General features: G+C 50.3%; 47 protein-coding genes, 2 pseudogenes, 2 CRISPR repeat arrays and 1 riboswitch (1 of these 52 running past the window's edge). Of the genes and pseudogenes, 14 read left to right on the top strand and 35 right to left on the bottom strand.

Going from position 1 to position 57671, the window contains the following annotated elements; translation table 11 throughout:
- The 4 genes in view from RSC70_RS16285 to RSC70_RS16270 are tightly spaced (each overlapping or abutting the next) and all read left to right on the top strand, a layout consistent with a single transcriptional unit that may run on beyond the window.
- Window positions 1-405 carry the final stretch of an ABC transporter permease gene (locus tag RSC70_RS16285; protein WP_063586810.1) on the top strand. 639 nt of this gene lie to the left of the window's left edge, so the window shows 405 of its 1044 coding nt (coding positions 640-1044); the start codon falls outside the window, past its left edge; it ends in the stop codon at window positions 403-405.
- Window positions 405-1229 carry an ABC transporter permease gene (locus RSC70_RS16280; protein ID WP_130998979.1) on the top strand — a complete coding sequence of 275 codons (825 nt, stop codon included), beginning with the start codon at window positions 405-407 and terminating at the stop codon, window positions 1227-1229. The genes RSC70_RS16285 and RSC70_RS16280 overlap by 1 nt, the downstream gene beginning before the upstream one ends.
- Window positions 1222-2073, top strand: a complete 852-nt coding sequence (locus RSC70_RS16275) for an ABC transporter ATP-binding protein (protein WP_332543001.1) — start codon at window positions 1222-1224, stop codon at window positions 2071-2073. The genes RSC70_RS16280 and RSC70_RS16275 overlap by 8 nt, the downstream gene beginning before the upstream one ends.
- Window positions 2060-2776, top strand: a complete 717-nt coding sequence (locus RSC70_RS16270; RefSeq protein WP_332543000.1) for an ABC transporter ATP-binding protein — start codon at window positions 2060-2062, stop codon at window positions 2774-2776. The genes RSC70_RS16275 and RSC70_RS16270 overlap by 14 nt, the downstream gene beginning before the upstream one ends.
- 86 nt (window positions 2777-2862) lie before the next feature.
- Here RSC70_RS16270 and RSC70_RS16265 read toward each other — a convergent pair whose 3' ends face one another.
- Window positions 2863-3573 carry a Bax inhibitor-1/YccA family protein gene (locus RSC70_RS16265; protein ID WP_025798019.1) on the bottom strand — a complete coding sequence of 237 codons (711 nt, stop codon included), beginning with the start codon at window positions 3571-3573 and terminating at the stop codon, window positions 2863-2865.
- A 262-nt stretch (window positions 3574-3835) separates the two neighbouring features.
- Entirely contained in the window at window positions 3836-4414 is a 579-nt protein-coding gene (locus RSC70_RS16260) for a flavodoxin family protein (protein ID WP_282814041.1), read from the bottom strand.
- Between the two features lie 277 nt (window positions 4415-4691).
- Between RSC70_RS16260 and RSC70_RS16255 the strand changes: the two genes are divergently transcribed.
- Window positions 4692-5123 carry a DUF3828 domain-containing protein gene (locus tag RSC70_RS16255; protein ID WP_282807294.1) on the top strand — a complete coding sequence of 144 codons (432 nt, stop codon included), beginning with the start codon at window positions 4692-4694 and terminating at the stop codon, window positions 5121-5123.
- Between the two features lie 60 nt (window positions 5124-5183).
- On the opposite strand, the gene RSC70_RS16250 is transcribed toward RSC70_RS16255, so the two are convergent.
- From RSC70_RS16250 to moaA, 11 genes and pseudogenes are all read right to left on the bottom strand, one after another.
- Entirely contained in the window at window positions 5184-5441 is a 258-nt protein-coding gene (locus tag RSC70_RS16250; RefSeq protein WP_071892208.1) for a hypothetical protein, read from the bottom strand.
- Window positions 5442-5590: 149 nt separating this feature from the next.
- A CRISPR array of direct repeats spans window positions 5591-6098; the repeat unit is 28 nt; unit sequence TTTCTAAGCTGCCTGTACGGCAGTGAAC.
- Window positions 6099-6306: 208 nt separating this feature from the next.
- The gene (cas6f, locus tag RSC70_RS16245; RefSeq protein ID WP_332542999.1) at window positions 6307-6861 is read right to left on the bottom strand and encodes a type I-F CRISPR-associated endoribonuclease Cas6/Csy4; all 555 of its coding nucleotides are present in this window, start codon (window positions 6859-6861) and stop codon (window positions 6307-6309) included.
- A 9-nt stretch (window positions 6862-6870) separates the two neighbouring features.
- Entirely contained in the window at window positions 6871-7872 is a 1002-nt protein-coding gene (csy3, locus tag RSC70_RS16240) for a type I-F CRISPR-associated protein Csy3 (RefSeq protein WP_332542998.1), read from the bottom strand.
- A gap of 24 nt (window positions 7873-7896) precedes the next feature.
- Entirely contained in the window at window positions 7897-8847 is a 951-nt protein-coding gene (gene csy2 / locus RSC70_RS16235; RefSeq protein ID WP_332542997.1) for a type I-F CRISPR-associated protein Csy2, read from the bottom strand.
- Window positions 8847-9967, bottom strand: a pseudogene (gene csy1 / locus RSC70_RS16230) (type I-F CRISPR-associated protein Csy1). The gene csy2 and the pseudogene csy1 overlap by 1 nt, the downstream one beginning before the upstream one ends.
- Window positions 9968-10156: 189 nt before the next feature.
- The gene (gene cas3f / locus RSC70_RS16225; RefSeq protein WP_332542996.1) at window positions 10157-13468 is read right to left on the bottom strand and encodes a type I-F CRISPR-associated helicase Cas3f; all 3312 of its coding nucleotides are present in this window, start codon (window positions 13466-13468) and stop codon (window positions 10157-10159) included.
- A complete protein-coding gene (cas1f, locus tag RSC70_RS16220) occupies window positions 13465-14448 on the bottom strand; it encodes a type I-F CRISPR-associated endonuclease Cas1f (RefSeq protein WP_332542995.1) in 984 nt (327 codons plus the stop codon). Before cas1f ends, cas3f begins: the two co-directional genes overlap by 4 nt.
- A 168-nt stretch (window positions 14449-14616) precedes the next feature.
- Window positions 14617-16025: a CRISPR direct-repeat array (repeat unit 28 nt; unit sequence TTTCTAAGCTGCCTGCACGGCAGTGAAC).
- Window positions 16026-16164: 139 nt separating this feature from the next.
- Entirely contained in the window at window positions 16165-16617 is a 453-nt protein-coding gene (moaE, locus tag RSC70_RS16215; RefSeq protein WP_046459305.1) for a molybdopterin synthase catalytic subunit MoaE, read from the bottom strand.
- Between the two features lie 2 nt (window positions 16618-16619).
- Window positions 16620-16862: a molybdopterin synthase sulfur carrier subunit gene (moaD, locus tag RSC70_RS16210; RefSeq protein ID WP_025798000.1), complete on the bottom strand. Its 243-nt coding sequence runs from the start codon at window positions 16860-16862 to the stop codon at window positions 16620-16622.
- Window positions 16859-17341, bottom strand: coding sequence for a cyclic pyranopterin monophosphate synthase MoaC (gene moaC / locus RSC70_RS16205; RefSeq protein ID WP_040044672.1), 483 nt, complete (start codon window positions 17339-17341; stop codon window positions 16859-16861). Before moaC ends, moaD begins: the two co-directional genes overlap by 4 nt.
- 36 nt (window positions 17342-17377) lie before the next feature.
- Window positions 17378-18364, bottom strand: coding sequence for a GTP 3',8-cyclase MoaA (moaA, locus tag RSC70_RS16200; protein WP_040044673.1), 987 nt, complete (start codon window positions 18362-18364; stop codon window positions 17378-17380).
- A riboswitch (molybdenum cofactor riboswitch) is annotated at window positions 18355-18509 on the bottom strand. (Overlaps the previous gene by 10 nt.)
- A gap of 250 nt (window positions 18510-18759) precedes the next feature.
- Between moaA and yvcK the strand changes: the two genes are divergently transcribed.
- Complete coding sequence (gene yvcK / locus RSC70_RS16195) at window positions 18760-19668, top strand: uridine diphosphate-N-acetylglucosamine-binding protein YvcK (protein ID WP_025797993.1); 909 nt, start codon at window positions 18760-18762, stop codon at window positions 19666-19668.
- A gap of 86 nt (window positions 19669-19754) precedes the next feature.
- Here yvcK and RSC70_RS16190 read toward each other — a convergent pair whose 3' ends face one another.
- The gene (locus tag RSC70_RS16190) at window positions 19755-20948 is read right to left on the bottom strand and encodes a nicotinamide mononucleotide deamidase-related protein YfaY (protein WP_332542994.1); all 1194 of its coding nucleotides are present in this window, start codon (window positions 20946-20948) and stop codon (window positions 19755-19757) included.
- Between the two features lie 210 nt (window positions 20949-21158).
- Here RSC70_RS16190 and tyrP point away from each other — a divergent pair, with 210 nt between their 5' ends.
- The gene (gene tyrP, locus RSC70_RS16185) at window positions 21159-22370 is read left to right on the top strand and encodes a tyrosine transporter TyrP (RefSeq protein ID WP_103010457.1); all 1212 of its coding nucleotides are present in this window, start codon (window positions 21159-21161) and stop codon (window positions 22368-22370) included.
- Between the two features lie 179 nt (window positions 22371-22549).
- Window positions 22550-23575 (top strand): tryptophan--tRNA ligase, encoded by a 1026-nt coding sequence (trpS, locus tag RSC70_RS16180; protein WP_332542993.1) that lies wholly within the window; start codon window positions 22550-22552, stop codon window positions 23573-23575.
- An 83-nt stretch (window positions 23576-23658) separates the two neighbouring features.
- Here the strand turns inward: trpS and RSC70_RS16175 are convergent, their stop codons facing one another.
- Window positions 23659-24204 carry a YfaZ family outer membrane protein gene (locus tag RSC70_RS16175; RefSeq protein ID WP_332542992.1) on the bottom strand — a complete coding sequence of 182 codons (546 nt, stop codon included), beginning with the start codon at window positions 24202-24204 and terminating at the stop codon, window positions 23659-23661.
- Window positions 24205-24592: 388 nt separating this feature from the next.
- On the opposite strand from RSC70_RS16175, the gene RSC70_RS16170 reads away from it, so the two are divergent.
- Entirely contained in the window at window positions 24593-26026 is a 1434-nt protein-coding gene (locus tag RSC70_RS16170; protein WP_040044678.1) for a catalase, read from the top strand.
- A 67-nt stretch (window positions 26027-26093) separates the two neighbouring features.
- On the opposite strand, the gene menE is transcribed toward RSC70_RS16170, so the two are convergent.
- The 8 genes from menE to RSC70_RS16130 form a co-directional block, all read right to left on the bottom strand.
- Entirely contained in the window at window positions 26094-27479 is a 1386-nt protein-coding gene (menE, locus tag RSC70_RS16165; RefSeq protein ID WP_332542991.1) for an o-succinylbenzoate--CoA ligase, read from the bottom strand.
- A gap of 1 nt (window position 27480) precedes the next feature.
- Window positions 27481-28452: an o-succinylbenzoate synthase gene (gene menC, locus RSC70_RS16160; protein ID WP_234619440.1), complete on the bottom strand. Its 972-nt coding sequence runs from the start codon at window positions 28450-28452 to the stop codon at window positions 27481-27483.
- Window positions 28452-29309, bottom strand: coding sequence for a 1,4-dihydroxy-2-naphthoyl-CoA synthase (menB, locus tag RSC70_RS16155; RefSeq protein ID WP_025797973.1), 858 nt, complete (start codon window positions 29307-29309; stop codon window positions 28452-28454). Before menB ends, menC begins: the two co-directional genes overlap by 1 nt.
- A gap of 13 nt (window positions 29310-29322) precedes the next feature.
- The gene (menH, locus tag RSC70_RS16150) at window positions 29323-30093 is read right to left on the bottom strand and encodes a 2-succinyl-6-hydroxy-2,4-cyclohexadiene-1-carboxylate synthase (RefSeq protein ID WP_442904318.1); all 771 of its coding nucleotides are present in this window, start codon (window positions 30091-30093) and stop codon (window positions 29323-29325) included.
- Between the two features lie 17 nt (window positions 30094-30110).
- Complete coding sequence (gene menD / locus RSC70_RS16145) at window positions 30111-31790, bottom strand: 2-succinyl-5-enolpyruvyl-6-hydroxy-3-cyclohexene-1-carboxylic-acid synthase (protein ID WP_332542990.1); 1680 nt, start codon at window positions 31788-31790, stop codon at window positions 30111-30113.
- 367 nt (window positions 31791-32157) lie between these two features.
- Window positions 32158-33483 (bottom strand): isochorismate synthase MenF, encoded by a 1326-nt coding sequence (gene menF, locus RSC70_RS16140; RefSeq protein ID WP_103010009.1) that lies wholly within the window; start codon window positions 33481-33483, stop codon window positions 32158-32160.
- Between the two features lie 202 nt (window positions 33484-33685).
- Entirely contained in the window at window positions 33686-34051 is a 366-nt protein-coding gene (locus tag RSC70_RS16135) for a hypothetical protein (protein WP_332542989.1), read from the bottom strand.
- A gap of 139 nt (window positions 34052-34190) precedes the next feature.
- Window positions 34191-34706: a DUF1097 domain-containing protein gene (locus tag RSC70_RS16130; protein ID WP_332542988.1), complete on the bottom strand. Its 516-nt coding sequence runs from the start codon at window positions 34704-34706 to the stop codon at window positions 34191-34193.
- Window positions 34707-35023: 317 nt separating this feature from the next.
- Here RSC70_RS16130 and RSC70_RS16125 point away from each other — a divergent pair, with 317 nt between their 5' ends.
- Window positions 35024-36490: a C69 family dipeptidase gene (locus tag RSC70_RS16125; protein ID WP_234619436.1), complete on the top strand. Its 1467-nt coding sequence runs from the start codon at window positions 35024-35026 to the stop codon at window positions 36488-36490.
- Between the two features lie 90 nt (window positions 36491-36580).
- Here RSC70_RS16125 and RSC70_RS16120 read toward each other — a convergent pair whose 3' ends face one another.
- Window positions 36581-37471 (bottom strand): LysR family transcriptional regulator, encoded by an 891-nt coding sequence (locus RSC70_RS16120; protein ID WP_234619435.1) that lies wholly within the window; start codon window positions 37469-37471, stop codon window positions 36581-36583.
- A 208-nt stretch (window positions 37472-37679) separates the two neighbouring features.
- Here RSC70_RS16120 and RSC70_RS16115 point away from each other — a divergent pair, with 208 nt between their 5' ends.
- The gene (locus RSC70_RS16115; RefSeq protein ID WP_332542987.1) at window positions 37680-39179 is read left to right on the top strand and encodes a UbiD family decarboxylase; all 1500 of its coding nucleotides are present in this window, start codon (window positions 37680-37682) and stop codon (window positions 39177-39179) included.
- Window positions 39180-39302: 123 nt separating this feature from the next.
- Here RSC70_RS16115 and hybE read toward each other — a convergent pair whose 3' ends face one another.
- The 8 genes and pseudogenes from hybE to RSC70_RS16075 form a co-directional block, all read right to left on the bottom strand.
- Window positions 39303-39803, bottom strand: a complete 501-nt coding sequence (gene hybE / locus RSC70_RS16110; RefSeq protein ID WP_282807302.1) for a hydrogenase-2 assembly chaperone — start codon at window positions 39801-39803, stop codon at window positions 39303-39305.
- Window positions 39793-40287 carry a HyaD/HybD family hydrogenase maturation endopeptidase gene (locus RSC70_RS16105; RefSeq protein WP_332542986.1) on the bottom strand — a complete coding sequence of 165 codons (495 nt, stop codon included), beginning with the start codon at window positions 40285-40287 and terminating at the stop codon, window positions 39793-39795. The genes hybE and RSC70_RS16105 overlap by 11 nt, the downstream gene beginning before the upstream one ends.
- Window positions 40287-41990, bottom strand: coding sequence for a hydrogenase 2 large subunit (hybC, locus tag RSC70_RS16100; RefSeq protein ID WP_040044696.1), 1704 nt, complete (start codon window positions 41988-41990; stop codon window positions 40287-40289). Before hybC ends, RSC70_RS16105 begins: the two co-directional genes overlap by 1 nt.
- Window positions 41932-43174: pseudogene (gene hybB / locus RSC70_RS16095) on the bottom strand (Ni/Fe-hydrogenase cytochrome b subunit). Before hybB ends, hybC begins: the two are co-directional and overlap by 59 nt.
- On the bottom strand, window positions 43167-44150 hold the full coding sequence (hybA, locus tag RSC70_RS16090; protein WP_130998962.1) for a hydrogenase 2 operon protein HybA: 984 nt from the start codon (window positions 44148-44150) through the stop codon (window positions 43167-43169). Before hybA ends, hybB begins: the two are co-directional and overlap by 8 nt.
- Before the next feature lie 2 nt (window positions 44151-44152).
- The gene (gene hybO / locus RSC70_RS16085) at window positions 44153-45307 is read right to left on the bottom strand and encodes a hydrogenase 2 small subunit (protein WP_046459282.1); all 1155 of its coding nucleotides are present in this window, start codon (window positions 45305-45307) and stop codon (window positions 44153-44155) included.
- Between the two features lie 714 nt (window positions 45308-46021).
- Complete coding sequence (locus tag RSC70_RS16080; RefSeq protein ID WP_332542985.1) at window positions 46022-48385, bottom strand: glycoside hydrolase family 31 protein; 2364 nt, start codon at window positions 48383-48385, stop codon at window positions 46022-46024.
- 29 nt (window positions 48386-48414) lie between these two features.
- Complete coding sequence (locus RSC70_RS16075) at window positions 48415-49722, bottom strand: MFS transporter (RefSeq protein WP_103010027.1); 1308 nt, start codon at window positions 49720-49722, stop codon at window positions 48415-48417.
- A 332-nt stretch (window positions 49723-50054) separates the two neighbouring features.
- Here RSC70_RS16075 and RSC70_RS16070 point away from each other — a divergent pair, with 332 nt between their 5' ends.
- From RSC70_RS16070 to RSC70_RS16060, 3 genes are all read left to right on the top strand, one after another.
- Window positions 50055-51125: a LacI family DNA-binding transcriptional regulator gene (locus RSC70_RS16070; protein ID WP_061554749.1), complete on the top strand. Its 1071-nt coding sequence runs from the start codon at window positions 50055-50057 to the stop codon at window positions 51123-51125.
- A gap of 141 nt (window positions 51126-51266) precedes the next feature.
- The gene (gene bglX / locus RSC70_RS16065) at window positions 51267-53585 is read left to right on the top strand and encodes a beta-glucosidase BglX (RefSeq protein ID WP_332542984.1); all 2319 of its coding nucleotides are present in this window, start codon (window positions 51267-51269) and stop codon (window positions 53583-53585) included.
- Window positions 53586-53833: 248 nt separating this feature from the next.
- Window positions 53834-53992 (top strand): hypothetical protein, encoded by a 159-nt coding sequence (locus tag RSC70_RS16060; protein WP_155395092.1) that lies wholly within the window; start codon window positions 53834-53836, stop codon window positions 53990-53992.
- Window positions 53993-54062: 70 nt separating this feature from the next.
- Here the strand turns inward: RSC70_RS16060 and RSC70_RS16055 are convergent, their stop codons facing one another.
- The 3 genes from RSC70_RS16055 to RSC70_RS16045 form a co-directional block, all read right to left on the bottom strand.
- Window positions 54063-55670, bottom strand: coding sequence for an ABC transporter substrate-binding protein (locus tag RSC70_RS16055; RefSeq protein WP_332542983.1), 1608 nt, complete (start codon window positions 55668-55670; stop codon window positions 54063-54065).
- Between the two features lie 160 nt (window positions 55671-55830).
- Window positions 55831-57180 carry an MATE family efflux transporter gene (locus RSC70_RS16050; protein WP_130933810.1) on the bottom strand — a complete coding sequence of 450 codons (1350 nt, stop codon included), beginning with the start codon at window positions 57178-57180 and terminating at the stop codon, window positions 55831-55833.
- A gap of 42 nt (window positions 57181-57222) precedes the next feature.
- A complete protein-coding gene (locus RSC70_RS16045) occupies window positions 57223-57642 on the bottom strand; it encodes a MarR family winged helix-turn-helix transcriptional regulator (RefSeq protein ID WP_130998957.1) in 420 nt (139 codons plus the stop codon).
- Window positions 57643-57671 lie beyond the last annotated feature (29 nt).

Below are 57671 nucleotides of genomic sequence, written 5' to 3'. Positions count from 1 at the left end.
AATCATCTGACACTACCGGTTTTGCTATTGGCCTACTTTTCCATGGCCAGTATCACTCGCCTTACTCGCTCGGCGTGTCTGGGCGAAATGAAAAAAGAGTACGTCACGCTGGCTCGTGCCAAAGGAGCAAGCGAAACCACCATTCTGATACGCCACGTGTTGCCCAATATTCGCGGGACGTTATTCACCGTGATTGCGCTGGCCTATACCGGCATGCTGGAAGGCGCGGTTCTGACTGAAACCGTATTTTCATGGCCGGGCATTGGGCGCTACCTCACTACCGCGCTCTTTGCCGGTGACACCACGGCGGTGATGGGCGGCACGTTGGTCATTGGCGTGTGCTTTGTGTTGATTAATAACCTGACGGATCTGTTGGTACGTCTTACCGATCCGAGGGTGCACTGATGAATCTATTACGCAAAATTCTCCGCTCACCGGCGGCCAGCTGTGGATTAATTATTATCCTCCTGCTGATGCTCTGCGCCATTTTTGCTCCGTGGTTAGCTGGGCAAGATCCCAATTGGCAAAACGCAGCGGCGCGGTTGCTGCCGCCTGAACCGGGACATTGGCTCGGCACCGATGCCTATGGGCGAGATATGTTGGCACGGCTGCTGTATGGCACCCGCCCGATGTTAGGAATGGTGCTGTTAGTAACCGCAATCACCCTCCCGCTCGGCTTGCTGATCGGCATTTTATCGGGCTATTACGGCGGTTGGACTGAGCGCGTGCTGATGCGATTTACCGATGTTGTGATGTCGATGCCGCGCTTAATTTTAGCCTTTGCCTTTGTCGCCATGCTTGGCCCTGGGCTCATCAATGGCGCACTGGCGCTGGCGCTCACCACGTGGCCCGCCTATGCCCGTCAGGCTCGAACTGAAATTCAAAAACTCAGGAACAGCGATTATCTCAGCGCCGCAGAAATGCTGGGCATTCGCGGTTTTAGGCTGATGTGGGGACATATTTTGCCCCTCTGTTTGCCTTCCGCCATCGTGCGTTTGGCGCTGGATTTGGCGGGTATTATTCTTGCGGCCGCCGGCTTGGGCTTCTTAGGATTAGGCGCTCGCCCGCCAATGGCTGAATGGGGCGCGATGATCGCCGACGGCATGCAGGTAATCTTCGATCAGTGGTGGATTGCCGCCATTCCCGGCGCTGCTATTCTGCTCAGCAGCTTAGCGTTCAATCTGCTGGGCGATGGCCTGCGTGATATTTTGGAGTCCGATCATGACTGATATTTCACAGAACCATTCGCTAATTGAAGCCGTGGATTTATCGGTTCATTTTGGTCAGGCGTGCGTCGTCAACCAGCTAAATTTTTCCTTAGGCCATGAACGTTTAGCCTTAGTCGGAGAATCCGGCTCTGGCAAATCAATGACCGCTCGCGCGCTGATGGGGCTAATTCGTCAGCCGGGCAAAGTCAGTGCCACCACGCTACGATTTGAACAGCAAAATTTACTGGCGCTGAAACCCAAACAATGGTCTGCGCTACGCGGCAACAGCATCGCCATGGTGCTGCAAGACCCTCGTTACGCGCTCAATCCCGTACATACGATTTACCACCAAATTGAAGAGGCGCTTACGCTGCACCAGCATCTATCGCGCCGTCAACGTCATGAGCGGGTGTTGCACACCGCCGAATCGGTCGGGCTTCCTGCTCATAGCCTAAAACGCTATCCGGGTGAGCTATCTGGCGGGCTGGGGCAGCGCGCCATGATCGCCATTGCGCTGATCAATAATCCAAAGGTGCTGATCGCTGATGAACCCACCTCTGCGCTGGATGCTCGGCTGCGCCATCAAATTCTTTCTCTTTTGGTGGAACAGTGTGAACAACGCCAGATGGGGCTATTGCTGATTAGCCACGATCTGCCGTTGGTGGCCGAGCACTGCGACCGCGTGATGGTGATGTATCAAGGGCAGAGCGTTGATGAACTGAGGGCAACTGAGCTACCACAGGCCACACATCCATACACCCGAACGCTCTGGACCTGCCGGCCGAATGCCCAAACCTACGGTTCCCTGCTACCGGTTCTGGATCGCTCACGCGCTTTTGGGGGAGAACCTCGTGTCGCTGATTAATATTCAAAATTTACACGTCAGTTTTTCTGACGGACGACAGCGCAAACACGTGGTGCAGTCGGCGCATTTTCAGGTCAATGAAGGGGAAACCTTTAGTCTGATCGGCGCATCAGGCTGTGGGAAATCGACTATTTTGCGCGTCATCGCCGGTTTGCAGCGTGAATGGCAGGGGCAGATTGATTTATTAGGCTCTCCCCTACGCCCACAAAAACGACTCAACGGTGAGATTCGCCGCAATGTGCAGATGGTATTTCAAGATCCCTATGCCTCGCTGCATCCTCAGCACCGTCTGTATCGCTCTTTGGCAGAACCGCTGCAAATTCATCGCGAACCTAACGTAGAACAGCGAGTGGCTGAAGCACTGCAACAGGTGGGGCTTCCCGCCGATGCAGCACAGCGTTTTCCTCACCAAATTTCAGGTGGGCAACGCCAACGCGTCGCCATTGCTCGCGCCCTGTTGCTGCGGCCTAAAATCTTACTGCTGGATGAGCCCACTTCTGCGCTCGATATGTCGGTTCAGGCAGAAATCCTTAACCTGCTTAACGAGCTAAAGCAACGGCACGCCATGACCTATCTACTCGTCAGCCACGACGCTGACGTGATTGCCCATATGTCTCAACGTGCGGCACTGATGGAGGATGGGAAAATTATGCGGGAGTTTGATCGTGCGGCATTAGCACGCGGCGAACATCGTTTCGACTGAGGTCAATTGATATGAAAAAGCCCCCTGAGCGGATAAAGGCTCAGGGGGCTTTTTATAACTGAATAATCAGTCGGGCAAATCAGCGATTAGCGGCGGTTGCCGAAAATACGCAACAGCATCAAGAACAGGTTAATGAAGTCCAGATACAGGGTTAACGCGCCCAGAATCGAGTATTTGCGGAAGTTATCTTTATCTTCAGGATTCAGCTGCTCACCCATAGCTTTCAGCTTCTGAGTATCATACGCTGTCAAACCAACAAAGATAATCACGCCCGCATAGGTAATCACCCACGTTAGCGCTGGGCTTTTCAGCCAGATATTCACCAACGACGCCAGAATGATACCGATCAGCCCCATGAACATCATCGAGCCAATGCCGCTCAAATCACGCTTGGTGGTGTAACCGTAAAGGCTCATTGCCCCGAACATACCGGCCGTTACCACGAAAGTGCTCGCGATAGACGAATAGGTATAAACGATAAAAATACTCGCCAGCGTTAATCCGGTAAGTGCCGAATAGAGCATAAACAGCGATGTTGCGGCGGCGGCGCTCAGTTTCTGCACCATACCCGACAGCACAAATACCAGACCCAACTGCACAATGATTAAACCGAAAAAGGTAATTTTGCTGGAGAAAATAAAATTCAGCACGGCTGGCGTATGCGCTGCGTACCACGCCACGATGGACGTAAGCAATAACCCGCAGGTCATCCAGCCATACACTTGCGCCATATATGCCTGTAGGCCCGAATTTGCGCGCTCTACGATCGAGCCATTATCACGAGGATATCGATCCATGAAGATCACCTTAAGCTAGGAATGACAATATTATCTGTATTGATAAAACAACCAGACAGTTCTCCTATTAAGCCTACCACAGAACCGTCTTTTTGCTGCGGGCTGAGTGTGCAGATATATTTCAGATTTAAGTAATATTTACTTATGTGGCGGGTTTAGCCCGCCATGCATTGAATCACGGCGGCAATTTATACCCAAAATAATCCGAGTTACTTGAACGCAGCCAACGCATAAACAGCTTGAAGTATGACGGGTAAATACGTTAAACGCCTGACCAGCGCTTAGTGATATTTGCCACCCGCTCACCAAACTTGCGTGCAGTTTCCAAATCGCCCGGCAGCGGCGCTTCATCCGGCGAAGCATCAGAAGGCGATACCGTCATTAGCCCCGAAAAGCCGGCAATATAGTTCACATCATTGCGGTTTGCCGCTTTGGTATTGGACGGCAACATTCCCATCCCTACCCACACGCCACCATGCTGCTGCGACAGATGGAACATATAATCGAGCGTACCGAGTTTGTCGCCGTTCATGCTGGCCGAGTTAGTGAACCCAGCAAAAACTTTATCTTTCCACTCTTGGCTAAACCAAGGCTTGGAAGAGGCATCAGCAAACTTCTTAAACTGCCAAGACGGCCCGCCCATGTAGGTCGGGCTACCAAAAATAATTCCGTCGGCCTGCGCTAACAGATGCCATCCCCCTTCCGGCAAATTGCCTTCGCTGTCGATAGCCAAAACCTCAACACTCACACCGTCGATCTGCTGCGCGCCCGCGGCTACCGCCTCAGCGGCTTTGGCGGTGTGTCCGTATCCACTATGAAAAACCACGGCTAATGCTGTCATCAAATAACTCCTCACACGTTGGTTAATTCGTTATACGCCTGAGAATATTTATACGTCGGGAATAGGATGGCGTCTAGGGAGATGACGCAATGTCACATCGCAAAAGAATAAATCTGAACCATCACTGCATTTTATTATTTCTAAAAACACTATTAGTTTTAGATAGTTGTTATTTTTCATGTGGATATTAGAATTAATGCCGTAAATCGAGAGATGATCTATGGGTTTCAGACGTCAAACAGCTTGAAGGATGATGGATATAGAGGAATAACCGCTGATGATAAAAATTCTATTGCTACTGACAATAACAATAATAGCGGGATGTACATCCTCGCACAAAAGCCCTGCGGAACAAGTCGCTAATTTTTATCACTTTTACCTTAATACCCCGAACACGTTTGATAGTTCAGTATCGTTACAGCCTTATCTGGAAAAACAAACTTTTGACCAATTACAAAAAATAGCCAAAGAGCCGGAGCCAGATACACTGGATGCGGACTATTTTACCCAGTCACAAGATATTGGCAGCTCATGGCCAACTTATATCGCTGTTTCAGCCCCAACGCCAGCAATCGGAGGGACGACCGTCGAGGTAACATTAGGCGCGGCTAACGATATCCAGCAACATCTCATTCTCTGGCTAGTCTGGCAGGACGGTTGGAAAATAACTCGGGTACAAGGTGCCAATGAGCAGTTTTTGTATCGTTAAAATCCTTAACAAAAAGTTATATCCAAATTAAAACAGATAAAATGACAACCACGTCCATAATCAATCGGTAATCGGACGCCTAAAGTCGGTGGTATCAGGTAAAAGCGCAACCGTTCGTAAGTGTCGATTGCAGATAAACCATATTTCATCCCGATCGTTAGATAATATGTAGTAAGCATCCGATGATTCAGAGGGATTAAACACGCCTAACGCTCGATAGGCTATTTCACGACTAAACCCGCTACGCAGCGGCAAAGGCCGTGGCCCATTCTCCAACTCTTCAATCCGCAAATAAAGACCTTGCTCAAACCAAATCAAATTAGCCCCTTACCTCTACGAAAGTTACCTCAAATACTGCAACAATGGTGCAGTGCTGAAATAAGTATAGTGAAAATGGGACAGAAGATAATTTTGGCTACCTGCACGGCAGTGAACATCGCGAACTGGCACAGCGTGTGCCGCAACACTTTCTAAGCTGCCTGTACGGCAGTGAACTCAGCCATTAAAATTAATGAAGTCATTGAAGTTTTCTAAGCTGCCTGTACGGCAGTGAACTTGAGTTGCGTTCGTATCTTTCAGATATTCAATTTCTAAGCTGCCTGTACGGCAGTGAACACTGTTTGCAGCACGCTCATTGCGCTATCCACTTTCTAAGCTGCCTGTACGGCGGTGAACGGCGTGCGCCGGCGAACCTTCGATCGCTTGATTTTCTAAGCTGCCTGTACGGCAGTGAACCGCAATCCCATTAATTCGGCAACTTCATTAATTTTCTAAGCTGCCTGTACGGCAGTGAACCAACACAGCGCTCGGCCAGCGCGGATGGAGTATTTCTAAGCTGCCTGTACGGCAGTGAACGGCGTGCGCCGGCGAACCTTCGATCGCTTGATTTTCTAAGCTGCCTGTACGGCAGTGAACAAATTGACTTATTAAAAATTCGCGTTCATTTGTTTCTAAGCTGCCTGTACGGCAGTGAACTGTTGAGAATTAGCTAAAAACCTTTTCCAATCAAGCTACTCATTCATTTTTGGGAATTTAACCCTTTTTTCTGTGCATTAGTTACGGATATTAAAAATCAATAACTTATACGTACCTACAGAAAAAGGGTTCGCTGGATTTGAACGACTGTTAGATGAAACATATCCCCGCCGTTGATGAGCGCGGGGATATCAACACAGATGACAAACTAAAACCACGGCACTGTTGCCGTTGCGCTTAATCCATAGCTGCTAAATTTACCCGCTGTTGGCTGTATTTGCAGTTCGCCCTGACGAATAAACAGATGAAACATTTGCCCTGTGGACAAACTTTTTAGCACGATAAAAGGTAACGAGGTTTTTTGTTCATTGGCATCGAGAATTTGCAGGCGAGCCTGTTCTTCGGTGAGCCAGCCTTTTTTCACCGATCTGCGCCGTAGCCTCTCCGCGCTGCTTTTTACCTGCACACGGCTAACCGTTCGATAGGCCACTTTTTCTGGCACCGCTAAAATTTCGCTACACTGGGTATAATCTCGCAGCCCTTTCAGCCATGGCGTAGCTGCTATCGCCGATAGTGCCTGCTGTGAACCGTGCAACCGGATGGTATCTCCAAGGATTTTCTCCGCTCGCGGAAAGCTGACGCCGATATCACCTTCACCGTAAGCGCCGAGGACTCGATGCAGTTTGGCAAACAGCGCAGCCATCAGCATGGATTCTTTAAACTCAGGGTCTTCCAACACGCGGATATCCTGATAAAAATTCATATCAGCCCCTTATTCACCTTTTTCGCCAAATACACCGCCGCGGATCAGAACCGCCATCACGTAATGTTGTTGCTCCGTCGCAGGCTTTTCACCTTTTGTTACCCACTTATCAAGCAGCGTGTAAAAATCCATTTTCTCTTTTGGCTGGCGACAAGCGACGCCGCGACTAGTTACTGAGCCATAAGGTTCCACGGCAATTGCGCCTAGAGATTCAACCTTCGGATGCCAAGTATCGATAGTACGAAGCGCATTACCCACTTTTTGCGAATGCATCGCTGCAACGTCACTGACTTGATATAACACCTTACTTTTTTTGCTATTGCTATCGAGAACCAACTCTTGTGATGGGAAAATTTCCTGCCCTGCCCCTAAATGCACAAAAGCATTCACGGTGAGCAGTGCAAAACTTTCTCCGCGCAGCCCGGCTTCAATCACCTGTGCCAGCGCCTTCAAGTCGCCTTTCGGCTGGCTAAACTCGCGCAGGCTATAATTCTGCGCATCGAATTTCCAACGCTGTTCGCCAGATGAAACATGCACTTCAATCGCTTCCGCACCAATACGATTGCGCCATAGGAAGCGACCATTCGCCAGATTCTCGGCATAGCGTGCGGCCAGCTCAGCAAACCCGTGCTCGGCAATGTAGCCCTCAATCACCTCCTGCAAAGCGGCCTGATATTCCTGATCGTTGCACACCGACGGTGTAGACAGGTTGCCCAGCACGCGCAGAGTAAACGTCACTTTCAGCGTGTCCGCATCCATTGGCAAAGCGGCAACGTCAACGCGCTGTAGGTTAGCCTTTTGGATTTCGGCATCGAGCTTTGCTGGATCGCTGGCAATTGCATTCTTTAGTCGGTTTGAGATAGTGCCGCGTACCGCTTTTTCTTGGATTTGGAGTGGTTGCCATGTTGTGGCTACGTTACTAACGTCACTCCATTTGCCGGCAAACATTAATGCGTCGGAGTTTGCTAATTTACGTTCAAAAGCCAGTACGGATGCTGTTTTAATCGCCATTACAAATTTCCTTATCGTCCATAATTAGTAAATGATTTCTTCGATTTCATCTGCGGATTCATCTGGCTGAATCAACGTCGCCGTTTGTGAACCGCAGCAATAATAACCTTGCTCAGTAACGCGGTAGCGCCACAGTAAAGCGGATAGATCATGAAAATGATGTAACCCTCGCCACTCCCCAACGCCATACACCGCCTCGGCAAAACAGAAGGGAGTTTCAGCGTCGCGGGTGTTATTCACCTCACCCGGCTCATACAGCGGAGAAATACGCTGATAACCCGTTAAAAACGGCACCAAATAACCCTTGGCGGGTTTCATCAAATAACGCCAGTCGACTTTGCCGCTCTCAGGCTCTTTCACTGCGGCTCTTTTTAACGCAGCAAAATCTAACCACGCATCAAGCATCTGAGCCTCAGGCTGAGAAGTACGTAAATCAGCCAAATGCTCGCTCAGCAGCGTAGAACGATCCTGTAAAGCGAAACTTGGCAAGTGCTGACAAATTAAACGCCGCAGCACATTGGCACTCAACGGATAGGCCATCACGTCCACTTTGTCGATTTTGGTAATGAGCCCTCCCGCTAAGCGCAACGTTTGACACTGCGTTTGCAAATGCTGCGACAATGCCTGCAAACCTTCGTCGCCGTTGGGAATAGAACCGTGGCATTCAATCAACAAAGAAACCGTCATATGCATACGGCCCTCTTCGTTGAAAGCAGCGGTTTTGGCTTCTTTAGTCAACGGATTGCGCGTCAACGCAAACTGATTATCCCAACCAAATGAATGCATATGATGCTGAAAGTGGTGAGAAATCACCGCGCAGCCATCAAGGCTGAGGCCATGAGTTATCTGCAAGCGGCGTGAAAGCGCGTGGGTATAGCCAAGAAAATGGGTAATGGCAGGAAAACCATAGGTAAGCCCCGCCACACAGTTAGCATTCTCCACTCGCACCCGGCTCAAAACGATTAAATAGCTCATTACAGTTTCTCCGCCAGCGACCATTCAAACTCACGAATGTACTTTTTGAATAATGGTTCAGTGCGCCATTCAATACGCTCGGTTATGCCCATATTTAAGGCCTCGGTGCGCAGCTGCAGGTTTAGCCATAGAGCAAAATCATCGGCGACCTCTTTTTTCCAGTCACCGCCTTCGCGCTCAAATTTAAATTCTTCATCGTCACGGCACCGATACGGATCAAGCCATAACTGTTGAGCACGTTTTAACTCGCACTCTTCGTGCGCTGTCCAGCCCTGCCACTCTTCACGCTGAATACCTTCTACCACCGCAAAAAGCTGCACGATAATGTCATCCACTAGCTCTTTACGACGATTGCGAATATCAACAGTGTTGGCGACATCCTGCACGCCAAGCAGATATTGCTTTAGCTGATACGAGTTGTTCTGCATTAAAAAATGAAATGAGCCATGGCGCTGAAAGATGTTTTTGAGATGTATAGGCCGCTTTTCAATATGCTTGAACTGCGGTGGAGAACAGGGAAGCAGCCAAACACGGCCACCGCGCACGCTGTTGAGATAGGAAATATTTTGCGGTTTAGTGCCACCGATATTCATTACCGCCGTATTTGGGTAATACACGAGCGGCACCTCATGCCATAGGCCTTCTTTACGCGCCTGATTTGCTGCTTTGGTTTCATCGCTAAACCGTGCAGCAACAATCCGCTCGTGTAGCACATGTGCAAGAGATGAGGGAAATAGCGGGCTGATAAGATGGTATTGATCGTTGCCTATCGGGAAATAGATTTGTTTGGCTAATTGGTGGCTAGATGGTTGCCTTAAATCAAATATACGCTTAAAACCACTAACCCATTCAGTCAGTTGCTGTCATTTTCAGCAAAATATTGCAAAGATGAATAATCGCCCCGTTCAATGGCCGATGACAGCGAAACTCCACCAACTTCAAGTTTAAGTAGCCCAGCTATCCCCATAAAATTAGCTCCACCGTCAAAATCAGCCTCAGGGCAAGATATAGAGGAAGTGCTAAGATAATATTCGTGTTTCACAAATTTTGTGGGCGCTAAAAAAACACTACTACTTTTACTGTCACCGTGCGTATATTTTGCCGCATGAGTTATTTTCATGAATTGTTTAGCATTAAACGATTCATTCGATTTCTTTGTAAGCCAAGTCCGATAAAAACACATTTTCTCTAACTCTGTAAGAGAGTTTTGCTTATCAAGATTGCCTTTTTTATCTATATACTCTGCTATCAATTTATTGAGTCCGTCCAACTTAATGCCTCCCATTGAGTCAAGATTTTTAAAATTTGCTCACTCAAACTTCCGAAACACCCCGAGCACCGGATTAAATCGCCACGCTTCGGGCTCTTCGCTGTAAATGCTTAGACCTATCTCACCAAACTTTTGGCCAACTTCCTCAATTTCCATCCCAAATTCACCTGCCAGATGGTTATAGACTTCAGAATAAGAGGCTTGGATCCATGCGCTGACGCCGTCGGCTATCTCCAAAGCGAGATAGTCAAATTCGCCGCTCTCTTTCCAGCCAGCGCTGCCGGTATCACGGTTGTAAAAACGCAGCAAATCATCGTCATCGAGCAGCAGTACACATTCCAGCTGCTTACCCGTTTTGCGAAACGGCATTTGTCGCTGGGATTCACCACACCAGTCCACATGGCTTCGCCACCATTGTGCTGCGCAACTGTGCGCGCCCATTAATTCAACGGTTAAACGCCGATGCTCAAGATCCACTAGATTGCTAAACGGTGAACGAACTTGAGCCTCAGCGCGTTCCAGAATCCGCGCGCTGGCATCGATATGCAGATACTGTTCTTCCGTAAGTAATTCACGCAAATCATGACTCGCCAAAAGGTAGTCTTTCGTTTTATCGCCAAAAGCTGTCACTGTTGCTTTCACTTCAAAACCGGGGCGGCAGTAAGCCGCTAAATCGCTGCCGTTCTGCCGCAGTGCTTTGATATTTTTTCTCAGAATATGCAGGTTTGGTGTTTTGGGTGGAATTTGGCGGTGACGTTGAATTCGCCCAGCAAGCTGAATAAGTGAACGCATTGAGCTGGGTTCCGCAATGGCCCAATCAAGATCCCAATCTCGTCCTACTTCTGTCACTGATGTACCTAACACCACAAACAGGTGATGGGATTCGGGATATTTTTCGATAGCGGCGCGTACTTCTGCAACCTCCCATAAAGATTCGGGCTGATGACGGGTCAACATCGCGTCTAAGCGTTGTTCAATATGGGAGCGCATCGCCAGCGGATGCTGGCTGTGATAGACGCAATAATGAATACGATAATCGTGTTGCGATTTCAATGAAAACAGCCGCTGCGCGGTAGCCACCAAAGGATCGATATTCGCCATTCGGATCAATCCAACCGAAACCGTTTTTCCGCTTTCATGCACTTGATGATGATCGCAATGCAGCTGCATCATGGAAGATTGCAACGCACCAACAAGACTCAACAGCACATCGTTTATTTTACGCGTTGGTGATTCGAGGGGAATTAATGCAGCATGGCGCAGCGGTGTAGCTTGTTTAAGTTTGCTTATCCGCTGGGCAGCAAAAGCCTCATGAACGTTTTTGAAACGCAGTCCATCACTGATATCTTCACTAACGGTTGTATTTTCATCAAACCACGCACAGCAGATATTCACCGGAGCATTCGGAATACCACAGGACTTTTGGTACTCTCCCCGCCCTGCTTCATAGGCACGAAATAGCGCCTGAATCAGCGCCGGTGGCAACGTTGCCGAAGAGAGCAGTACTCGACTTCCCAACATACCTGCCCAGTTAACTAACCGACATAGCGCAGGTAAATCAGCAATATCGAAATCATCTGGCTCGTCGAGAACCAAATCTGATGTTAGCAAGCGCAGCATTGGAGCAATCTGTTTCCCGCCACGCACACCTTCACAGGCAGGTATGAGATGGTCGATAGTGCTAACAAGTACTGGAGCACTGATTAACTTATGCAGTTTACTATCTTGCTTTAGCCAGTGACTCAAACGCCCATCGTCTAGACTGCCGTCATAGCGCACATACTGATGCTCAGCAAATAACCTTTCAGCAGACTGACTGCTCACATCATCAATGGGGACAGCACGATGCATCTGATGAAGCTGCTGCACTGAAGACGAACCGATCAGCACGGCTAAATCATCGCTTTGTAGCTGAAGTTTATCGCGTAGAGCGTCGCCGGTTTGCAGCGTCAGCGTTCGCAGCCCTAATGCAACTGAAAACCGACAACCAATTTTTTCATCCGCTAAAGCATACATAATGCGAGCATTGGCAAACGTCTTACCGCAGCCGGTCGATGCCATATTGACGCCAAAAAAGCCTTGTTGAGCAGAGCGTTCCCGCAACGCGGAGGCAGTATCAAACGCTGCATCCTGCCAACGAAATCGTGCATTCGCCGTGCGTTGCTTAAATCCTTTATGGCGAGTCATCGCCGGTAAAGTTTGGCGCAGTTTAGGAAGGCTTCGTCCTAATAACAGCGCATTTTGCCCAACGCCAATATTGTGCTCATCCAGTTTTTGTTTGAGTGCCTTGGTGCTTGAATCGGTGTTTGCCCAAGCCTGATAGTCAGCGGATTGCCAGCCAGCTGTCGCCAAACGTGAAGAGTAATCGTGGTCAGCCAGCATCAAAACCAGCCGTGATAAATGTAAAGCAAAGCGGTTAGTTAGCTGCCCATGTGGAATGAGTGTTGTAGACTGCAACGCACGTTGAGCAAATTTACGTGCTTTGCCACACCAGATTTCACTTTGCAACGGAGTACCGTATGGAAATGACCATACCTGCTGCCAGTCTTGAGTTCGCCAATCAACCGCATCCTGATTAGTTGAATTCCATAAAGAATCAAACTGTGCTTCTAACCACTCTTCACATTTTGGAAACTGTGGTTTTGCCTGATACGTTTTCTCTGAATTCGGTGAATGATTGGGGTAAGCAGGTAACCGATGATGGGAAACTATTAACCAAGCAATAGTCTGCGCCAGCGGGGGCAAAGAGCTAAATATATTACGTGAATTTGGCATAGGATCGCGAACTAAGCGGTCCAATACATCCTTTTCATACTTAGATGAAACCTGAGCCAGCGAACGCAGCCACTCGCTATCACTTTGCTCTCCGACAAAAGCCTGAAACAGGCGGAGCGAAATCCATTCATGACGAAGGGGCTGAAAACTTCGCTCAGACTTTCCCTTTAGCCCAAGCTGGAACAGTGCATTAGCTTTCCCAAAATCATGAAACAGCCCAGCAATTCCCGCCAATAAGCTAATCGCTTCGGCGCTGTGCCACTGGTTTTCATCTTGGCTTTTGAGAACATCGCGCATAGTGCGATTAGTCGGCACGGCTCCTTGCGCGTTAAAACGGCGAAGATTGCCCACTATCCATAGCAACTCCGTTTGCCCGCCACTTTTAATCCAGTGGCAGGCGACAGCCGTGTTTCTTCTTGCCGTTTTACGCAATAAGCGGCGTAGCGTATTCAGCCCGTCCAGCGTGATGGCCGTTTGCCATGTACAGTCACCTTTGCGCTCGGCAAACTGATCGAGGACTCGCCGCGAAGTAACCAGCGCATTTTTGCTGCATTGGGAAATCAGCAAAATATTCATGGTTTGCTCTGGGCGAGTTGTTGGGCGGTATCCTGTAGCGTTTCAATCATCGTGTCCAAGACGTCTGCACGTTGAAAACCGGTTAAACAGCGCTGGCGAAACTCTTGTTCTTCATCTCCCGCCATCGCCGCAATAAAGGCCTGAGGCAAAACCAGTGCGTCTTTAATTAAATCAGCAATATCGAAAACTAAGCCGCCGCGCCGCGTTTTACCATGCAGCACCGCTAGACCATGCGGTAAGCCCGTCACCCAAGCCGCCACCGCAGCCAGACCATAGGCCAAATAGTTGCCATGATCGAGAAAGCGGTTTGCCATATCGGTGCCACCGCCGCGTTTGGCACGGGTAAACTCACCGTATTGGGTTGAATCCGAGGCGAGCTTATACAAAGCCTTCGTCATAACCGCCTCTTGCACCATCAAATCAGTATGATTAGCGCACTTCTCTAAATTCTGCTCATAGCGTTGTAGCAAAGCCTGCAAGCGCGACTCATCTAACCTGAACCGCTCCTCACGCTGCATCGCTGAGCCTAACCAATGGCGGCGAATTTGCTCGGCTCGCACACGCTGAAAACGCACCGCAGCGGCTAAACGTTTGTCGTCATCAAACCAAAAGCTCACCCAGTTTTGCAGATACTCGGTGGGACGATATTCGCTTTGTGGGGCTAACCACGAGACATCTACCTCAACCTCGTTCGCCGCAAACAATGGCGTTCCGCCTCCACCACAAAAGCCGACCAACACACCTGCTCGGGCAAATTCTCGCATTGCGGCCTGCGTCACCGAGGTTCCGGTTCCCAGCATCACCACGGTGGTATTCGCGATGGGAATATTCCAATACAGAGATTCACTCCCTTCATCCGTCACATATTCAACCCGACCGCCGTTAACTAATACACGGCAGTATTGGAGGTAATAAATATTTGAGCGTTTGGAATGCAGAATGGTTTTGAGATCGGATGGCGAGAAATCATTGTTGTTCACATCGTTATTTCCGTTTTGGCGACATGTCAAAATATCACTCAATACATAAGAGAAATTTAACTTAAATCACAATTAACGATGCAGTAATTCTTAATTTTGGAATATAACGTGTTTAAAAGCTTAAAGTTTATGCGATTTTAATAATGCTGAACGCAAAGTCTTTGAAATTTTCTAAGCTGCCTGCACGGCAGTGGACTCTGGTCAGGTTCGGCGTGGTTGCCTCTTATCTTTCTAAGCTGCCTGCACGGCAGTGAACCTTTGGCGCTGATGTTAACGCGCAAAATATTATTTCTAAGCTGCCTGTACGGCAGTGAACGGGGTGACGTGGGGCAGCTCACTCACTTATAATTTCTAAGCTGCCTGTACGGCAGTGAACATAGAGCTGGCTGGTGAATTCTACTGCCTTATTTTCTAAGCTGCCTGCACGGCAGTGAACCCCAACCATTAGGCTTTACTTTGAAGTATGGCTTTCTAAGCTGCCTGTACGGCAGTGAACTCATCAACAACACGAAATATGATTAAGTCACATTTCTAAGCTGCCTGCACGGCAGTGAACGGACTTGCGAGAAGTAACTCTTCTCTTTCGCCTTTCTAAGCTGCCTGTACGGCAGTGAACTTGAGCAATTAGTCAAAAATGAAATTGCACGCTTTCTAAGCTGCCTGCACGGCAGTGAACAAAACGTGACTTACTTCAAGAAAAATTCACGTTTTCTAAGCTGCCTGCACGGCAGTGAACGTACTGCTGATAAGTTCGGCCCTTACCATCTTTTTCTAAGCTGCCTGCACGGCAGTGAACTCATTGACATCATCAATGCGTCAGCCATATTATTTCTAAGCTGCCTGCACGGCAGTGAACCCTTTACGAGCGTTAGCTATTGCAGCTGCACCTTTCTAAGCTGCCTGCACGGCAGTGAACAAACGGTTCTCGTCATCCATAACCAATGCACTTTTCTAAGCTGCCTGCACGGCAGTGAACCCGTGGAATACCGGAGTCGTCGGCTTTTTGACTTTCTAAGCTGCCTGCACGGCAGTGAACATAGAGCTTTCACCAGTTAGCGGGTTGCGGTATTTCTAAGCTGCCTGCACGGCAGTGAACACCTAGATTTAAAAGGCATGAATGACATACTATTTCTAAGCTGCCTGCACGGCAGTGAACCTCCTGCTAACTCTTTGTACTGTGGTGATTCTTTTCTAAGCTGCCTGCACGGCAGTGAACTCTGTCCCGTCCACTAACTTGACCGCGTCGCCTTTCTAAGCTGCCTGCACGGCAGTGAACTACCCGTACCCCAACCCGAACGCATACATTTTTTTCTAAGCTGCCTGCACGGCAGTGAACATTCCTCAACACCACCGGCCCCCTTTTCGATCATTTCTAAGCTGCCTGCACGGCAGTGAACCAGCCAGCGGAAAGTCAATCGGAAGAGCCAACTTTCTAAGCTGCCTGCACGGCAGTGAACTGCAACCACTATTACCGGCACCGGCACAAAGTTTTCTAAGCTGCCTGCACGGCAGTGAACACGACTACGGCGAAACCCCGCTCGTAATTAAATTTCTAAGCTGCCTGCACGGCAGTGAACTGTAGAATATTCGCAGAAAGATGCGATTAATCAGATCGGTAGCTCATTTTGGGGAATTTAACCCTTTTTTCTAGCGGCTCATTGGCGGAATTAAAAATCAATGAGTTAGCGTGAAGGCAGAAAAAAGGGTTAGAAGGGGTTACCAGCGTTTTGCCGCTTGATGATCGCTGTCGCGGGCATCGACCCAGCGGTCGCCCTGCTCTGTGGCTTCTCGTTTCCAGAACGGTGCGCGGGTTTTGAGGTAGTCCATAATGAACTCGGCGGCATCGAAGGCCATGCTGCGATGCGCGCTGGTCACTCCAACGAAAACAATTTCATCGCCGGGATACATGGCGCCAATGCGGTGGATCAGCGAAATACGCTGTAGGGGCCAGCGCGAACGGGCTTCTGCCACAATTTCATTTAACGCTTTTTCCGTCATCCCAGGGTAGTGCTCTAAGGTCAATGCGCTGACGTTATCGCCAAGATTATGGTTGCGTACCTTGCCGGTGAAAGTCACCACCGCGCCATCGTCTTCGCACTGCGATAGCCATTGGTATTCGTCACCGACGCTAAAATTGTCGAGACCTACGCGAATACGGGTATTTTCCATCATTAACCCCCAGTAACGGGTGGGAAGAAGGCCACTTCATCACCCACTTGCAGAGGATGCGTGAACTCCACCAGCGTTTGGTTTACAGCAGCAAGCAATTTGCCCGTCTCCAACGCCAGAGCCCATTTGTCGCCACGCTCGGCCAGCGCAGCGCGCAGCGCTTCAACCGTCGGATAGAGTTCACATTGAAGCTCATCGGTTTCAATCAGCTCACGCACCTGAGCGAAAAACAGAACTTTAATCATGATGCATCCGCCTTAAAATCACCTGATTTCCCGCCGCTTTTCGCGAGTAGGCGAACTGGGCCGATAACCATATCTTTTTGTACCGCTTTGCACATGTCGTAGATGGTTAACGCAGCAACTGAAGCCGCGGTCAATGCTTCCATCTCCACGCCGGTTTTGCCGGTTAAACGACAGCAAGACTCAATACGCACACGGCTGGAATCGACTTCAGCGGAAAGCTGGACTTCAACTTTGGTCAGCAACAGCGGATGACAAAGCGGGATCAGCTCCCACGTGCGTTTTGCCGCCTGAATACCTGCAATACGCGCGGTAGCGAAGACATCACCCTTATGGTGTTTGCCTTCAACAATCATTGCCAGCGTTTCGGGTTTCATTTCAACATAAGCTTCAGCGCGTGCTTCACGCACGGTTTCTGCTTTGGCAGAAACATCGACCATGTGGGCTTCACCGGCCGCATTAATATGGGTAAGTTGGCTCATAATTTTCTTTTAGATTAATAACGAGTTAAGGCAACGTTAGCCGCCGATGAAGGAAAGGTTCTGCGTATGCCCGATGTTGCCATCATGCAAGAAATGCGTTTGCTTTTTATGCCGCAAACCACCTTGGATACGCATTTTCAGCTCATCAAGATGCTCATCGCCCGCCAGTAAATCGCGCAATGGAATGCCGGACTCACCGAACAAACACAGGTGCAAATTGCCGATGGCAGAGACTCGCAGGCGGTTACAGCTGGCGCAGAAATCTTTTTCATAAGGCATGATCAGCCCGACTTCGCCCAGATAATCAGGATGACTGAAAACCTGTGCAGGGCCATCGCTACGAGAGCGTTCTTGGCGCTGCCAGCCGAGGGCCAGCAACTGATCGCGGATGACTTCGCCTGAGACGTGATGTTTGCGGAATAAATTGCCGCCGTCACCGGTTTCCATCAGCTCAATAAAGCGCATTTGAATCGGACGGGTTTTAATCCAGTTAAGAAAACCGTTCAGGCTGCGATCGTTCACGTCGCGCATCAGCACGGTGTTCACTTTCACCTTTTCAAAACCGGCATCAAACGCCGCGTCAATTCCCTGCATCACCTGCTTGAGCTTATCTTCACCGGTGATGGCGTGAAACTGACGGGCATCGAGGCTATCCACGCTCACATTAACCGCCGTTAGACCGGCATCGCGCCAATCAGCAATATCACGCGCCATGCGATAGCCGTTAGTGGTGACCGCCAGCGTTCGAATCGATGGGTTTTCACGTACCGCAGAGATGATGTCGACAAAATCACGACGCAAAGAGGGTTCACCGCCGGTTAAACGCACCTTCTCGGTGCCCAATTCGGCAAATGCACGACTGACGCGGCGGATCTCATCGAGAGATAAGAAGCTTTTGTTGGCATGTCCATTCGGTTTGTAACCGTCTGGCAGGCAGTACGTACAGCGAAAATTGCATACGTCTGTGATCGAAAGGCGCAAGTAATAAAACTTACGCTCAAATGCGTCAGTCAGTTGGAGCATTGTTAACACCTTTCCAATTCGGGAGGCACAGGCATTTCTACCTTGTACCCTGGTGGCTTATAGCCACGGCCCAGACACCGTATCGAGTGGAAAACAGCTGTTTTCGACTAAACTTAGGTAAAAGGGCTAGGAGTTCAGACGCCATGAGAGCGCTAACGCTCACACCACATCTCTGAATAATTCATTAAATTCTAGCGTTTATTTCCTAGCTTACCAAACATATCTCGCTGTATAATTTTATATATAACGCTTTTATGTCAGTAACTTAGCTGAAGAATACACTAGTTACCGCCCCACTATACTTGATATAAATCACGCAAATAAGTCTGGGTTTCGCCTTTTTCGGCGTGATCCGGTACTTTACTCACAGTTTATTTTTATTTTGTAGGATTTTTATGCGAAACCGCGCTTTAGCCGATCTCGATAAAGTCGTCGCCTTAGGAGGCGGACACGGTCTTGGCCGCGTCATGTCAGCCTTGTCTCCTCTGGGTTCACGTTTAACCGGCATTGTAACCACCACCGATAACGGCGGCTCCACTGGGCGTATTCGCCGCTCGGAAGGCGGTATTGCGTGGGGCGATATGCGTAACTGTTTGAATCAGCTGATCACCGAGCCCAGCGTGGCTTCTGCCATGTTTGAATATCGTTTTAACGGTAACGGTGAATTAGCGGGGCATAACCTTGGAAATCTGATGTTAAAAGCATTAGATCACCTGAGCGTCCGTCCGTTGGAAGCAATTAACCTGATCCGCAGTTTGCTCAAGGTTGACGCTTCGCTTATTCCAATGTCAGAACAGCCGGTCGATCTCAACGCCATCGATCAAGATGGCCACGTAATTTATGGCGAAGTGAACATCGACCAGCTTAAAGAAATGCCTGCGCAGCTGATGCTTGAACCACAGGTACAGGCAACGCGTGAAGCGGTTGACGCCATCGAAAAAGCCGATCTGATCCTGATTGGCCCTGGCAGCTTCTTAACTAGCCTGATGCCTTTATTGCTATTGGAAGATCTGACGCGTGCCCTGCGCCGTACCCGCGCGCATATGATTTACATCGGTAATCTAGGAAAAGAGCTGAGCGTCGCGGCTGCGGCATTAACCCTGCCCGATAAACTGCGCATCATGGAAGAAGCCATCGGTGGGCATGCTATCGACGGCGTTGTCGTGGGACCAAAGGTCAACATTCAAGGAATGGAAAACCGCGTGGTGGTGCAGGAAACGCTGGAAGCCAGCGATATTCCCTACCGCCACGACCGCGATCTGCTGCGCATGGCCATTGAGAAGGCATTGCAGCAGTTGAGTTGATTTGCAGATATCCTACGAGACGTTAGCCCTGAGCAAATACCCGCTCGGGGCTTTTTTTAACCACAATCAATTGCCTTAATCACACATCACAGCGTTTCTGTAGGCTTTAACCATTCATAATTGCCATAAGGCGATTGCCCTGTGAGCCATCGGCGCAGCATATCCAGCGCTAGCATTGCCGTCATTTCCTGACGAATACGTTGACTGTGACGCTGTGAGCTATACACCATCGTTTGGCCGAAAGTTTCTTGTGCCGAATGCAGTACCACGCTGATGCAATCGTCTTGCAGTTCGCCTATCGCAATCGTTAAATCAACGCCGCTGTGAGTCGCTAAAACGCGCGATCGTGACGCAACCGCTTTCAAGCTGCTGTTACCGCTGTGCTCTGGCAGTTCGCCATTGCCCAAAGGCGCATCGGCAGAACGTAACTGCCAGCTTAACAATCCGGCGGTAAACTGTTCGCTCACGGCCAAACGTAGTCCGCGCTCACGCAGAAGAACGGCAACGTCGTGCGGCAAGCCCGCCGTACCTTCAAACACACAGTTTTCACCCGCAACTGCACGCACATGCTGCCAAGTTTCAACCATCGCTTCGCGCTGGGAAGACGGACCCGTTAGTTTTAATTCGATGATTGGCATCGAGGAACGATAGCCCAACGTGGTGTTTGGCGGCAGAGGTAATGAGTCCAGCTGCTGCGCTAAACCGCTTTCGGAGCGGCCAAACGTCGTCAGTCGTAAACAAAGCGGTGGCTCCGATAGCGTAAAACGCTGGCGCAAACGCGGCAAAATTTGCTGTTCGACCATCACTTTGAATTCAGAAGGCACGCCCGGCGTAAAGAAAATCCAGCAACCGTTGAGCTGGATGGCAAAACCACACGCGGTGCCGACCGGATTATCAATCATCTCGGCGCTGGCGGGGATCATCGCCTGCTTGCGATTGCTATCAGACATCGGACGCCCGCGTGAAGCAAAATAAGCTTCCATCTGCGCGATCCACTCAGGATGCTCAACCAGTCGCTCGCCCAGAGCATCTGCCGCAGCCTGCGCGCTGAGATCGTCGCTGGTTGGCCCTAAGCCGCCATTCACGATCAGAACGTCAGCATATTGGCTACGCAACTGTAGAGTGGACACTAAATCTTCCAGTGCATCTCCGACGGTGCTGCGCGCACGCATCGGGATCCCCTGCTGAAAAAGATAATCTGCCAACCATGCGGAATTAGTATCAATGATTTGGCCGTGCAGAACCTCGTCACCCGTACAGAGCATTTCTAGACGTAGCATACGTCTCTCCTGAAAAAGATTGCGACTAAACTCAGACTCCACTTTAGAAACAGCGCTATCACAACACAATGCTTTATTAAGATAATTTAGCGCGAAATTATATGTAATTATTTATTTACACTAAATGTAACGCCAGTTTGACGAACAGAATATTTTCCCTTAATCTGCGGGTCATAAATAGTAATGGATCGTCTTAATGCAGAGGAAAGCGTGAAGAATCGCACTCTTGGCAGTATTTTCATCGTTGCTGGCACCACTATCGGAGCGGGAATGTTGGCCATGCCGCTTGCGGCTGCCGGCGTAGGATTTGGCACGACCTTTATCATGCTGGTCAGCCTGTGGGCATTAATGTGCTACACCGCCCTGCTGCTGGTTGAAGTTTATCAACACGAATCTGCGGATACGGGTTTAGGCACGCTGGCCAAACATTATCTGGGGCGATCTGGGCAATGGTTAGCCGGAGCCAGCATGCTGTTTTTAATGTATGCGTTAACAGCGGCCTATATCAGCGGCGCGGGAGAACTCCTTGCTTCCAGCCTGAGCCAATGGCTATCCCTTGAGATTAAGCCTAGCGTGGGCGTTCTGCTGTTTACTCTTATCGCTGGCGGCGTTGTCTGCATCGGCACCCACTCGGTTGATATGTTTAACCGCGTGCTGTTTACGGCCAAAATCGTATTGCTGGTGATTATGCTCACGCTCATGATGCCGCATATTCATCAGGCTAACCTTCTCACGATGCCATTGGAAAAGGGACTTGCACTCTCTGCGATCCCCGTCATTTTTACCTCTTTCGGCTTCCACGGTAGCGTGCCAAGTATTGTCAGCTACATGAACGGTAATTTGCGCAAACTGCGTTGGGTGTTTATCACCGGCAGCGCAATTCCTCTCATCGCCTATATTTTCTGGCAGCTTGCGACGCTGGGCGCGATTAGCTCTTCGACTTTCGTTGGTATCCTTGCCGCGCAGTCAGGCTTAAATGGTTTGTTACAGGCCGTTCGCGAAGTCGTTGCAACCCCACATGTTGAACTGGCCGTTCATCTGTTTGCTGATTTAGCGCTGGCGACTTCTTTCCTCGGCGTAGCGCTGGGCCTGTTTGATTATTTAGCCGATCTGTTCCAGCGCAGCAATAAGGCCACTGGACGTGCGCAAACGGGCTTAATGACGTTTCTGCCTCCGTTAGCTTTTGCCCTTTTTTACCCACAAGGCTTTGTTATGGCGCTGGGCTATGCGGCGGTTGCATTGGCGGTGTTGGCGTTGCTGATCCCATCGATGCTGGTGTGGCAAACACGCAAGCATCATCCCCAGGCGGGATACCGCGTTATGGGTGGCAAGCCTGCGCTGGTGTTGGTTTTCCTGTGCGGTCTTTGCGTGATCGCTATTCAGCTATCAATTGCATCAGGCCTATTGCCAGCCGTCGGTTAAATTTGATAGGGTAAAAAGATGAATAGCATAATCCGAACTTCTCAAGTTGCCCGTTGGTGGCGCTGCATCTAGCGGCGGCACAGGATTCTGTTGATTCAAACATATCTTATACAAGCCGCCGGAGGGCGGCTTGTGACATTTTAGGACGCGCTCCGGCTACTATTTTCAGGAGCGTTACCATGTCCGACCTTCATTCTCATTCAACATCACACACTATTCTTACCGGCGATCGTCCAACCGGCCAATTGCACCTTGGGCATTACGTCGGTTCACTGCGCCAACGCGTTGCATTGCAGAATCTGTATCCGCAGTTTGTTCTGATTGCCGACCTGCAAGGATTAACCGACAACGGCAGCAACCCACAGAAAATCTCCCACAATATTTTCGAAGTGATGGCTGACTATCTGGCGGTGGGTATCGATCCGGCGAAAACGACGATCTGTTTGCAGTCGGCTTTACCCGCACTGGCAGAGCTCACCATGCTGTATATGAATATCGTCAGCGTGGCGCGCGTAGAGCGTAACCCGACGGTAAAAGCCGAAATTGCCCAGAAAGGATTTTCACGCACCCTACCTACCGGCTTTTTGGTTTATCCCATCAGCCAAGCTGCCGATATTACCGCATTCAAAGCTGACCGAGTTCCGGTGGGTGACGATCAGTTGCCGATGCTGGAACAGACCAACGAAATCGTACATAAGATGAATAGCCTATTACCGGAACCCACTTTGGCGCCTTGTCAGGCGATGCTCAGCGCGGTGAGCCGTTTACCGGGCATTGATGGCAACGCCAAAATGTCAAAATCACTAGGCAATACCCTTACCTTAGGTGCCAGCGCCGATGACATCAGCAAGGCCGTTCATGCCATGTATACCGACCCCAATCACCTACGCGTAAGCGATCCGGGGCAAATCGAAGGTAACGTAGTGTTCACCTATCTGGATGCATTCCATCCCGATGCCACACAGGTTGCAGCCATGAAAGAACACTATCAGCGTGGGGGGTTGGGCGATCGCCAGTGTAAGCAAGAACTTGAGGCGTGCTTACAGGCGCTGCTGGAGCCTATCCGTGCACGGCGTCTTCAGTTCAGCGCAGATAAAGCGGGGTTGATGGAAATCTTGCAGGCAGGCACCGAAAAAGCGCGAGAGGTCACTCAACAAACGCTAAACGAAGTGAAACGCGGTCTCGGATTACCCGTGATGTTTTGAAAATTATTATTTTTTGAAACCATTACGTTTAGAAACAAAAAAGCGCCGAAAAATCGGCGCTTTTCAGAAATTATCGTGGTTGCTTAGAAACCGATACCGGCACCGACATAAGCACCATCAGCCACGACGTTATTACGATCGCCGTCTTTCCCTGACATTTCAATATAGCGATAGCCAACGTCAATCGTCACCGGGCGAATGACGCTCCAGCGCAGACCTGCGCTCGCTTCTTTGTAATCGTTAATGCCGCTGGACAACGAATCTGGTGAATAGTATCCCTCACCGTACAGAGAGAAACTTTTGGTTAATGGCCACTGTAGGCCACCACCAACTGCAATAGCATAACCGTCGCTGCCATCTTTCTGCGGGTTGAGGTACAGCGCTTTGCCCCCTACGTTAGCAAGGAATGGTCCTAACGGCAGATTAATGCCCAAACCAAGGCCAGCAACATCACCGTCGTCGTCGTTATGCGCCCAATTCAGCGTGGAATACAAACCGGATGAATCCGTGCCAAATCCCGCTTCAACGTTCGTGTAGTGCTCACCCGCTTGCCCATGAATACTAATAGCTTTTGCTGCCGTTGCAGAAAAAAGAGCGGCACATGCGCAGCCCAAAACGATCTTCTTCATCTAGTGATTATCCTTAAAAAAATAGCCCGGTTCTCAGGTTCCGGTGCGCGAGAGTTTAAACCAATCATCAACGAGAACCAGAGAAAACTTCTCTAAATTTTGTAAAAAAATTAACCAATTATGTGTCTGATAACTTTTAGCAATCTGGTTAATAACCCTTAACTATTTGCGTGAGATCATTAAGAGGTCTACAAATATTGATTAGATTGGTTCACGGAACACTTATGGAAAGCCGGTTTTCCCAGATCAATCTTTTATGTCAGCTACATATTTTGGATTTAGCTGAAGAGCAATACCTAAGTGATAGGCACCTAAGCACGTCTGCCCTGAAACGAAAGGTATCACCCGGTTGAAGCAATTCACTGACTCTTGATGAAGGAGAGAAGTAATGAGCAAAAAAGGACTGACCACCGCCGCAGGCGCCCCCGTTGTTGACAACAACAACGTCATTACAGCAGGACCACGCGGCCCAATGCTGTTACAGGACGTCTGGTTCCTCGAGAAACTGGCCCACTTTGATCGTGAAGTCATTCCTGAGCGTCGTATGCACGCTAAAGGTTCTGGCGCACACGGTACATTCACCGTAACTCACGATATTTCCAAATACACACGCGCAAAAATTTTCTCTGAAATCGGCAAACAAACCCCGATGATGGTGCGTTTCTCAACCGTCGCCGGTGAACGTGGCGCTGCCGATGCAGAACGCGACATTCGTGGCTTCGCCATGAAGTTTTATACCGAAGAAGGTAACTGGGATCTGGTAGGTAACGACACGCCGGTCTTCTATCTGCGCGATCCGCTGAAATTCCCTGACCTGAACCACGTGGTAAAACGTGACCCGCGCACCAACCTGCGTAATCCAGTCTACAAATGGGATTTCTTCTCGCAGCTGCCGGAAGCCTTCCACCAGCTCACCATCGACTTCAGCGACCGTGGCCTGCCTAAGTCTTACCGTCACATGCACGGTTTTGGTAGCCACACCTTCAGTTTTATCAATGCCGACAATGAACGTTTCTGGGTTAAATTCCATTTCCGTTGCCAGCAAGGCATTGAAAACCTGATGGATGATGAAGCTGAAGCGCTGATCGGTAAAGACCGTGAAAGCTCACAGCGCGATCTGTACGATGCTATCGAACGCAAAGATTTCCCTCGCTGGAATCTGCAGGTGCAGATCATGCCAGAGAAAGAAGCGGCACAAACGCCTTATAACCCGTTTGACCTCACCAAGGTATGGCCACACAAAGACTATCCACTGATGGATGTCGGTTACTTCGAACTGAACCGTAACCCAGACAACTATTTTGCAGAAATCGAGCAGGTTGCCATGAACCCAGCCAACGTGGTGCCTGGGATCAGCTTCTCTCCAGACAAAATGTTGCAGGGCCGTCTGTTCTCATACGGCGATGCGCACCGCTACCGTTTGGGCGTCAACCATCACCAAATCCCAGTGAACGCACCACAGTGTCCGTTCCATAACTATCATCGTGATGGCGCGATGCGCGTTGACGGCAACAGCGGCAACGGTGCAACCTACGAGCCAAACAGCTTTGGTGTATTCCAAGAGCAGCCTGATTTCAGCGAACCACCGTTGAGCATCGAAGGCGCCGCGGATCACTGGAATCATCGCGAAGATACCGACTACTACACTCAGCCTCGTGCACTGTTTAACTTACTGAGTGAAGAAGAGCATCAGCGCATGTACACCCGTATCGCGGGTGAGCTGTCTCAGGTGCCTGAAGCTATTCAGAAACGTGCTCTGTGCCATTTCGCACAGATTCACCCTGACTATGCAGCCGGTATCATGAAGGCATTAGGACAGTAATCGTTCTCTTACATGCTTGAAGCTACAAACGCAAACAGGAGCCTTTCGGCTCCTGTTTTTTTCTATTTTATTCAACGTTTGCCAACCAATTGGCTATCTGCTTACGTGAAATTTTAATCCCACCCAGTTTAAGCGCTTCAGGCAGGAGGTAATAACGAATAGGCTGTTGGAATCGAGCGAGCTTGCCTTGAGTCCACTGCGCAAGCGAGGACAAATCCAGACCTTGCTGAGCCTCAATCACCGCAACCGGCCGCTGACCAAACTCACAATCGTCCACCGGTAGCACAAACGCCTGTTGAATATCAGGATGAGTCAGCAACACGCGCTCGACATCTTCGGGCTGAATGCCTTCGCCGCCGCTGAAAAACAGGTTGTCGAGTCGGCCAATAATTCTCAGCTCGCCATTCTGCATTTCGCCTCGGTCGCGAGTATGAAACCAGCCGTCTGCATCGGCTAACGGGAATAAATGCCCATCGCGCCAGTAGCCAGACGCCATGTTATCGCCCCGCAGCAGAATTTCGCCATCAACCAGCATCAGTTCACGCCCAATTAACGGCAGCCCAACGCCGGGTAAAGCATCAGCGCGTTTGGCACACACGGTTGACGCCATTTCTGTCAAACCATAGCCACACCAGCAGCGAATACCGCGCGCTTCCGCTTGCTCGGTTAAATCAACCGGAATCATCGCGCCGCCGAGCAGAACATCTTTCAGCGTCAGAGCGGTTTCAGGCTGGTTCAGCAAACGCCACAGCTGGGTAGGCACCAATGATGCGTGAGTACAGCCGCGCAGAGCGCCATCCAGCGGATGCATATTGCGCACCGCCAAACTCGCGCCAGCAAGCAACCAGCGCCACACAATGCCTTGCCCAGAAACATGGAATAACGGCAATGAAAGCAGCCAGCTATCGCCTTGCTCGAAGGGCATCATTGACAAGACACCCGCCGCACTGGACAGATGCGCCTGAAAACTATGCGCAGCGGCTTTCGGCATTCCCGTTGAACCCGAGGTTAGCGTTAGCGTAGCCAATCGCTGCGCTTGCCACGACGGTAATGCGGCAGAAGCGGCATCTGACGCGCTCAGCACAGCAATGCCGTTTGGCCAGCGGAACTCAGCGTCTAAGCTATAGCCATAATCGACATTAAGCTGGGGCAGAAGTTCAGTCAGCAAAGGCTCTGGCAACTGCGGATTAAGCGGCAGAACCCGTGCACCACATTGCAAAACGGCTAAATAAGCCAGCAGCAGCTCAGCGCTGTTTTTGCCTCGAACGGCGACGATGGCATCAGTAGTTACGCCTTGACGCATAAAGCTTGACGCTAACTGACCGACCTTTTGACTCAAAACCCGCCAACTCACCGGCGTGCTCTCTAGGAGCAACGCCGTATGTTCGGGAGTGTGACTGGCCCAGTGCTGCCAAGGCCAGTCGGTAAACGCAGGATAAATTGTTGCTGTCATGCTAAGAACGCCATACCACATCTAATGAAGAAACGTCCTGCAACGGCAACGTGTTTTCCGGCCAAGGGCGGATAAGCTGAGCCTGCATCAGATCTAACGTATCCAAACCGGGTACCGTATTCGGCGTCAGCCATGCCGCCACGCGCGCCAGTTGGGTGAGACCAAGGCTCGATTCGATGCTAGAGCTGATAACCGCATCCAGACCCGCTTGATGCGCCTGAGAAATCAGTTGCTGACAGCGCTGCAAACTGCCGGTTAAGGTCGGTTTGATAACAATCGCCGCCACGCCCTCTTCAGACTCAACGCGGAAATCAGGCTCACGTACGCTTTCATCCCACGCAATCGCAATACCGGTTTGACGTGCAAAATCACGCGATTCATCGCGGGTTTTACACGGTTCTTCCAGAAATGCGATACGGTTGCGCCATTCAGGATTCACATATTTGGCAAATCCATCGGCTTTAGCCCGTGTCCAACTACGGTTGGCATCCAAGCGCAATTTCAGATCGGGCAAGGCTTCTAGCAGCACGTTAACCACCATGCCGTCGCGCACCGCTTCATACAAACCGACTTTTACCTTGGCCACTTTCTCGCCGGGAATAGCTTGCAGCACCGCAAACAATTCGTCGGGGTCGCCAGAGCACAAAGGGGCTTTACGATAGTTAGCGTCCGTCGGCAGCGAACCTGAAAGCTCAGCCAACGCGCAGCTTAAACCAAAGGCCACCGAAGGCAGCGCATTTTCATTAGGCTGCTGGCCTGCGACCCACTGCTGCAAATCAGCCAGCACCGCTTCCTGCGCCTCTTCTAACGTTTCATGACTAAACTCAGGCAAAGGGGCAATCTCGCCCCAGCCTTCCTGTTCACCCTCGCGCAGGCACACTATCAACCCGTCACGAGTTTTTAGCCGCTGGTTGCGCAGAATGACGCCTGCATCCATGGGCAGGCTGTAACGGTAAAGTGTGACCTGTCGCATTATGGGTTACGCTTGAATTTAGAGAAATCGGGTTCACGTTTTTCGTTAAACGCGTTGCGTCCTTCCTGACCTTCATCGGTCATGTAGAACAGCATGGTTGCGTTACCCGCCAGCTCTTGCAGACCGGCTTGACCGTCGCAATCCGCGTTCAAGGCAGCTTTCAGGCAGCGCAGCGCCATTGGGCTGTTGCGCAGCATTTCACGACACCAGCGCACGGTTTCTTTTTCCAGATCGGCCAAAGGAACCACGGTGTTAACCAAGCCCATGTCCAGCGCTTCTTGCGCATTGTACTGACGGCACAGGAACCAGATTTCGCGCGCTTTTTTCTGACCGACGATGCGTGCCATATAAGAAGCGCCCCAGCCACCGTCGAAGGAACCGACTTTAGGCCCAGTCTGGCCGAAGACCGCGTTTTCTGCCGCGATCGTCAGATCACACATCATGTGCAGCACGTGACCGCCCCCGATGGAGTAACCCGCTACCGCAGCGACCACTGGCTTAGGACAGGTACGAATTTGACGCTGAAAATCCAGCACGTTCAGATGATGAGTACCGCTGGCATCTTTGTAGCCGCCGTAGTCGCCGCGAACCTTTTGGTCACCGCCGGAGCAAAACGCTTTATCGCCCGCGCCGGTCAGAATAATAGTGCCGATATGGTCGTCATAGCGAGCATCAGACATAGCCTGAATCATCTCTTTAACCGTCTGAGGGCGGAAAGCGTTGCGCACCTGTGGGCGGTTGATGGTGATTTTAGCGATACCGTCTGCCGATTTATGGTAGAGAATATCTTCAAAATCAGCAGAGCAGTCCTGCCACTCAATCGGTGCATACAGCTCTTGTTCGCTTGGATACAGCATAGTCAGATTCCTGTTAAAGAAGTGGGGTAAAAAAGTCGCGCACCTGAGCAACAAACTCGTCAGGATTGGCGCGATGTGCATTATGTCCGGCGCCTGCTATCGTTCGCACCGGCAAATCAGACTCGGCGGCAAGCTGCTGAAACTTAGCGTCACGCTCACCGCATAAATAGACAAAGGGAATAGCCAGCATTTTCAACTGCTCAGTGAGCAAGGGCTGTTTGCCCAGCGACGTTGACTCAAGCATTGTAGCCAAAGGCCCGCCGTTCTGCGCCGCGCGTAGTGTAATCAAGCGATGACGCTCAGGCTCACTCAGCTCGGCAAACACCGGCTGCTGATACCATGCCCGAAGAACTTCCGGCATCGGCTGTTGGCGAAAACCTTCAGCCCAGCGCGCATCATTTTCAATTCTGCTCACCCGCTCGGCTTGCGTTTTCAATCCCGGATTCCCCCCTTCGACCAGCAACGCTTTTAATCCTTTGGGATGCTGAGCCGCGTGATACATCGCCACTCTGCCGCCCAATGAATAGCCGATAAGCGCATAGGATGAAATATCATAATGCGCCAAGGTAGCCCGCAAAGCGGCATCCACGGCGGAAAAACCGTCTACGGAGAGTCGTGCCGAACGCCCATGGCCGGGGAGATCAACCAACAGATGTGAAAACTCGGGTAGCTGAGAGGCAAAATCTCGCCACTCGCTGCCTTCGCCCAGAAAGCCATGTAACCAGACTAAAGTCGGAGAAGAGCCCGCCTGCGTTTGAGCCGCAATGTTTGAACCGCAACGGATGTATGTCGCGGCCAAAATCACAGGGCTTTTACCTGAGCAAGCAGATCGCGCAGCGTTTCCGCGCCTTCGCTAGGAGAAACCTGCAGCTCAATGAGCGTAGCACCCGCACGACGCCAGCCTTGCTGCACCGCATCAACCAGATCATCCCAGCTTTGTGGCTGGGCATAAGCCAATTTGAACATCGCGGCGGCATGCTGGAACTCCACGTCCTGCGGCATCAGATAAAAGCGTTCACGCTCGGCTTCAGGCGTTGGCAGCATGGAGAAAATCTGGCCACCGTTGTTATTCACCACGATAAATACCGTTGGTGCAGAACAGTGGCGTAACAGCGCTAAGGCATTGAGATCGTAAAGCGCGGAAAGATCGCCAACGATCGCCAGCGTCGGTTTCGCCGTGGCGCGCTGTACACCCGCCGCCGTAGAAATCAGTCCGTCGATGCCGCTTGCGCCACGGTTGCTGTAAACTGGGTATCCCACAGGGAGCTGGGCAAACGCGTCAATCAATCGAACAATCAGGCTATTACCGACGAACAGCTGACCATTTTCAGGCAATAGTTCAGGGATGCGCTGCGCCACCTGCGCCTCGCCAAAATGTTCATCGAGATATTCAGTCACGCACTGCTGAGCTGTATCCGCCAACAGTTCCAGCTCTGGTGCCCATGGCGCACGTGGCTGCGCGGGATGCAGCGCCAGCCAATCAGCGATAGACGCAATCACGCGGCGGCCATAGTGATTCGCTGGATCTAACCGCCCTTCCAGCGGATCGATCAACCAATATTCTTGCGGTTCGCAACTGGCCTGCCACTGCAACAAACGCTTACCCGTTAGGCTGCTGCCGAATTGGATTACCACCTGCGCCTGCGCTAATAACGACTGAGCTTTTGGATTCGCCAGCCATAAATCCGCACACGGCAAAGGTTGTCCGCTCTGCGATAAAACATCGCCAATCAGCGGCCAGCCAAGCAGCTCAGCCCATTGAGAAACTAGATCGCCCTCTTCGGCGCTCATTCTGCCTGCTAAGATAACACCGCGTTTTTGCCGCCAGTAAAACCAGTCGGGCTGTTTTACCGCAGTGCGCGCATGCAGGTCTGTTTCACGCAGCCACGGACGAGGATCCTGCCACCATTCACCTAGAGTGTTCGACCACGCATCGGCGGAACCGTCGTCATCACCATACAATGGCTCAGCAAAAGGACAGTTCACATGCAATGCGCCGTGGCTCAGCTGCGCCATCGCGCTGTCAATGGCAGAAGCCAGCCAGCGAGCGGGAATATCAGGCGTCGGCCTTGGCAGGTTCAGCGTTTGCTTAGGATGGGATGCAAAAATACCGTTTTGACGAATGGCCTGATTGGCACCGCAGTCGATAAGTTCTGGCGGACGATCGGCGGTCAGCATGACCAAGCGTTCACCGGTCAGACCGGCTTCAATTAATGCGGGATAGAGATTCGCAACCGCCGTGCCCGATGTGACGATAACGGCAACCGGTTCGCCGGAAGCCTTCGCCAGTCCAAGCGCCAAATGACCCAAGCCACGCTCATCAAAATGCGTATGGCAAATAAGCTGCGAATTAGCCGCCGCCGCAAGCGTCAGTGGCGTAGAACGGGAGCCGGGAGCAATACAGATATGGCGAACACCGTGGCGGGTTAACGCCTCCAGTAACAACGCGGCCCAGTGGCGGTTAAATACACTTGTCGACATGGCGGCTCAGCAGTCTGGTTAAAAAGGGTTTTCTCAGCTTAGTCCACTCACCGAAACCCATCTGAGCTCGAGAATGGTAAAGCCGTTAATTTGTTCGCAATTTGAAGGTCTTACAAAACTATGTCTTACAAAACCATAACGTAGAGTAACTTCATGTTTTTGAAAGAAAATCAAAAGGGATTATGCGTGCAATATGTTACACCAGCGAGCACAAGACCACAATCAGCTAAGGGGAGTATATAAAGCCAGAGGATCTATCTGACTTCTGGGTTGCAGAGATAAGAGGGGGAAGTAAAAAAAGAGAACAGAATGCGCCATAAAGACTCGTAGCACGGAGCCCTTATGATCGGCGCAAGATTTAGCATGATTACAGCGAAATATCACTTTCCAGCAGCGTTCTCAAACCCGCGGCTTTGTTTTCAATTTCTAGCCACTCTTGTTCGGGATCCGATCCCGCCACGATGCCCGCTCCGGCATAAAGATGAATATGATCATTCTCAATTAACGCCGATCGCAATGCCACGGCAAACTCCGCCTGATCCTGCGACAAATAGCCTGCCGAGCCTGCATACCAGCCGCGGTCGAAGGGTTCATCCTGCATGATGAACTGGCGCGCAGGTTCACGCGGTAATCCGGCTACGGCAGCGGTAGGCTGCAAGCGGCGCAGGCAATCAGCGTCGTTAGACTGCACCAGCGTGGCATGAATTGGCCGACGCAAATGCTGAACCTTACGCAAACGGATAATTTCAGCAGGCATCACATCGAGCGCTTGCGCCCCACCCTGCAAACGCTGGCAAATATCATCCACCACCAGTAAATTTTCGTGCTGGTTTTTTCGGTCTGACATCAGCCACTGCGCATTTTCTTGCGCTTGCGCATCGTTATTACCGCTGGCTACGGTGCCAGCCAAGGCTTCCGTTTCCAGTGATAAGTTTTGGCGACGATATAATCTTTCCGGCGAAGAACCTAAAAACGCCCGCTCCGGCGCTAACGCTAACATGAAGTGATAGCAACGGTGGTTAACCGCACGGCTTGCCGCTAAGAATTGCGCGGCACGCAGCGGTAGCGAAAGTTTTAGCGTAGTACGGCGTGCCAGTACCACTTTTTCGAATGCCTTGTGCTCAATTTCAGCTAACGCATTATTGAGTAAATTACACCAAGCATCATGATCGGGTTGATGGCGCGCAGCGAGAACATCGGTTTGTAAGGTCGGCAATGGCTGAATAGCGCACAGCGCAGCTAAATCACGCAGCGCAAGTTCCAGATCTTGTTTCAGTGATGTTTCACCGTACAGATACACCACCAGCTCCGCCTTACCGGCATGACGCATCAGCGCGATACGCGGCAAAAACAGCAGGCTGTTAATCGTGCCATAGCCATCCAGCTCAACCTGACCAAACGCGTTTAGCCCCCAAATACGTAGCTCAGGGCAGCCATTTTCTTGAACAAATTTCTGCGCCTGCTCGGCGTCGGTAAACGTACGCACCGCACCACACACCGCGGCTTCTTCCGCGCCATCGCGGTGTCGCCAGTAAAATTGTGGAAACAGCGGTTGCGACGCCAACCACTCCAACATTTGTGTTCCATCTTTCAAACTGCAAGGCAGCGCAATACGTACCAGCCCCGATTGCTCGGCAGCGGCTTGGCGTAACAAAGGAATGATGCGTTCTACCAGGACGGAAAGATGAACCACGACAACCTCGGGCGGCTTTAAGAAGAAGTGAGGAATTATACGGTGGATTAATAAGAAGGAAAGCAACCAGAAGAGTTATCGGCACAGCCAGCGAGTAAATGGTGAAAAACCCGCCATTTATTAACATTTGGCGGCTATCAGCAGACCTATTTTGTCTCTACCCCAATGTTTACCAACATGGCAGCTCGCTCGCAAGGCAGCATCAAAAGCAGGAAAGAATAGGCCACAGCAAAGTGACAAAAATGATGTGACATACAATCCACAGATGGAAAGGATGACCTAGCCAGCGGCTCACTAATATAGCGACAATAAGTGAAAGAAGCATCGCCGCTGCTGAAAACACAACGATACTCAGCACGCTATCATCTAAATATCCCCACCGTTGCCAATGCATTCCTAGCAAGAACAAAAGCACCGATACAATTTGTGGAGCTTCAACCCAGAGTAAAATATTGCGACATTTCGGGCTGCCGCCCAAAGCCATAAGGATAATAATTAATAAAACAATAGGATAGATAACAAACAGAAATGACGATCCTAGAAAAAGAGCAACGCCTAAACCATCCATGATCAATTACCCCATCCGTGTTTTCCATTAGCGCTAAATATCCTCACTCCACCAGAAGATGCAAATTAAATCATCTGGAAGAAATCGTGAATTTAAGCGCTGATGGGCACGCTAACGATGGCAGTTTTGCTGTAAATGATTACGAGCTGATCGACTTGCTATCTGCATCTACATTTTGATTTTGATTTTGCTGCACTGACTGATTTTGTTTACGTGCCGCCAGCCACAATCCGCTGTTTTTCATCGCGTAGCCAAAGACTAAGCCTACTAACAGCGAAGGAACCACCATCTGCCAATCGCCGTTTGCTGCGAAGGTTGCGCACGCGCCGATAAAGGTACCGGGTACAAACGCCAGCCAGCGCTGTTGCGCCTGAATGCACATCAGAAAAGCTACGATCCCAGTCAGTACATAACCTAAGATCGTCCACTCTGGGCGTAGAGCCCCACCATAAATGATCACTTCAGCCCAGAATACACCGCTCAGCAGCGTGCATAGGCTGATGCCAAAACCCTTTAATCCGCCCTGTGGACAGGCGAAATAGGCAGTACAACCGAGAAAACCCGCCCAGCTTAACAGGCCAAGGCTCACGGCGACCCAGCCCCAAATGCCAGAAAGGATGCCGGTGGTGATGGCAATAGCAACCAAAACATTCATGATGAAAATCTCACGTATTCAAAAAAAGTAGTTTACCGATGGGAACAGGATATTCATTGACTGGCATCACAAATACAAAGTGACGTGTTTATATGATTACATTTTATTGTGATTTTAATCACAAATAAAGCTGTTTTTTTCGCCACCTCGCGGCCTAGCGCCTCACGAAAATGGACACTTTACCGGCCAATCTGGCCATAAAACCAGACAGCCACCATCCAACAGAATCGTGCCCGTTCATTGTCATATCAAAATCAGAGGCATAGGTTATAAGCCTAAAAAATTTCTCTCACGCATGACGAAAGGCCACCATTCTGATGAAAAAACACATTCTCTCCGCCGTCATTCCCGCTCTACTCGTTCCCCCCGCAATGGCATGCACTACGATTTTGGTGGGTAATGAAGCCTCCAGCGACGGCTCTTTTATCGTCGCACGCAATGAAGACTATTCCGCCAATAACCCAAAACACTTTCTGATTCATCCTCGGGTTGAGCATCAAAAAGGGGAATTTAAGTCCCACGCCAATGACTTCACCTATCCATTGCCTGAAACTTCGCTGCGCTACAGCGCGATATCAGATTTTGACACCAACGATTTATCCATGGGTGAAGTTGGATTTAATGAGGCGGGCGTTGGCATGACCGCGACGGAAACCATCTATAACGGCCAGCAGGTGCTTAAGTTCGATCCTTACGTAGAGAAAACCGGCATCACCGAAGACGCTATCGAAAACGTGATCCTGCCGAGAATTCATAGTGCGCGTGAAGGTGCCGAACTTCTGGGTAAAATCATTGAAGAAAAAGGTGCCGGTGAAGGGTTTGGCGTGGCTTTTGTTGATGAACATGAAGTTTGGTATTTAGAAACCGGCAGCGGTCATCAGTGGATGGCCGCCAAACTGCCGCGCGACCAATACTTCGTTTCAGCCAATCAGGGACGTTTAAGAAATTATAACCCTGAAGATAAAGCCAACTATCTGGGGTCAAAAACGCTGATTAGCTTTGCCGAACAGCACGGTTTATACAACCTTAAAGACGGCGAGTTTGATTTCCATAAAGCCTATTCGCAAGACGTTGAAAACGATGTCACCTACAACTATCCGCGCGTTTGGACAGTGCAACACATGTTCAATCCAGAGCTGAAAACGACGATCACCGATGGCACCGCGTTCCCAGTCTTCTTAAAACCCGCACATAAAATTTCCGTTGCAGATGTTCAGTCCGCGCTGCGTAACCACTATCAGGGAACGGCGCATGACCCGTATGCCAACAACAATCCCAAAGAGCCTTATCGCCCTATTTCCGTATTCCGCACCCAAGAATCTCACGTACTTCAGGTGCGTCCAAAACTTCCTAAAGCCATTGGCGAAGTGGCCTACGTCGCTATCGGCATGCCGTCGCTCAGCGTGTATGTTCCCTACTACCAAGGTATGGAGCATTATCTTCCTGGCTATGATAAAGGCACCGACAAATTCAGTGATGATTCAGTAAGTTGGAAATATCGCCAGCTGCAAACGCTCGTAATGCAAAACTACAACGCCTATGCGCCTGAAGTCGAAAAAGCCTATGCCGAATTTGAGAAAAATACGGCGGTTCAGCAAACGGCGATGGAAAAAGAGTATCTAAAACTCTATCAGTCTCAGCCGCAGCAGGCGCAAAAAGTGCTACAGACGTTTGAAGATAAAGTGATGCAGGATGCGCTGAGTCTGACAGAACAGCTTACTCGCCAAGTCATGACGCAAATGACCCACGATACCGATATGAAATATCACTTCGAAGGCGCATAACAGCGGCGTGAGTAACGAATAATCAGGGCCGGGAGCGTATCAATAGTTTCCGGCCATTCCGGTTATCCCTCTCATAATGTGAACCTGTATTCACTTCTGAAACGGATAGCCTTCTTGAATAATTTCCATCATCTCTTGGGTGTAAGGCGTGACGGGCGTTTTCACCAGCGCAGGGAAAAACACCATCGGTGACGGAAAAACTTCAACAACATAGCTATGACTGAGTTTGCTGGCATCCACCTCTGACGCAGGCAGTAGCGTCGCCGCGGCAAGTCCAGACTCGATCCAATCTAGAATCGCCTCCGGCTGGGTAATATGCATAATCACATTGGGATGCTTGCCGCCTTTATGAAAGTGATCCAATAAAATCTCATCGGTTCCGGCATCTTTGGCGCGATGCAATAAAACCAGGGGGAACTGGGTTAGTGCAAGATATGGAAATGGGGAAACAGGTGCTTCAGCTAACAGCTTGTTAGATATCACGGCCACAACGGGGATCGGAGGAAACGTGATACAGTCAAACCCCTCAAATTTTCTAGGTTTTTGAATCAGCGCAACATCAATTAATCCCTCATTCAAATGCGATTCCAGATAGCTCGAATCGAGCACTGAAATATGTAATTCAGCATCTGGATTACGTCGATGTAATTCTAAGAGCAGCGGCTTAAAATAGCGCTGAAATAGATGTGTGAGCCCCACTTTTAAAACTTTGGTTTCGCGATTCGAGAGAAGCGTTGTTTCCCGCGCGGTATCTTCTATCTGGCGTAAAATATCGCAGGCTTTGCGATAAAGATAATAACCGGCCTCGGTCGTTTCTAAACGATTGCCATTACGCATAAACAACGGGGCGTTGAGCTCATCTTCCAGCTCTTGGATCCTTTTACTCAGCGGCGGTTGAGCCATATTCAGCGCTCTTGCCGCTTGGCTAATCGAGCCTTGCTCTACCACCTTACAAAAGTATTTCAGCCTTTTAAGATCCACTTACGTGCTTCCCTTTATCATTTTCGCCCTGACGAGTTTCGCACCGTAAAGCCGCACTGACAAATATTCGGCGACACTATTTCGCTGCAATAAAAGAGATAATAGAGAGTATCGGTATAGCCACTATGACCGAAACGGTATTGGTCACGAAATTCAATTAAGAATATATCTATTCCTAACCAACGCCCTCTTATCTCAAGGCAGAACGATGGACAATACTCCGGATAATAAAATTAAAAATCCCATTCATGATTTACGTTCCGCACTGGCCTTTTTAGCCACACAGCCCGGCGAATTAGTCTCTACCGACGTTGAAGTCGATCCGTGCGCTGAACTGTCCGGCGTATATCGTTACGTGGGCGCAGGTGGAACCTGCTTGCGCCCAACGCGGAAAAATGGCCCAGCCATGGTGTTCAACAAAATTAAAGGATTCAACAATATTAGCGTCGCCATTGGTTTGAATGGTTCACGCAGCCGCGTAGGACATTTTCTCAACTGCGAACCTGAAAAACTGGGGCATCTGCTGAAAAACTCGGTGAAAAATGCCGTCGCCCCCGTGACAGTCGGCGCAGATAAAGCGCTGTGCCAACAGGTGATTCATTTCGCCGACGATGCGAATTTTGACCTCCGCAAACTGCTGCCAGCACCAACTAACACCGAAGAAGACGCCGGTCCGTATATCACCATGGGGCTGTGCTACGCCTCCGATCCCGACACGCATGAATCAGATATCACCATCCATCGCCTATGCGTACAAAGCCGCGATGAGCTTTCTATGTGGCTCACGCCCGGTCGTCACATCGATGCCTTCCGCATGAAAGCTGAAGCGCAGGGAAAACCATTACCGATTTCAATCAGCATTGGGGTCGATCCCGCGATTGAAATCGCCGCCTGCTTTGAACCTCCAACCACACCGCTTGGCTTTGACGAACTGAGTATTGCTGGCGCCCTGCGCGGCCATGCCGTTGAAATGGTGCAATGCAAAACCATCAATGAAAAAGCCATCGCCCACGCCGAGATTGTGATTGAAGGCGAGCTCTTGCCCAATGTACGGCTGCGCGAAGATCAAAACACCAATACCGGCAAGGCAATGCCTGAATTCCCCGGCTATACCGGTGCGGCCAAAGACGCGCTGCCGGTCATTAAAGTCAAGGCCGTGACTCATCGCTTCAACCCTATCTGGCGTACCACCATCGGGCCGGGAGAAGAGCATGTGAATATGGCGGGTATACCCACCGAAGCCAGTATTTTGGATATGGTTGAACGTGCAATGCCGGGCAAACTTCTCAACGTCTTTGCCCATTCTGCGGGCGGGGGAAAGTTACTGGCGGTCATGCAGTTTAAGAAAAGCGCCGCCGTAGACGAAGGTCGCCAACGGCAAGCGGCGTTGCTAGCTTTTGCAGCGTTTTCTGAGTTGAAACACGTTATTCTCGTCGATGAAGATGTGGATATTTTCGACAGCGACGACGTGATGTGGGCAATGCAGACCCGTTATCAGGGCGATGTGGATACCATTTTTATCCCCGGCGTTCGCTGCCATCCGCTCGATCCTTCGCAAATGCCAGACTACAGCCCCTCCATTTTGCAAGAAGGGATGTCATGTAAGACCATTTTTGACTGTACGGTTCCGTTCCATTTGAAAGCCCACTTCGAGCGTTCTCGTTTCAAAGAGGTCGATGTGAAACGCTTCTTGCCTGATTTTGAATAATCACTGGCGATAAGTTGAGGGCAAAAAAATGCCGAACCCAATGAATTCGGGTTCGGCGATATAATGACACGACTACTTTTATAGCGCCTTGATGGCTTTTAATTCTGAATCAACGCGTTGAGCTTATGATTTAGAAAACAAGGCACGTCGAGACAGGTTTACACTCGCACTGCTATCCTGCACCGGCAACGACAGCAGCATCTTCAACGTATCCGCCACTAACGCCTTGCCTTCATCTGCGCTGATATGCGGTTCAATCGGCGACATCAATGAGCAGGACAACAGCTGGCCGGTTTTAGGTAATTCACCGACCATAAACGTCATGTCGCCGCGCGGCAGGGAAAGCGCAATTCGCTCACCGAGTTTGCGCAAAGACCAAACCTGATCCGGCCCAGGCAAAATCACCACGCTTAGCATCCACGGCGTTAATACCGTGCCGAGCCACTGCCCTTCATACTGCTGCATCTCAACTACGATCGGCATTTCGGCACGATAGAACGGCAGCGTCGCCATCTCTTCCTGCGCAATCTGTTGATATTGTTCCATCAAAAGATCAGCAGGATTTTGCTCAAAGCCCCAAAACTCATCGGCACCGATAGCCGTCAAATCATGTTCAGAAGGCATGTACCGCTCCTTTATGCTCTATTTGGCATCCATCGTTACGCAGAAGCTGGACAATACGATCCATAGCTACAGGGATCGCCGCCTCAATCGCCGACGTCAGACCAATATGCGGCTCCAGAGATTCTGGCACCACGCCCACCAGCGTTAAGCGCTGTGGAAACTCATCGGTGAGATGCAACGCAGAAAGCACGTCGCACAGTCCGAGTTGATGCGGTGAAATTTTCCGGCTAAAAAACGCCGGAACTTCGTCGTCACACAGCGTAATGACGCTGCCGGGTACACTATCGCTGAGTACCGCATCGGCCACAATCAGATAATCGCGGCTAGCCATGTACTCCATCAGCTCCATGCCCGCGGTTCCGCCATCCATCAGCTCAACGCCCTCAGGAAAACGGAAATCGCGTTCTAGGCGCTCAACGATGCGCACGCCAACCGCCTCATCGCTGAGCAATAGGTTGCCAATACCTAAGATCAGCGTATTCATCACAACACCTTAACCTTGGTCACTTCGCCACCGCGCGTGTCCACCACGTGCACCGCACAAGACATGCATGGGTCAAAGGAGTGCACGGTGCGCACCACTTCCAACGGCTTTTCGATATCTTCGATAGGCGTGCCGATGAGCGCTTGCTCATACGGACCCGGCTCGTCGTTGGTATTACGCGGGCCAGAGTTCCATGTGGAAGGCACAACCGCCTGATAGTTTTCGATCTTGCCGCCTTTAATCACGATCCAATGCGAAAGCATACCGCGCGGCGCTTCTTCAAAACCGACGCCGCGATACTCTTTATCTTCCAAAATTTCAGGCTTGATAAAGGCTACGTGATCGCCTGTGCCGATGTTGTCGATCAGCGCCTGCCATTGTTGCAGCAGGGTATCTTTCAGTACGCAGCAGCGAACCGCACGGCCAATGATGCGTCCCATGGTGGAATGCAGCTGCTCGGTTTGTAAGGCTTTGCCATTTAGCGTTTTATACAGACCGTTCACTTCGTTGAAGTGTTTTACGGTGTCAGGATGTTTAGCCGCCAGTTTCACCAGTAGATCGGCCAGTGGGCCGACTTCTACCACTTTGCCGTAGAAGGTTGGGGATTTCACCCATGAGTACTTACCTTCGTCCTGCCAGCCGGTGTAGTTCGGTTCGGTTTTGCCTTCCCACGGTTTTAAGATTGCATCGTCTTTATACCAAGAGTGTTTGCAGCTTTCGGCAATACCGTCGATCAGCCATTCGTCCTGATGGCTGGTGATTGGGCGATAGTTAGCCATATCACCATTTTCGATGTAGCCCCCCGGCAACAGGAAGCTGCCGCCTTTGGCGTCGGTTGGCAGTTCTGGCACGCTGAGATAGTGTTTCGCGCCTTCGCCCAATGACAGCCATTCTGGGTAGTTTGCCGCGATAATCGCCGCATCCACTTTGTAAACCTGCTCAATGAACTCACCCAGACGTTCAATAAACATCTTCACATACATCAAACGTTCCAGATTCAGCACGCTTGGCGCATCCAAATTGATTGGGTTCGCCACGCCACCCACGGCCAAGTTTTGGATATGTGGGGATTTACCGCCTAAAATCGCCACCACGCGGTTGGCATCACGCTGACATTCAAGCGCTTGCAGATAGTGAGCAACCGCAATCAGGTTCACTTCTGGCGATAGTTTCATCGCCTTGTGGCCCCAATAGCCGTTAGCAAAAATGCCCAGTTGACCACTGGCTACCAAGTCGCGGATTTTCTGCTGTACCTTGGTGAACTCTTCCGAGCTATTCAGCGACCACGTTGAAACACCTTTCAGCATGGCTTCGCATTTTTTAGGATCGGCGTTCAGCGCCGAGGTGATGTCCACCCAGTCCAGCGCCGACAGCTGATAAAAATGCACAATGTGGTCATGGATGCTGTGGGCTGCCACGATCAGATTACGGATATGCTGCGCGTTCACCGGCACTTCAGCGCCGATCGCATTTTCCACCGCGCGCACTGAAGCAATCGCGTGAATGGTGGTACATACGCCGCAAATACGCTGAACAATCATCCACGCATCGCGCGGGTCGTTGCCTTTGACAATCTCTTCCATCCCGCGCCACATAGTGCCGGATGACCAAGCCTTGGTGACTTTGCCGTTTTCAATTTCGCAGTCAATGCGTAGATGGCCCTCGATACGGGTGATCGGGTCGATAGTGATACGTTGGCTCATACTTTAGCTTTCCCTCGGGCCTGATAATCTTTATGTACACGTTCAAGCGATGGCAACACCGGTAAAATCCGGATTAGCAACAAATAGGCACAGACTTCAATCGCCACAAAGCCGACTGAAATCAGAAGTTCTTCTGACGTTGGGAAATAGTGGTAACCATTGCCCGGATTGAACGCCAGCAGTGAGTAGTTCATACGCCACAGCGCAGCACCCAGCAGCATACTTAGCGCGCCAAGGAACAGCATGCGCGAATCGCGGCGGAATCTATCCCAATGGAATACCAGCAGCGGGAAGAGCATCAGCCCAATTTCGCACCAGAATGAAATGGAATAGCGGTTCCACTGCGAGAGGTACTCTGACTTATCTCGCAGCACAATTTCCGCGAAACGCAGCGCAACGAACAGGATCAGGAAAATATCTATAACCTGCGTCAGTCGATAGAACAGCGGCTTTTCATTCGGGCCTTTACCTGCTAACCCGGCCTGTACCAGCGAGCCTTCGAACACCACGATGGAGAAGCCCATAATGAATGCCGTAAGCAATGAGAACACCGGCAGCAGCTCGTAGCTTTGCCATAGCGGATGAATTTTATTCCCCGCGGCAATCATCAACGATCCCATTGAGGATTGGTGCATGGTTGGCAACAGTGCGCCGAGGGCCAGAATGAAGAACATGATTTTATTCAGCCACTTCATTGGCACTTTCCAGCCAAACTTCTCCAGTACGACGGGCGCAAATTCCAGCGCCATCACGCCGATATACACCGTCATACATACTGCGGTTTCAAACAGCACCGACGAGGTATTAAAGTGTCCTGGCAGATAGAAATAAGGCAGGTTCCAGTAACGGCCCACGTCAATGGTGATCGATAATCCCCCTAACGAATAACCGAACAGGCTCGCCAACAGTGCGGGACGAACCAGCGGGTGATATTCGCCCCGGTTGAAAACATATACCGCCCACGCTAGCGCCCAACCGCCACAGGCAAAACCCGTACCGATCAGCAGGTCGAATGAAATCCACAGTCCCCACGGATAACCGCCGTTCAAATCGGCAACGGAGCCAATCCCGAAGATCAAACGCTTGAGGATGAAAATGCCGCATAGCACCACGAAGGGCGCCATCACCATCACCGGCCAACTGACTAATCGGCCACCTAACGGACTGGCTTTATGTTCACTCATGATCATCATCTCCATCATGGTGGTTTTTGGTGTTACGACGGATCATGACCGACAGACCTGTCAGAACCACCAGCGGCAAGATCATGCCTTTATAAACGGTATGCTGAATGTGCTCAGAGCGTGCGCCAGTTGAGAGTTCAGCCAGTTTCGGCATGCCTAGATTTTCATACGGCACCCCCGCCAGCACTATCACCTGCGTTCCACCGCCCTCTTTTTCGCCGTAGACATACGGCTGGTACTTGGCAAGCGGATGCAGATAGTTATCGCCACCGTTCAAGGTTTGACGCGGATAGGCATACTCGGCTCCTGGTTTTGCTGCCAGACGCTTTTTGGCCTCAGCTAGCAGATCGTCACGCGTGCCAAAGATAACCGCGCCGGTTGGGCAAACTTCTACACAGCCAGGCAGTTGGCCTTTGGTAATACGCTCAAGCCCTTTCTGATCGCACAGCTGGCATTTATGAATCTCACCAAACGGGTTGTGATAGTCATATTTTGGAATATCGAACGGACATCCCACCATGCAGTAACGACAGCCGGTACAGACGTCTGGGTCGTAATGCACGATGCCGGTTTTGGGATCTTTTTTCAGCGCCTGTACTGGGCACACCGAAACACAGTTAGGGTCGACGCAGTGCATGCACTGTTTTTTGATATAGGCGTAGCCGTTTTCGACCTGATCTTTATTAACACCGCTACCGTCTTGCCACACCTGAATGATGTTGTTGGTGTAAGGCGTTAATTTGTCGTTGTTAGACCACGTTTGCGGCCCGTTAGGATTGATCTGGTTTTTGTTCAGCTTCTGACACTCAGCCACACAGGCTTGGCAGCCTACGCACAGCGTTGAGTCATACAGCATGCCGACCGCACCGGGGATCGGCGGTTTGTTTTCCACCGCCGCCTGCGCGGTACTTGATGTCACCGTGCCCGCTGCCAGCGCCCCCGCAGAGGCAAACTTAATAAAGTTTCTTCTATTCACGGTTATTCCCCCCGTGAATCGTGGTGCTCAGCGTGGCTTTTCTCAGCGTTTTGGCGCTCCGACTCATGGCGCTTTTGCTGGCGACCAAGCTCACGTACCGTCATCAAGCTGACCCCAATCAGGATCCCCAAAGCACCACCAATCAGACCGGTCGCCGTTGGTGAAATATGCCCACCTTCGCGGTTAGCCACGCCGGGTTTATCCACGCGCGGCGTTGGGTTTTCAACGTTTGCCAGCTGGAAAATCCCTTTGGTGAAACCAATGCCCTGCTCGTTACAGCCGTAGCACGGATGGCCGATACCAACCGGCCAGATACCGCCGCCAATGTCACAGAATTCCAACGTTGAGCAGTTACCGTAGGTTTCAGGGCCTTTACAGCCTAGATGATACAAACACCAGCCTTGGCGATGACCGTAGTCACCAAACTCTTTGGCAAAGCGCCCAGCATCGAAATGAGGACGACGCTCGCAGTTTTCGTGGATTAAGCGTTCATAGGCAAACAGCGGGCGATGCTTGCTATCTAACTCTGGCAGCTTGCCGTAGGTGATGTAATACACCACGGTCGTCAGGAAGTTGTGCGGGTTTGGTGGGCAACCAGGGATGTTGATAACCGGTTTACCGATGGCTTCTTCAAGACTTACCGCACCGGTTGGGTTGCCGCCGGTAGCTGGAACGCCGCCCCATGCAGCACAGGAGCCAATCGCGATAACCGCTGCCGCATCGGCAGCAGCACGGCGAATATGATCGACAATAGGTTCACCGGCGACCATGCAATAAACACCGCCGTCTTTTAACGGAATGGAGCCATCAACAACCAGAACATATTTGCCTTTATAACGCTTCATCGCGTTATGTTTATTCTCTTCGGCTTGATGTCCGAAAGCCGCTGACAAAACCTCATGATATTCGAGTGAAATAGTATTGAGGATCAGGTTCTCAATTGTTGGGTGTGTGGCACGCAACAGGGACTCGGTACAGCCGGTACATTCTTGAGCGCCAATCCAGATAACGGGTGGTCTCTGTGGATTTGTGATTGCCGCAGCCATTTCTGCTGCCGCATTGGAACTTAGCCCTAGTGTAGCGGCCATACCCGCACACAACTTCATGAAGTCACGACGGTTCACACCGTGAGCGGATAGAAAGTTATCCTCAGCCATTCGTAGTATTCCTTAGATGCGCATTCGTCTGGCGGAATGCTTAGGTAGTGAAATGCTAAGGATTAACCCTACTGGTTGTGGTTGATCTTTATCAAGTTGAGAAGGATTAGTGGAAGGTCAACACCAATAATGTGAATAAAACCGATTCAGCGGAAATTAAATAGCACAAATATTCCGCAATATATTATTTCCAAAAATTTAAAATATAGATTCTAGGATTACTTTCGTATGAATTTTCTTAATTTAGCGAAATACCTAAATGAGAGTAGTTTGTATTAATAACGATAAATTAGAATTAAATAAATTAAATCCATTTAGTTTTATTTATTTAGTTAAATAATTATTTAGGAAGCGGCGCGGAAATAGCATTCCCCTGCCAGCTTCACTTTGGCAACGAGTTAGCAAGACCTCCTCCCAGCCTCCCCCTTCGCAGGGGGAGGAGTAGATCGAGGATCTTACAAACATCACTGAACGGTTCCCTCCCCTGACAATGAGTTGGCAAGCCCCCTCCCAGCCTCCCCCTTCGCAGGGGGAGGAGCAGATCGAGGATCTTACAAACATCACTGAACGGTTCCCTCCCCTGACAATGAGTTGGCAAGACCCCCTCCCAGCCTCCCCCTTCGCAGGGGGAGGGGCAGATCGAGGATCTTACTATCATCGCGGAACAGTTCCCTCCCCTGTGAAGGGGAGGGTTAGGGTGGGGTTTAAACTGACTTAAAGGCTATAGCTTGTGCACTGCACGCCGTTCACATACAGCTTACGTTGTTCGCATTGCGGTAGACGGATAACGATTTCCTTCCACGCGGGCTGGAAATCTCCTTTGCGGGTAAACGTAATATCTATACGTTGGTTATCTGAAGCGATCTCCCAGTTAAGCCACAGTGCCTGCCCTTCTCGCCAAGCATAGGTTTCACCATCGTCATCAAATAGCATACCGCGGTCGCAACCTTTACCCATCGGTGGGAACAGCATCAGTTCACGAGAATCATCTGCGGCAGAATCTACAAATGCGGTACGCCCTGACAGCGGTAACATCGCCCCTGCACGCACGACCAGCGGTAAGCGCTCTAAAGGAGCGTCCACGGTGATTGACTGACCGCCGCTAAACCATTGTCCGGTGTAGAAATCATACCAGCCGCTTTCGTTGGCAGGCAGATAGATTTCACGCTGACGCTGTCCTTGTTCCACCACGCTCGCCACCAGCAAATCCTTACCTAACATAAAATCATCGGTTTCTGCGAAGGTCGCCGCATCATTTTCATGATCGAGGAAGGTCGGGCGCAGCATCGGCTCATCGTTTTCACTCGCCTGCCACAGCAAGGTATAAAAATACGGTAGCAGGCGATAACGCAGCACGATGGCATCACGAATGGCTGGCGTCACCGCCGGATACATCCACGGCTCATTTACCGTGTGATCGTCGTTCCACGAGTGAATAGTAAAGCGTGGGTGCATCACGCCGTTTTGAACCCAGCGCACAAGCAGCTCGGCATCTGGTTTGTCGCCGGAGAATCCACCAACGTCATGACCCACATTATATAAGCCAGACAGACTCATCCCCACGCCCATTCGCGTGTTGTAACGCAAGGTCTGCCAGCTTGTCCGGTTGTCGCCGCTCCATGTTTGAACATAGCGTTGCATACCTGCGCAGCCGGAGCGTGAGATCAGATAAGGTCGCTGTTTAGGGGCAAAACGCTGCTGCGCTTCTAAAGAAGCACGCATCATCAGCAGCGGCATCACCGGACGGATCTGTTTAATCGCAATTTCTTGGCCAAACCCATGACAGCGCGCCTCGCCGTCCCATACTTCATATTCGTTATTATCGTTCCACGTCGAGCCAATACCCATTTCTAACAGTTGCTGGGTTACGTTGTCTTGCCACCACTTCACCGTGGCTGGATTAGTGAAATCAAGGTGGGAACCTTCGTCATCCCAGAACACCGAGCGCTCAGCGCAGTCCGCTTCTGAATCACGGATGAATAATCCCTGCTGCGCCACTTCCTGATACTTAGGATGATCCTGCAACAAACATGGTTTGATATTCGCTGCCAGTTTGATCCCTGCATCGAGGAAAGCCTGCGACATCACCTTTGGCTGAGGCACTTTGTCGTAGTTCCAGTTGAATACATAGCGCTTGTTGTTAATCGAGGTGTAACCCGACGACAGTTGGAATGAGTCGCACGGAATATCATGCTCACGGCACAGCTCGATAAACTTCATCAGCTGATTTTGCGCATCCGGTGCATCGGTGTAGTACATGGTTGAGCCGCTATAGCCGAGGCTCCATTTTGGTCCAAAAAATGTTTTACCGGTCAGTCGCACAAAGGCTTTAGTGACGTCCAACACCTTTGGACCAACAAACATGTAATAGTCTAAATCACCGGCTTCCGCCTGATAACGACGGTAGGCTAAATGGTAGTTATCCAGCTCATTGCCTAGGTCCAGCATGGTGCTGCTGAGGTTGTCATAAAACAGACCGAAGCTAACGTCTTCTTTGCGCGTAATCGTGAACGGGATATGCTTATACAGCGGATCGGTTGATGCCGCGTTATAGCCCATCGCATCCAAATTGCGCATTTCATAGCGCCCACCAGTACGGTTAAGATCGCCTGCTTTTTCACCCAAGCCATAATAGCTTTCAGTTGGGAAACGACGCTGATAATGGGCAACACCATCGCCGTGCGCATTCAGTAAATAAGCGCTGGTTGGACGGTCTGCCGCCAACGGCAGCCATTCACCGGCATCGTTACAATATTCCCACTCTAACCATAGCGGTTGATGTACCGTCACCCGCATTTTGTCGGTGCTGATACACAGTTCGGTATCACGCTGTACCAGCTCAAAAGTAGGCCGGGTGAACCCCTCGGTGCTTTCACGGTCACGCCCCTCCCAAGGCACATCCGTTTGCGGGGCAATACTCCACGTACGGTTCAGCGCCAGTTCACCGCGCTGCTTTATCATCACGCGGAACAGCCCTGATTCTAAAATATAGATACGGAATAAATGCTGACCATCGACTTTTAACTCAACGTGATCAGCTGCTTGGCGATTTAGGATCCAGTTTTTCAACGTTTTCATTCTATTACTCTTCCAAAAAATTTAAAGGATCAGGCCTGACGCGGCTTCTGGCGGCGTTCAGCAATAAAAGCAATCAGGAATACGGCGCCAATCAGGTCAAAGAAGCCCATGGCGATAAATAGCGGGTTGTAGCCGATTTTATCGGCGGTCACGCCAATCAGGAGTGAGAACAAGAAACTGGCGATCCACGCAAAGGAACCACGCATCCCGTTCACGGTAGCCATTTGGCCTTTATCGAATGATTCAACTACCAAGGCGCTCAACATGCAGGAGATTACCTGATGGCCAAAGCCGCCAACGGAAATCAACGCAATGGTGATATAAGGGTCTTTGGTGATTGCCACCAGCGCCAGTGAGATCATCAGGAACGCGCCGGTGACTGAGCTGGCGACAATAGAGTTCACGCGAGAAGTGCCAAAGACTTTAGCGTAAATCCGCGTGAGATATCCGCTGGCTACGCTGCCTAAATCCGCGGCCAAGAACGGCAGCCAAGCAAACATCGCAATCTGTTTAAGATCCATGCCACGTTCGTTAGCTAAATAGAGTGGAACCCAAAAACTCAGCACCGCCCATGCCGGTTCAGCCATAAATGCCGGAATGGCGATCCCATAAAAGCGTTTATTTTTAGATACCGTGGCTAATGCTTTAAAGAACGGTAATTTAACGGGTGCTGGTTCGTTATCCTGCTTGATATATTCCAGCTCGGATTTGCTTAAATTCGGGTGTTGCTCTGGATTGTGGTAGAACAACCACCACAGCACGACCCACAGCATGGCCAGAACCCCAGAGAACATAAATGCGCCCTGCCAGCCAAATGAAACATGGGCCACCACGATAATCGGCGGTGCCAGCATTGCGCCAATCGAGAACCCGACGCCAGCCCAGCCTGCTGCGATTGGACGCTCTTTTTTCGGGAACCATTCACCGATAGTTTTGGCATTAGCAGGGGTTGCCGCGGCTTCCGCTCCGCCCATAAAGAAGCGCAGGATCGCCAACTGCATCCAGCTACCGGCTCCCGCATGAAGCATGCACATCAACGCCCAAATCCCCGCACAAATCAGAAATCCAATCTTTAGGCCTATCACGTCGATCAACCATCCGCACAGCGGTTGGAACACGGTATAGGCAATTTGAAAAGCCCCCACGATCCACGAATACTGCTCGGTGGTCATCCCCATACTGGTTTTTAATTCTGGCGCCAAAATCCCTAGCGAGTTACGCGTGATGTAGTTGACCGTAACCCCCAGCAGGAACAGCGCCAACATCCACCAGCGTAGGTTTTTAATCTTGCGTTTTTCCTTTACAGCCACAGCCGGTTGATTCATATCAAGACTCATGGTGATCCCCTGGTCGCAGTAGCAATACGCTGTTGGCTGAACACATTGTTGGTATAGAGCTTTTTGAAATGTATCTTACCAATAAGAATATCGCTATTTATGACTATATATTTGATTTTTAATTTAATTATCCATTTTTGTGACCAAGGTAACGCTTGTAATTGGTCGACCAATTGAGAGTAAAGAAGTTAAAAACGTGGGGATACGCACTTTTTTGCAAGGATTTTCATGCCACTCTTGGAATTCACTGTTTTCGGTCAAGAACTCCCGCTGTGTGGCGATTATTGGCTTATGAAAATTTTGTCATTTTCGAATTTGAACGAGATCACAAAATGAACGGAAAGCTAAAAATCCGCGAAATCGCCGCTCAAACGGGGCTTTCTATCAGTACGGTCTCACGCGTCCTATCAGGAAAATCGAATACCAGTGAAGCGGCTAAACAGCGAGTTTTAGCCTCAGCGCGCCAGCAAGGTGTCTTGGATGAAATCTCAACGGGGAGAATGCTGCTGAACGGGCTGGTGGTGTTTGCCCCTCAACGCGCATTTGACGTGCGGTCTGACATCTTTTACTACAAGGTGATCCAAGGGATTGCTCAAGCGTTGGAGCCTCACGAGGTTCGGCTGCGCTATTGTTGTTTGGAAGAAAATGACAGCGATGTCTCCCTCTTCCTGCAAAAAATGAACGAGCCCGCCACCGAGGCCGCCATGCTGATTGGCATTGACGATCCCTACATTCACTCTCTCGCCGCAGACTTAGGCAAACCGTGTATTCTGATCAACTGCCGCGATCGCAAAATGCGTCTGCCCGGTATTGCGCCCGACCACCAAACCATCGGTGAGTTTTCCGCAAACTATCTTTTTGAGCAGGGGCATCGCCACGTTTTACATTTGCTTTGCCTGCGTCGCTATACCATGGAACTACGCTTAGCCGGTATTCGCGAAGCCTATCAAGCACATAATCTTCCTTTTAATAGCGACGATGCCCTGCTCACCGCGCCGAGCTTTGGTGCCGCAGATGCAGAGCTTGCCGTTGCTCAGTTTCTTGAACATTGCCCTGCCGAACATCGTCCCACCGCAATCCTCGCCGGAGGAGACTATATGGCGGTCGGCGCCGTCAACGCCCTGTTAAAAGCAGGATTGCGCGTGCCTCAGGATATTTCGGTGATGAGCATGGACGGATTCAATCTGGCTGCTATCCACGATATTCCGCTCACTTCGGTTCATGTACCTAGAGACGAATTAGGTGAGGAAGCGGTGCGTATGCTGCAACGGCGACTCATGCAGCCAAACACGCCGTTGGGCAATTTATTATTGAACGGAACGCTGGTGGCTCGCGACTCGGTTCGGCGCGTCCGAACCAGCCAAAATCAGGCCTTGGTGCAAAAGGACGGGGTTTATGGTTAAAAGCGCCCCGCTCAGCCTTGAGATCATTCACTATTATTTGAGGTTCCACCTTAAATATGAAGGGTGTGCTAATAGAGCCTGTGGCAAACTGTGCCCACTTCCACCCGCTGCTTAGCAGCCAATACGAGAGAAAATTCCGCGATGAAATGGCTTTGCTCGCTCAGTCTGGTCGCAGGACTGATTGCAACTACTCTGTCTCCTGTTCATGCAGACACAACTCAACCCGTTCACCCAATGGTGAAACCGCAATCCACACAGGCGCGTGATGCTTTCGTAACCGATCTGCTGAGCAAAATGACGCTCGATGAAAAAATAGGCCAAATGCGCCTTATCAGCGTGGGGCCAGACAATCCTAAAGAAGTCATTCGCGAGATGATCAAACAAGGTCAGGTCGGGGCTATTTTTAACACCGTGACCCGCCAAGACATCCGCAAAATGCAGGATCAGGCTATGCAGCTTAGTCGCCTGAAAATTCCTCTGTTTTTCGCCTATGACGTGGTTCACGGCCAACGTACCGTTTTCCCTATTAGCCTCGGTTTAGCATCAAGTTGGGATCGCAATGCGGTCACTACCGTTGGGCGTATTTCAGCCTATGAGGCCAGCGAAGATGGTTTAAACATGACGTGGGCACCAATGGTCGATGTTACCCGTGATCCTCGCTGGGGGCGCACCTCCGAGGGCTTCGGTGAAGACACCTATCTGACCTCCGAAATGGGCCGTTTGATGGTTGAAGCTATGCAGGGTAACAACCCAGCCGATCGTAATTCGGTCATGACCAGCGTGAAACACTTCGCCGCCTATGGCGCAGTGGAAGGCGGACGCGATTACAACAGCGTGGACATGAGTCCGCAGCGTTTGTTCCAAGACTATATGCCACCGTATAAAGCCGCACTTGATGCGGGCAGCGGCGGCGTCATGGTATCGCTCAATTCAATTAACGGCACGCCGGCAACGTCTAACAGTTGGCTATTAAAAGACGTACTGCGCGATGAATGGAATTTTAAAGGCATCACCATCAGCGATCACGGCGCAATCAAAGAACTGATTAAGCACGGCGTTGCCAGCGATCCTGAAGATGCCGTGCGCGTAGCGGTGAAATCCGGCATCGACATGAGTATGAGCGATGAGTATTACAGCAAATACCTACCTGGCTTGGTCAAAAGCGGACGCGTGAGCGAACAAGAAGTCGACGACGCCGCGCGTCATGTTCTAAACGTGAAATATGATATGGGTCTATTTAACAATGCTTACAGCCACTTAGGGCCTGTCGGTTCAGATCCTGTTGATACCAACGCGGAAAGCCGTTTGCATCGCCCAGAAGCGCGCAGCGTAGCGCGTGAAGGCATGGTGCTACTAAAAAACCGTCTAGATACCCTGCCGTTGAAAAAATCAGGCACTATTGCGCTGATTGGCCCTCTGGCCGACAGCAAACGTGATGTGATGGGCAGTTGGTCTGCGGCGGGAGTGGTAGATCAGTCCATTACCGTCTTGCAAGGTCTGCGCAATGCGGTAGGCAACAACGCGCAGATTTTATACGCCAAAGGTGCCAACGTTTCGAACGATCTGGGGATCACTGATTTTCTGAATCTGTATGAAAAAGCCGTGAGCGTCGATCCCCGAACGCCACAGGCGATGATTGATGAGGCGGTGACTACCGCTAAAAAATCAGATGTTATCGTCGCCGTCGTGGGTGAAGCTCAGGGGATGGCGCACGAAGCGTCGAGCCGTAGCGATATCACTATCCCACAGAGCCAACGCGATCTGATTGCCGCACTGAAGCAAACGGGTAAGCCGCTGGTACTGGTACTGATGAATGGCCGCCCACTGGCGCTTGAAAAAGAAAATCAGCAGGCCGATGCTATTTTAGAAAGTTGGTTCTCAGGCACCGAAGGCGGTAACGCCATCGCTGACGTGCTGTTTGGTGATTACAACCCATCAGGCAAATTGCCAATGTCCTTCCCTCGCTCGGTGGGTCAGATCCCAATTTATTACAGCCACTTGAATACGGGCCGCCCGTATAACCCTGAGAAACCAGAGAAATATACCTCTCATTATTATGATGCCGCCAACGGCCCGCTTTACCCGTTTGGCTATGGTCTGAGCTACACCACTTTCAGCGTATCCGATGTGAAAATGTCGAGCCCAGTGATGAAGCGTGACGGCAGCTTAACCGCCAGCGTAATGGTAAAAAACACTGGCAAGCGTGACGGCGCCACCGTAGTTCAGCTCTATCTACAGGATAAAACGGCCTCAATGAGTCGCCCTGTTAAAGAGCTAAAAGGTTTTGAGAAAATCACGTTGAAATCTGGCGAACAAAAAACCATTAGCTTTAAAATTGATGCCGATCAGCTGAAATTCTGGAATGTGTCGATGAAATATGTGTCAGAGCCGGGTACATTTAATGTGTTCATCGGACTCGATTCACAGCGCGTAAATAAAGGTGAGTTTGAGTTACTTTAAACATTCTGGTTAATTCTATCCTTAAGCCTCCCTATTTCATTGAGGGAGGCTTAATTTTTCTATCCGCCAATAAATTTATTTTATATAGCCTGATATTAATACCGCAAGAAAATACATTTATTGAAACTTACTGACATTACCCGATATAAGCTAACCTTTATAAACTGGCATTATTCCGCCTGCGGTTCATACTGATATCCAGCGAATAACAGCTAAATGAATACATCGTGAATCAAGGTAGGAATATCATGCCTAATAAAATTATCACGTGGGTCATTATGTTTGGTTTTAGCCTATCTCTGGCACTGCTGGCCAGTATGTTGGGAGAAGCTAATATATGGGCCATTCTGAGCATTTTTACCGTTACGTATTTTGTTTGCGACGTCACTCTCAGTGTGATGGAATAATAGCTAACAGGTATTTACTCATGCCCCAACGTAACCATATCCCCCACGTCTGAGGCATGAATAGCTCATCTTAATGCGCAATAATATACAGCTCTTTGCTATACACATAATCCTGCGGGTTATGTGTTGGAAAACCACCAACGTAAGGCTTCAGTAGTTTAATCAACGGCTGATAGTAGATTGGAATAATCGGCGCTTGTTGATTGATCCGTACTTCGGCCTGTGAATATAAAACATTGCGCATAACCGGATCGGATACGTTCTCCGCCTGCTTCAATAGCCGGTCATATTCGGCATCGTTCCAATGTCCTACGTTTTCCACACTCGTGGACTGTAGCGTATTTAAAAACGTAGAAGGCTCATTATAGGTCGCATCCCAAGACTGACGTGACAGCATAAAGTCCCCTGCCCGACGCGCGTCTAAATAGGTCTTCCATTCCATATTGCGTAACGTTACCTGCGCGCCCAGTAGCTTCTTCCATTGTGACGAAAGTGCTATTGCAGTTTTTTCGTGCAGGTCATATTTGTTGTAAAACAGCTCAAATTTTAACGGATGCTGTTCGTCGTAGCCCGCCTGATGCAGCAACCCTTTGGCTAAAACAACGCGCTGAGCTAATGGTGCATTTAATTCATCAAGTACCGGAGATTTAAAATCAGCGACCTGCGGTGGGGTTAGCGTGCTGGCAGGCTCACGTAGTCCTAATACTTTATGGGCAATCAGATCGCGATCCACAGTAAGATATAAAGCACGACGCACGCGAACATCATCAAACGGCGCTCGCGTGGTATTAAAATTATAATATTCGGTGTTTAAACGCGGAATAATATGTAATTCATTCGGCATGGTTTGCTGAATATTTTTAATCTGTCCGGCGGGTACCCAGGTGAGATCTAAATCACCGGCGCGGTATCGGTTATAACCAGAAACCGCATTGTCGACCACTAAATACTCAACCTGCTTTAATACCGTTTCTGAGCGATTCCAATATTGAGGATTTTGTTTGGCAACGATTTTTTCATTCACTATACGTTTAGCCAATACAAAGGCACCGTTAGACACGATGTGCTCAGGCTGAGTCCAGCGTTCTCCCCATTGCGTAACCACCGCATGTGGAACCGGAAACGTTGTGGGCCATGCTAACATCGAAATAAACCACGGTATCGGTTGTTCTAACTGCACGCGTAGGGTTCGTGCATCTAGCGCTTGTACACCCAGCGTCTGCGGTTTCATTTTCCCGCTCACAATTTGAGCCGCATTGACCACATGTCCGGCGGCAAAATAATTGGCAAATGGGCTCGCCGTGGCAGGATCAACCGCGCGCTGCCACGCAAAAACAAAATCATCGGCGGTCAATGCCGAACCATCTGACCAACGGAGATTTTTTCGCAACGTAAAGTCGATCTGCTTGCCGTCTGCGCTCACTCTCCAGCTTTCAGCCTGCGCGGGTTGCACCTTACCATTACCGTCCAACCACACTAGCCCTTCAAACAGATCGAGAGCGATCTGCGCGGCGGTGTTTTCTTCAATCTTTTGTGGGTCGAGCGTCGCGGGTTCAGCATGGTTGTTGTAGCGGAAAATTTGTTGGGGAGAGAGCGATGTCCCTGCGGGGATTTGAGCAGCATATAACGGTGCCACGCTTATCAGGCTGACCAGCCATAATGGCGACATTTTTTTCATGATATTCCCTTTTCAATGCGTGAGTGCGCGTACCTTACGCCCGCCTACTGCCGATTGCTGTGTGGGATCTCGCGAAAAATGTTTTTTGGCCTTGTTTCTCAACATCGTGGGGAAAAAAATCCAGCCATATATCAAGGCTGGATTTCACTTACTCATTTATTCAGCTAGCTAACGATTCTTTCTTAGGCGTCAACCGGATACCAAGACGTCGCAGCTGCCGCTTAAGCATTAACACCACCACTATCGATAAACAGATGTTCGATAAAGGCATCGCCAACCACACGCCGTCCAGACCGAATATCCACGGGAAAAAACCGAGGAATGGGAACAAGATCAGCATGTTGCTCAGCGTGATAAACGTTGCATAGCGGGCATGGCCTAGTGCTTGGAAGAACGTTGCGGCGAGCACGATAAAGCCATCTAAGTACATCACAAACAGATGCAGACGCAGGCCGTGAATGGTTGCCACGTGCAGCGCGCTGTCACCGGAAATAAAGATACTGGTAAACAGCGATGGGAGAATCAGTATCGCGACCGCTAACGCAATGCCGCCGCCGACTGCGGTCATCAAGCCTAATTTTAAGACCTGACGTACCTTATCCGGCTGGCGTGCGCCGTAATAGTAACTCACCAACGGCTGCATTCCCCCGCACACGCCTTCGGCGAGCAGGTAATAGAAACCAATCAGGTAGCTGGCAATCCCATAGGCAGCCACTTCGATTGGCCCACCGTGTTTCATGAAAAGCAGGTTATGCATCATGACCACTACGCTGAGATAAAGGTACATCAGCATGCTGGAAAAACCGGTGGTTAGAGATTCCACACTGAGGCGCAGGTTAAATGCAATGTGCTCGCGCTGAGGCCGTAATTTGTTATAGCGGCTGAAAACAAATCCGGTGCAAATAATCACCGCCACGCTTTCACTGATTATCGTTCCTATCGCTGCGCCTTTTAATCCCCAGCCCAAGCGAATGATGAACACATAATCCATCAGCACATTTAGCAGCGCCCCCGTCAGCATGGCAATAGTCGCTAATCTTGGCGCGCCTAAGTTGCGCACCAACAGCGGCATAGCGATACTGCCGAGGACAATGGGCCCCGAAATACCAATAATAGTTAAGTAATCAATACCATAGTTTTCAATAACGCCGGATGCGTCTTGCAAACGCATAAACATCGGAGCGAAATAAACGATGCACAGCCCCACGCTGATACCCATGGCGATCAACAGCCAGAATACCTGCATTAAAATGCGCCGCGCCTTATCAATTTTTTCTTCGCCCTGCGCCAATGAACAACGTGCGCCGCTGCCCATGCCGATCATCATCCCCACCGCAAGCAAAACGCCCGACAGTGGCCAAGCCATATTAATGGCAGAAAGGCCTTCAGCGCCCATCGCATGACCGATAAAGGCACCATCAACTATTTGATACAAGCCGCTGATCAGCAGTGCGGCAATAGCCGGAATACTGTAGTGCCAGAATGTGCGGGTAATACTTTGCTGCAACATAACTTTTCCCAGATCTCTTTCTTATCTATTTCTTATCGCTATTCAGCCTGTTTTTAAGCTGCCGCAGGCTTTGTGGAGCAAATGCTCAAACTGCTGTTGTTCTTCTGGCGTTAACGAGGTCGCCATTTGCTGAGTGGTTTGCGCGTAGATATCCATCTCTTCTTTTTCTAACGCAGCGCCTTTCTCGGTGGCCTGTAACAACGTTGCGCGGCCATCCTCAGGACAGGAAATACGTTGAATATAGCCGCGTTTTTCTAATTTGCTCACCATGGCGCTGGCAGAAGCTTTGCTGACTTTCATACATTCAGCCAGTTCCGTGAGCCGCATCCCCTGCGGGTGTTCTAATAACGCATAGAGATAGTCAAACTCGCTGTTCGTCAGCTCCATACTGCCGCTTTGACGCGAGACTTCGCGCCAGCAAAACCAGAGGTGCCACTGAAGTTTTTTCAGATCGTTAATCATACGAGAGCTCAGTTAGGAAGGAGTGAAAC

The organism is Hafnia sp., assembly GCF_036648275.1.
Taxonomy (GTDB): Bacteria; Pseudomonadota; Gammaproteobacteria; order Enterobacterales; family Enterobacteriaceae; genus Hafnia; species Hafnia alvei.
Note: the sequence above shows the minus strand (reverse complement) of the source record. Positions and strands in the feature narration are given on the sequence as shown.

Bases quoted from the DNA above. Each gene is read 5' to 3' on its own strand.
- RSC70_RS16255 (WP_282807294.1), top strand. From the start codon at position 4,692: ATGATAAAAATTCTATTGCTACTGACAATAACAATAATAGCGGGATGT.
- RSC70_RS16075 (WP_103010027.1), bottom strand. From the start codon at position 49,722: ATGAGTCTTGATATGAATCAACCGGCTGTGGCTGTAAAGGAAAAACGC.
- RSC70_RS16055 (WP_332542983.1), bottom strand. From the start codon at position 55,670: ATGAAAAAAATGTCGCCATTATGGCTGGTCAGCCTGATAAGCGTGGCA.
- trpS (WP_332542993.1), top strand. From the start codon at position 22,550: ATGTCCGACCTTCATTCTCATTCAACATCACACACTATTCTTACCGGC.
- RSC70_RS16060 (WP_155395092.1), top strand. From the start codon at position 53,834: ATGCCTAATAAAATTATCACGTGGGTCATTATGTTTGGTTTTAGCCTA.
- bglX (WP_332542984.1), top strand. From the start codon at position 51,267: ATGAAATGGCTTTGCTCGCTCAGTCTGGTCGCAGGACTGATTGCAACT.
- cas3f (WP_332542996.1), bottom strand. From the start codon at position 13,468: ATGAATATTTTGCTGATTTCCCAATGCAGCAAAAATGCGCTGGTTACT.
- yvcK (WP_025797993.1), top strand. From the start codon at position 18,760: ATGCGAAACCGCGCTTTAGCCGATCTCGATAAAGTCGTCGCCTTAGGA.
- RSC70_RS16280 (WP_130998979.1), top strand. From the start codon at position 405: ATGAATCTATTACGCAAAATTCTCCGCTCACCGGCGGCCAGCTGTGGA.
- RSC70_RS16135 (WP_332542989.1), bottom strand. From the start codon at position 34,051: ATGGATGGTTTAGGCGTTGCTCTTTTTCTAGGATCGTCATTTCTGTTT.
- RSC70_RS16130 (WP_332542988.1), bottom strand. From the start codon at position 34,706: ATGAATGTTTTGGTTGCTATTGCCATCACCACCGGCATCCTTTCTGGC.
- hybO (WP_046459282.1), bottom strand. From the start codon at position 45,307: ATGGCTGAGGATAACTTTCTATCCGCTCACGGTGTGAACCGTCGTGAC.
- RSC70_RS16190 (WP_332542994.1), bottom strand. From the start codon at position 20,948: ATGCTACGTCTAGAAATGCTCTGTACGGGTGACGAGGTTCTGCACGGC.
- csy2 (WP_332542997.1), bottom strand. From the start codon at position 8,847: ATGAGCTATTTAATCGTTTTGAGCCGGGTGCGAGTGGAGAATGCTAAC.
- RSC70_RS16265 (WP_025798019.1), bottom strand. From the start codon at position 3,573: ATGGATCGATATCCTCGTGATAATGGCTCGATCGTAGAGCGCGCAAAT.
- RSC70_RS16260 (WP_282814041.1), bottom strand. From the start codon at position 4,414: ATGACAGCATTAGCCGTGGTTTTTCATAGTGGATACGGACACACCGCC.
- moaE (WP_046459305.1), bottom strand. From the start codon at position 16,617: ATGGAAAATACCCGTATTCGCGTAGGTCTCGACAATTTTAGCGTCGGT.
- cas6f (WP_332542999.1), bottom strand. From the start codon at position 6,861: ATGAATTTTTATCAGGATATCCGCGTGTTGGAAGACCCTGAGTTTAAA.
- RSC70_RS16125 (WP_234619436.1), top strand. From the start codon at position 35,024: ATGAAAAAACACATTCTCTCCGCCGTCATTCCCGCTCTACTCGTTCCC.
- RSC70_RS16070 (WP_061554749.1), top strand. From the start codon at position 50,055: ATGAACGGAAAGCTAAAAATCCGCGAAATCGCCGCTCAAACGGGGCTT.
- menB (WP_025797973.1), bottom strand. From the start codon at position 29,309: ATGCTGTATCCAAGCGAACAAGAGCTGTATGCACCGATTGAGTGGCAG.
- moaC (WP_040044672.1), bottom strand. From the start codon at position 17,341: ATGAGCCAACTTACCCATATTAATGCGGCCGGTGAAGCCCACATGGTC.
- RSC70_RS16080 (WP_332542985.1), bottom strand. From the start codon at position 48,385: ATGAAAACGTTGAAAAACTGGATCCTAAATCGCCAAGCAGCTGATCAC.
- csy3 (WP_332542998.1), bottom strand. From the start codon at position 7,872: ATGGCGATTAAAACAGCATCCGTACTGGCTTTTGAACGTAAATTAGCA.
- menC (WP_234619440.1), bottom strand. From the start codon at position 28,452: ATGCGACAGGTCACACTTTACCGTTACAGCCTGCCCATGGATGCAGGC.
- RSC70_RS16050 (WP_130933810.1), bottom strand. From the start codon at position 57,180: ATGTTGCAGCAAAGTATTACCCGCACATTCTGGCACTACAGTATTCCG.
- moaA (WP_040044673.1), bottom strand. From the start codon at position 18,364: ATGCTCCAACTGACTGACGCATTTGAGCGTAAGTTTTATTACTTGCGC.
- hybC (WP_040044696.1), bottom strand. From the start codon at position 41,990: ATGAGCCAACGTATCACTATCGACCCGATCACCCGTATCGAGGGCCAT.
- RSC70_RS16115 (WP_332542987.1), top strand. From the start codon at position 37,680: ATGGACAATACTCCGGATAATAAAATTAAAAATCCCATTCATGATTTA.
- RSC70_RS16045 (WP_130998957.1), bottom strand. From the start codon at position 57,642: ATGATTAACGATCTGAAAAAACTTCAGTGGCACCTCTGGTTTTGCTGG.
- hybE (WP_282807302.1), bottom strand. From the start codon at position 39,803: ATGCCTTCTGAACATGATTTGACGGCTATCGGTGCCGATGAGTTTTGG.
- RSC70_RS16105 (WP_332542986.1), bottom strand. From the start codon at position 40,287: ATGAATACGCTGATCTTAGGTATTGGCAACCTATTGCTCAGCGATGAG.
- moaD (WP_025798000.1), bottom strand. From the start codon at position 16,862: ATGATTAAAGTTCTGTTTTTCGCTCAGGTGCGTGAGCTGATTGAAACC.
- menE (WP_332542991.1), bottom strand. From the start codon at position 27,479: ATGACAGCAACAATTTATCCTGCGTTTACCGACTGGCCTTGGCAGCAC.
- RSC70_RS16275 (WP_332543001.1), top strand. From the start codon at position 1,222: ATGACTGATATTTCACAGAACCATTCGCTAATTGAAGCCGTGGATTTA.
- menD (WP_332542990.1), bottom strand. From the start codon at position 31,790: ATGTCGACAAGTGTATTTAACCGCCACTGGGCCGCGTTGTTACTGGAG.
- RSC70_RS16175 (WP_332542992.1), bottom strand. From the start codon at position 24,204: ATGAAGAAGATCGTTTTGGGCTGCGCATGTGCCGCTCTTTTTTCTGCA.
- RSC70_RS16170 (WP_040044678.1), top strand. From the start codon at position 24,593: ATGAGCAAAAAAGGACTGACCACCGCCGCAGGCGCCCCCGTTGTTGAC.